Below are 51,775 nucleotides of genomic sequence, written 5' to 3' on the forward strand. Positions count from 1 at the left end.
GCTCGGACTCGTCGACCACGACCGCGTGGAACTCTCCAACCTGCAGCGCCAGGTGCTCTACGATACGGACGCGGTCGGGACGCCGAAGCTCGCCTCGGCCCGGGCGCGGCTCACGGGCCTGAACCCGGACGTCGCCGTCGAGACGTTTGAAACGCGCATGGATTCCAGGAATGCGTTCGAGATCCTCGAGGGGTGGGACTTCGTCATCGACGGGAGCGACAACTTCCCGACCCGGTATCTCGTGAACGACGCCTGCGTGATGCTTGGAACGCCCTTCGCGTACGGGGCCATCCTCCGCTTCGAGGGACAGGCGTCCGTGTTCGGCGCGCCCGACGGTCCCTGCTATCGCTGCCTGTTCCGGGACCCCCCGCCTCCCGGTCTCGTGCCCAACTGCGCGGAAGCCGGCGTCCTGGGCGTCCTGCCCGGGATCGTGGGGTCGATCCAGGCGAACGAGGCGATCAAGTGGCTGACGGGGATCGGCGACACGCTCGCCGGGCGCCTGCTCCTCATCGACGCGCTCCGCATGGAGTTCCGCTCGCTGGACATCGCCCCGGACCCCGAGTGCGCGGTCTGCGGCCCCGAACCGACGGTGACGGAACTCATCGACTACGAGCGCTTCTGCGGCGCGCCGCCCGACGGCACGGAAACGGAGGGTGCCATGCACGACCTCGATATCGACGTACACGAACTGAAGCGCCGGATCGACGCCGGCGAGCGCTTCCAGCTCATCGACGTGCGCGAGGACTACGAGTGGGCGATCTGCAACCTGGAAGAGGCGGGCGCGCGGCTCGTGCCGCTCGCGACGCTCCCGGAGGCCGTCGAGAGCCTCGACGCGTCGGAGCCGTTGATCATCCACTGCCGCTCGGGCCCCCGCGGCGACCGTGCGGTCGAGTACCTGCGCGCGGCCGGGTTCGACAACGCCGTCAACCTCGCCGGGGGGATCCTCGCGTGGGCGGAGGAGATCGACCCGGCGATGCCGCAGTACTGAGGGAGGTCTGAACCCGTGACGCCGGCCGCTCCGCGCATCGTTTCGCTCCTCGCGTCGGGGACCGAGATCGTCGATGCGCTCGGTCTCGGCGAGTGCCTCGTCGGCATCTCGCACGAGTGCGATCATCCGCCGCACCTGCTCGATCGTCCCCGCGTCAGCCGCCCCCGCTTCGACCCGGAGGCTCTCTCGAGCGGAGAGATCGACGCCGCCGTGCGACAGGCGATGACCGAACACGGCAGCGTATACGAGGTCGACGCAGCCGTCCTCGAGAAGCTCGACCCGGACATCATCATCACGCAGGCCGTGTGCGACGTGTGCGCCGTGCCGACGGACGGCGTGCGGGAGGTGCTCGGGGCGCGCGGAATCGAGGCCGACGTGGTGTCGCTGGACGCTCACACGATCGAAGACATCCTCGCTTCGATCACGCAGGTGGCCCGGGCCGCCGGCAGTCCGGAGATCGCCGGGGACGCGGGTGGTTCGCTCCGGAGGCGACTCGATGCGGTGCGGGCGGCGGTACCCCACGCCGACCCGCCGCGGGTGCTCGGGATCGAGTGGTTCGATCCACCGTTCGCGCCTGGCCACTGGGTGCCGGAAATGATCGAACTCGCCGGAGGCCGCAACCTGGCGGGCGAGGCGGGGCAGCCTTCGCGGGAAGTGTCGTGGGATGAGATCAGAGGGCTCGATCCGGACGCGCTCCTCCTCATGCCTTGCGGCTACGGCCTCGACGCGTCGCGCGCAGACGCGGACGCGCACGCTGAGCGCCTTGGAGAAGTGGCGCCGCGCGCGATCGCGGAGGGCCGCGCCTGGGTCGTCGACGCCTCCTCTTACTTCAACCGCTCGGGCCCCCGTTTCGTCACCGGCGTCGAGATCCTGGGTGGATTGCTGCACCCGGACCGCGTCCCCACCCCGGATGCGGAGGTCGCCGCCGTGTGGACGCCTCCGGCCTGATTGGTCCCCTCAGGTGTCTTCCCGGGGACCATCACGAACGGAGGCGCCACCGTCCTCGGAGGTCAGTCGAAGTTGACCTGGCGCACCTCTTCGACTCCGTCGAGGTCCTCCAACTCGCGCAGCGTCGCCGCCGGCAGTTCCTCGTCGATCCTCACCACGCCGAAGGACTGGCCACCGCCCTTTCGCCGCGCGAGGTGGTATTCCGCGATGTTCGCGTTTGCCTCGCCGAGCACCGTCCCCACGGCGCCGATCACGCCCGGCTGGTCGCGATTGCGGATGAGGAGACAGGTGCCGCGGGGCTCCGTCTCGATGCGGAAGGTACCGACCCGCACGATCCGCGGTTCCATCCGGGATCCCATGAGGGCCCCGCCCACGACCATGCCCCTCCTGCCTCTGCTCCTGCCCCTGCCCGTGGCTCCCCGCGAAGCCGCGGAGAGTTCGACGTAGTTCGTGTAGTCGCCCACGGCCTGCGTGCGTACCCGCACGATCTCCAGGCCCCGCTCCGCCGCGATCGAGAGGGCGTTCACGACGTTGAGCGGGGGATCGACGCGGCGTTCGAGGAAACCGACGGCCACGCTCGCCGCGAGGGGTCCGAGCACACCGTCCCGGGGTCCTCCGTAGCGCACGTCTATCCGGCTCGGCGGTGCGTCCTCGAGTCCGGCGAGGAGGCGTCCCAGACGGTACCCGAGATCCATGATGGGTCCCGCCCCGTCGCGGTCCTCCGCCTCGAAGGGAGCGTTCAGCGCGGCGCTGTAGTCGCCGTCGACGAGCGCGTCGCGCACGGAGATGGCGATCTGCCGGGAGACCTGACGCTGGGCTTCATACGTGGACGCGCCCAGATGCGGGCTGAACACGAGTTGCGGGGCATCCCGCAGCGGGCTGTCGGCGGGGAGCGGTTCCGTCTCGAACACGTCGAGGCCGGCGGCTCCCAGATGGCCGCTGCCGAGCGCCTCCGCCAACGCCGCCTCGTCCACGAGTCCGCCCCTTGCCGCGTTCACCAGGATCGAGCCCTGGCGCATGGCCGCGAGCTCCTTGCGGCCGATGAACCCGCGGTTCTCCTCGGAGAGGGGAACGTGCAGCGTGATCGCGTGGCAGGCCGGGAGGAGTTCGTCCAGGCTTGCGAGTTCCACCCCCAGATCGCTCGCACGATCGGCGCTCACGAAGGGATCGTGGGCCACGACGCGCATCCCGAACGCCCGCGCCCGCCACACGACCTCCGCCCCGATCCGCCCGAGTCCGATCACGCCGAGCGTCTTCCCGCTCAACTGGATCCCGCGCAACTCCTTGCGCCTCCACTCTCCGGCGCGGATGCTCGCGTCCGCCTCCGTGATCCGGCGGGCCGCGGCGAGGAGCAGGGCGAAGGCGAGTTCGGCCGTGGACTGCGTGTTCGCCGCGGGCGCGTTGAGCACGGCGATTCCGCGACGCGTGGCGGCGGGGATGTCGATGTTGTCCACACCCACGCCCGCGCGCCCCACGACCCTCAGCCGGTCGGCGGACTCGATGAGGTCGGGGGTCACCTTCGTGCGGGATCTCACGATGAGCGCCGATGCGCCTTCGAGCGCGCTGCGGAGCGCCTCGCGATCCGATTCCGTGTGATCCTCGACCGCGAGCCCGGGGGCGGCCCGCAGCGTCTCGATCCCGTCCGGGAGGAGGGGATCCGCAAGAATGACGCGAAGGTCGCCGCCCTTCGACTCGCTCACGGGATTCCGCTCACAGGACTTCGTCGAGGACGGCCAGCAGCGCTTCCAGTTCGTCGAGAGTGTGTTCGCCCATGTGCCCGATCCTGAACGACGGCTGCTTCAGGGGTCCGTAACCCGCCGCCACCGTGTATCCGTGCGCCAGAGCGCGGGAGACGACCTCGGGACCCGTCAGGCCATCCGGAAGCATGATGACCGTCACGCAGGGCGAACGGTAGCCTTCCGGCGCCAGCACGCGCCACGGGCGACCCGTTCGCGCGGCCGTATCGTCCACCCATTCGTACGTCCGGCGCGCCATCGCGTCATGCCGTTCCCAGCGCGCCTCGAGCCCCTCCTCCATCATCCGGGCCAGTTGCCGTTCGAGAGCGAAGAAGAGCGAGACAGCCGGGGTATTCGGCGTCTGCCAGCGCTCGAGGTTCTTCTCGAACTTGAGGATGTCGAAGTAGAAGCCCCGGTGCTCAACCTCCCGCGCGCGGGCGAGCGCCCTCTCGGAGGCGACGGCCAGCGCGAGCCCCGGCGGCAGCGCCACCGCCTTCTGCGACCCTGTGAGGACGAAGTCCAGCCCCCACTCGTCGGTCTTCACGGGCGCCCCGGCCAGGGATGAGACGGTATCGACGGCGATCAGCACGTCATCGAACTCGTGGACGACGGCGGCGAGGTCCTCCAGCGGATTGAGGACGCCGGTCGAACTCTCCGAGTGGACGACGGTCACGAGGTCGTACCGGCCGGGCGCCGCGGAGAGCGCGTCGCGCAGGCGCTCGGGGAGATTCGGCTCGCCCCACTCCGCCTCGAGCGCATCCGCCGGGCGCCCCGTCGCTTCGGCGATCGCGTGGAACCGCTTGCTGAACGACCCGTTCGTGAGGCAGAGGACGCGGCGGCGCGTGAGGTTCGTGATCGCCGCTTCCATCATGCCCGTGGCGGACGATGTCGACAGGTACACGGGCCTCGACGTCCGGAAGAGTCGCGAAGCGGAAGGCTGCATCGCTTCGACGAGGCCCGAGACCTCGGCGCTCCGGTGCCCGACGACGGGTCGCCTCATGGCGTCGAACAGATCCGGTGGAACTTCGGTCGGGCCGGGCAGAAAGAAGCGGCCGAACGAGATGGGCGGGTTCATGGCCGGAGATGGTATCGCTCTCTGACCCCTGTGGCCAATCGTTCGCTCGCAGTCGTCGCGGAGTCCGGTTGACGCGCCGCCGGGGCAGCAAGATTTTGCGGCCCGACCAGGGGGTTCCCACATGCGATACGTCACGATCACCGACCTGTCCCCGGAAGATGTCCTCGACCGCGCGAAGGCGTTTTTCGGCCGACATTCCGGGCTCGCCGTGCGCGAGGAGACGGAGGCATCCGTCACCTTCGCCGGCGAGATCGGCCTGGCCCGGTTCGCTGTCGACCGGGCGGGCGGCCACACGAACGTCCGCGTCGAGACCGACCGCGTCGTGGGCCTCGACGTGACCGACCTCGCGAAACGTTTCCTCTACACCCTCCGCAACGTCCACTGAGCGCCGCAATCGAGGCCGGCGTTGAACCCGCTCCCGAGGATCGCATGAGCGCCATCACGGTACGCCTCATCATGCCGGACCGCTGGCTCGAACACGTCGCGGAGCTGTCCGCCGACACCACCGTGGCCGACGCCAAGGCCTTCGGCATCCGCGAGATGCTCCAGCGCTCCTCCGACGACCCCGCCGACTTCTACACCGAGTTCGCCGAGCGCCGCATCCGCGACGAGACGCGTACGCTCGCGGACGTGGGTATCGGCGCGCGGGGCGTGCTCTCGATCCGGGCCTACGACCTCGGCCACTACGCCCCCTTCCGGGGCTAGGGGACGCGACAGCAGCGGCTGACGCGACGCTAGCGGTTGAAGTAGCTCCGCGTCTCGCGCCAGACGACGCCTGACAGGAGCAGGAGTCCCACCAGGTTCGGCGCGGCCATGAGGCCGTTGAGGATGTCGGAGATGAGCCACACGACATCCAGCTCCACGACGGCGGCAAGCCCGATCACGATCACGAACACGAGCCGGTAGGGACGGATCACGCGTTCGCCGAAGAGGTAGGCGAAGCTTCGTTCCCCATAGTAGGACCACCCGAGCATCGTGCTGAAGGCGAAGGTCGCGAGGCCGAGCGCGACGACGATGTCCCCCGCGCCCGCGAGCAGGCTCGTGTCGAAGGCGAGTTGCGTCATGTTCGCGCCCTCGGCCCCCGATTCCCACGCGCCCGTGGTCAGGATCGCGAGCCCCGTCAGGGTGCAGACGACGATGGTGTCGATGAACGTCTGTGTCATGGAGACGAGGGCCTGCCGCACCGGCTCGCGCGTCTGCGCCGCGGCGGCGGCGATCGCCCCCGTCCCCAGCCCGGATTCGTTCGAGAAGATCCCGCGTGCGACCCCGAAGCGCATCGCCTGGAGCACGGTGTAGCCGAGCGCGCCGCCGGCCACGGCCTGCCCCCCGAACGCATGCTCGAACACCAGCCGGAAGGCCGCGGGGATCTCCGCCGCGTTTGATATGAGGACGACGCCGGCGACGCCCATGTAGAGGACGATCATCGCCGGCACGATGACGCTCGCCACCCGCCCGATGGACCGGATCCCTCCGATGATGACGAGCCCGACGGCTCCCGCGGTGACGAGTCCCATGATCCAGTGCGGCACATGGAACGACTCGTTCATGGCGTCCGCCACCGCCTGGGACTGGACGCCGTTGCCGATGCCGAACGCGGCGAAGGTCGCGAAGAGCGCGAAGGCGATCGCGAGCCCCCGGCCGACCGGGCTCCGCCCGAGACCGTGCTCGAGGTAGTACATCGGGCCGCCCGCCTTCTCGCCCCGGGCATCCGTCTCCCGGAAGCGGACGCCGAGCACCGCTTCCGCGTACTTCGTCGCCATCCCGAGGAGTCCCGTCACCCACATCCAGAAGAGCGCCCCTGGGCCACCTGCGCCGATGGCCGTCGCGACGCCCACGATGTTCCCGGTGCCGACCGTTGCGGCCAGCGCGGTCATGAGCGCCTGGAAGTGCGAGATGTCGCCCTCGCCCTCCGGTTCGCGGCGCTTGACGAGCGCCAGCCAGAGCGCGTGCCCGAGGCGGCGGAACTGGAGGCCCCGCAGCAGCAGCGTGTAGACGAGGCCGGTGGTGAGGAGGAGGATGATGAGGGGGACGCCCCACACCCAGGCCTGAATCGCCTCCAGCAGTCCGTGGGGGGACCCCGCGTCAGCTGCGGTAATTGCTGTCACCTCGTGCTGGAAGTCGCCAGGGGAGAGCGCGCCGGACGGCTGCGGCGAGCGGACTGTGACGTTAGACATGCCTCGGAGCCGCCGTCAACGTAACGGGTGGCCGGGCGGGCCCTGCGATCCGGGGCGCATCCGGGTCCCGGGAGGTGGGACTCGGACGGATCGGGCCGCACTTTGGGCGAACGGACGCCTTGCGTACCTTCCCCACCCATGCGGGCGACCGCCCGTTCACGACCTTTGGCCATTCGTTCCCGGGGATCCCGCTCTTGGACAAGGACCAGCCGGCAGGCGCGGCGGAAACGGCCCCGCCGCCTTCGGAGGCGTTCGATGCCCTCGCGGGGGCGATTGAACGAGGGCGTCACGTCGCCCTCGTTGCGGCCGAGGGGGCGGGCCTGGCCAGGGTCTACGCGGCGGCCGCCGTGCGCGACCTCGCCGCCGGCGAGGCGGACGGACGCGCCTTCGTGCTCACCGCAACGGTGGACCGCGCGCGGCGTTGCGCGTCGCGCATGCATGCCGTGGCCCGCGCCGACGGGCATGAGGTCGTGGTTGTTCCGGGCGCCGGCGCCGGGGCGGTGGGGCGGGCGCCGATCCTGGTCGGGCCACCGGCCGTGCTGCTGGAGGGCGTGCGGAGAGGCGACATCCCGGCGGCGGCGCTGTGCACCCTGGTCCTCGATGATGTGCGTGCGCTCGAGCCGGCGCGGGCGGCCGTCGAGGCCGTGGTGCAGGCCTCCGGAGACGGGGCCCGTCGGATCGCGACGACCCACGCCCGCGATGCAGGGTTCGACGAGCTGGTCGAGCGCTGGCTGCCGCGCGCGCGTCGGTGGCCGAACGAGCTGTTCGCCGAGCCGCGGGCCGGGGAGTCGGGCGCCGGACGCGCGGCGGGCACCCCGGTCGCCGTCGCGAGCCGGGCGACGCGCGAGGGCCGGCTGGCCCGCCTGGCCGAGTTGCTTCACGACCTCACGCGGGCCGGCACGGGAGCCGGAGCGGCGACTGCCGTCAGCGTCGAGACGGCTCCCGGCGCCGTCGCCGATGTGCGCGCCGCGCTCTCGGTGGCCGGGCTGCGCGTCGCCGCGGCCGAGGGAGCCGGTGCCGCCGAAACGGACGACGGCGTGACGGTACGGGTCGGGGCGTGGCGCGAGATCGACCCCGCCGCCCATGCCGTCGCGTTCGAACTGCCGCCCGCGCCGGAGCCCCTCGCCCGCGCGGCGGCGGCCGCCGAGCACTGCTACGCCATCGTCGACACCCTGCACGAGCAGCAACTCGAACTGACGGCGTCGCGGGCCGGGCTGCGGCTCGCACCCCTGGCCGAGCCCGCGGACCCCGCGCTCATGGACGACGTGGCCGCCTTCCGCGCCCACGTATCCGCCGCGCTGGAAGAGCAGGATCTCGCGAGCGGCGCGCTCCTCCTCGCCCCGCTCCTGGAGGAACATGGCTCCGCACGAGTGGCCGCCGCGCTGGCCGGACTCCTCCGGGCAGCGGATCGAACCGCCCCGCGGGCCGGCGAAGCGGCGCCCGGCCAGGCGCCTCGCGGCGACGCGCCGACCCGGGACGCCGCGGGGGCACCCACCGACGCCAGCGCCCGGCGCGCCACGCGACCCACCTGGACCAAGGTCTTCGTCGGCGTCGGGAAGCGGGACGGCGCCGGCCCCGGCGACCTCGTCGGCGCCATCACGGGCGAAACCTCCGTTGCGGGCGGACAGATCGGGCGCATCGACATCCGGCAGAACTTCACCCTCGTCGACATCGATTCGCTGGCCGCCGACGCGGTGGTCCGCGGCCTCGACGGCAGCCGGATCAAGGGTCGCCAGGTCGTCGCGCGCCTGGACCGCGGGGCGCGACGAGGCGGATGAGCCCGCTGCGGCGCCTGTTCGACTTCAGCCGGTTGGAAGGCCGCCTCCTCGGGGCCGTCCTCTTCACGGTGAGTATCACGATCATCGGGACGATCGGCTTCGCCGCCATGCCCGACTACAACCTGTCCGACGCATTCTTCATGACCGTGATCACGGTCTCGGCGGTCGGGTACGGCGAAATCCGGACCCTCACCGATGGCGGTCGCATCTTCGCGAGTTTCATGATCGCGGGCGGCATCATCACGCTCGCGATCTGGTTCGCCCTCATCACCGCCACCCTCGTCGAGATGAACCTGACCCAGTCATTCAAGAAACGAAGAACGATGAAGAGGATCGACGACCGCAGGGACCATGTGATCCTGTGCGGCGCGGGCCGCACCGGCCTGGCCGCGCTGAAGAGGCTCGCCACGCGCGGGACCCCCTACGTCGCCATCGAACGCGATCCCGCGCAGATCCTGGAGGCACGCCGGATCGACCCCGACGCGCTGATCATCGAGGGAGATGCGACCGATGACGACACACTCATGGCGGCGGGGATCCAGCGTGCGCGCGGGCTCATCGCCTCGCTGAGCGCGGACACCGACAACGCCTTCGTGTGCCTAGCGGCGCGCGAGTTGAACGCGGATCTCACCATCGTGGGGCGGGCCCGTTCAGAGGAAGCGGTGAGCAAGCTCAAGAAGGCGGGCGCCGACCGCGTCGTCACCCCCAACTCGACCGGCGGCATCCAGATGGCCTCGCTCGTCCTGCGGCCCGACGTCACGCTCTTCGTCGACTTCGATACCCCCGGCGACGCCGGCGGCATGGGGCTTCTCCTGGAGCAGGTGTCCGTGCCGGAGTCTTCCGAGGTCGCCGGACTCACCCTGGCCGAGTCGAAGATCCAGGCCCGGACCGGCCTGCTCGTCGTCGCGATCCAGCGCGGAAGCAAAGCGGGCGGCGACGCCGAGGGCTTCGTCTACAACCCGGGGCCGCAGGAGAAGCTGCGGGCCGGCGATGATCTCGTAGTGCTCGGACCTCGGTCCAGCTTCGCCGAACTGCGCGACTTCCTGAGCTGACCTTCGAAGCGGAGCCGCCCGGGATTGTGAGGCTCAGAGCTTCTCGGGAGTCTCCTGGAAGAAGGGCCGCCACTTCTCTTCGGGCGAGGGCGGCGTGAGGAGGCTCACGACGATCAGGAGTCCGAGCGAGATGAGGACGCCGGGGATCACGATGTAGTCGCTCGAAGCGAAATCGAACGCGGTCCCCCCGATCGTGGCGCTGAAGTCCACCCCGAACCGGGACAGGAGCGCGATCCCCACGATGCTCCCGAGTCCGCCGGCGATACACGCCACGCCTCCCTGCGGCGTTACGCGGCGCCACAGGAAGGCCGCAAGGAGCGCCGGCGTGAGACTGGCCCCGACGAGCGAGTACGCGTAGAGCGCCATCGCGAGTACGGTGTCGAACTGCGTCAGCAGGACGAGCCCCAGCCCGCCGAACAGGACGACGCAGAGGCGCTGCAGCGCCAGCTTTCGCCCTTCGCTCGCGTCCGGATCCACGAACCGTTCGTAGAGGTCCCGGCTCACGTTGGTCGACGGCACGAGCAGGAAAGTGTTCCCGGTCGAGAGCACGATGGCGACCGCCGCGGCGAGGAGAATCGCGCCCCCGATGATCGGCAGGCCGTTGGCGGCGATGTGAAGGATGATCGTCTCCGACGCGGCACGCCCGACGAGCGACACCTGCTCCGGGTCCGCGAGTTCCGGGAAGACCGCCCGACCCACGATCGCGATCAGCGCCAGCGTCGTCTCGATGAAGACGACCCCGAGGAACATGCCGACCACGGCCTTCTTGGCGGACCCCGCGTCCCTGGCGGAGAAGAACTTCTGGTACATCCCGCTCTCGCCCAGGATGAGCAGGAAGGTGGGCATCGCGACGCCGATGACCCAGAGTACGTTGTGTCCCCCGAGTACCGTGAGGTGCTGCTCCGGAAGCGCGGCCGCGATCGCCCCCACGCCACCGTTCGACAGCACGAGGTAGGGGAGACCGATGATGATGCCGAGCGTGATGATGATCCCGTTGAGGAGATCGACGGAGACGATCGACACCATGCCGGCGAGTGCCGTGAAGGCCACGATCGTGATGCACGTGATGATCATCCCGGCCGTGGGGGAGATGGCGCCATCCGTGACGATGCTTAGAATCCAGCCGCCGCCCCGGAACTGGTAGGCGGCGATCGTCACGTAGGCGAGGATGATCGCGACCGTGCCGAGGACGCGGGCCGCCGCGTTGTAGCGCTGCTCGAGGAGATCCGGGACCGTGTACTTCGCGATCGAGCGCACGCGGGGTGCAAGGTAGAAGGCGACGAGGAGACCGACCCAGGCGCCGAAGGAGAACCACAACTCCGCGATCCCCGTCCGGTAGGCGAGCCCGGCCCCGCCGAAGAGCGACCCCGAGCCGATCCAGGTGCAGATGAGGGTCCCCACGAGGAGCGCCACCGGCACGTTCCGGCCCGCCACCATGAAGTCCGCATGGCTCTTGATCTGCCGCGAGCGCCACACCCCGATCGCGATGAGGACGAGGGGATATCCGAAGACGGCAATCGTCAGCAGGTCCATCGATCCTCCGCTCTTTCCGTGGGGCTACTCCCCCTTCGACATCCGGCGCTTCAACTCCTCGAGCATCGCGTCCGCCCGCGCCTCCCGCAGTTCCCGCTCCGCCACGAAGTCCCGCTGCGGCGCGCCGGCCATCGGGTCGAGCGCTTCGTCCACCTGGCGACGCGCGTCGTCGAGGTCGTGGCTCCCCTCCAGCTTCTCGGCCATGCGGTCGAACGCGTCCGCCGAGTCGAACCGTTCGGAGGAGTGCTGGATCGCCTGCGCGCGCCGCTGCTGCACGCCGAGCGAATCCCGCCGGGCCATGGCGCTCTTCAACTGTTCCGCACCCTGCGCGGCCTCGGCCTTCTGCTGCTGGAGTTCGGCCTGCGTCCCCTCGGCCTTGAGGACGAGGACCTCGAGCCGCTGCCTGTGCCGCGCCGCGAACCGGTTCGCGACCTCGACCGTCTCCGCATCCCCGATCTCCGCGGCCTTCGCCGCCCGCCGCTCCGCGACCCGGGCCGCGTCCTTTTCCCTGTCCGCCTGACGCACCTGCGACTCGAACAGCCCCTCGAGTTCGGAGATCCGTGCCCGCGTGTCGACGAGTTCCTGGCGCATGGCGCGGATGACGCGGTCGATGTCGTCCTCGGACGCACCGGGCTGTTTCGCTTCCATGCGGTCGAGCGCCTCGTCGACCATCTGCCTGAGTTTCCTGAACATGGCTCTGAGTTTAGCAGCCCCCGGCAAAACGCCGCCACCGTCGGTGCGTCGGATCCCGCACCCGGCCTCGTCGCTTGCGATATATACAATACCCCTGTATAGTATTTATTCGAGAACCACACACACCGGGCACGGAGTGAATGGCGGTGAGCCACGCGGGAACGCATGCGATGGGGATCGCGGAGGGGACGAAAAACGACCTCGGCCGTCGGTTGGCCCGCATCCGGGGACAGGTCGGGGGCATCGCCCGCATGGTGGAGGATGAGCGGTACTGCCCGGACATCCTGCAGCAGTTCGCCGCCGTTCACTCCGCGCTCCGCGCGGCCGAGAAGGAACTCCTGCTGAACCACCTCGAGCGGTGCGCCACGCACGCCATCGAGGAAGGCGGCGACGACGCCGCGCGGGTGCGCGCGGAGATTGCGGATCTCTTCATGCGCTTCGCCGGCAAGTAACTTCGCCCGCAAGTAATACGGGAAGGATGACCATGGACGCCTCGAGCCCCGCCGCGAGCCCCGCCAGGAAGACGTACCGGATCGCCGGCATGCACTGTGCCGGCTGCGTCGGCTCCGTGGAGAGGAGTCTGAACGCGGTCGACGGCGTGGAGGCGTCGGTGAGCCTGCCGGCCGAGTCCGCGACGCTGACGCTCGCCCGGGATGTGCCCTTCGAGGAACTCACGGCCGCCGTCGAGGGGGCCGGCTACGAGATCGAACCCATCGCGGACGTGGACCGCGGAGAGGCCGAGCGCTCGCGCCTTGCGGAGGCGGAGGCCCGCTCGCGAGAGGCGCGGAAAACCATGTGGGCCGCGTGGGCGCTCACCGCCCCGGCCATGGTGTGGATGCTGCCGGAGATGATCGCCGGGGTGCGATGGCCGTCGCCGCTCCTCTTCGATCTCGGCGTTACGGTGCTCGGGGCCGCCGTCCTCGTCGGGCCGGGCTGGCCGACGCTTCGGAGCGCGTGGCGCTCGGCGCGCGGCCGCATGCCGAACATGGACGTCCTCATCGCGCTCGGAGCCGGCGTTTCCGTGCTCACGGGGGTGTGGGCGGTCCTTCACGTCCTCGGGTTCGCCCCGATGATCATGAACTTCGCGCCGGTGGGCGCGATGATCGCCGCGATCCACCTCACGGGCCGCTACGTGGAGGCGAAGGCGCGCGGCCGTTCCTCGTCGGCGATCCAGGCACTGCTGTCGCTCGAGGCGCCCACGGCCCGCGTCGAGCGGAACGGTGCGGAACTCGAAATCCCGACCCGTGACGTCGCGGTGGGCGACGTGATGATCATCCGCCCGGGCGAGAAGATCCCCACCGACGGCGTCGTCCTCAAGGGGAGGAGCGCGGTCGATGAATCGCTCGCGACCGGCGAGTCGATCCCGGTCGAGAAGGAACCCGGCTCCCCCGTCCTCGGTTCGACGGTCAATCACTCCGGCGCGCTCCGGGTGCGGGCGACGGGCGTGGGCGAGGACACCTTCCTCTCCAACGTCATCCGCCTCGTGGAGGAGGCGCAGGCGAGCAAGGTCCCGATCCAGGAGTTCGCGGACCGGGTGACCGCCATCTTCGTGCCCGTCATCCTCGTCGTGGCGCTGGCGGCCTTCGCGGGCTGGTTCGTGGTGCCCGGAGTCTTCACGGAGGCCGCGCGCTGGGCGTCGGGGTTCATCCCGTGGGTGAACCCGGAGCTGGGCCGCCTCTCGCTCGCGCTCTACGCCGCGGTCGCGGTGCTCGTCATCGCCTGCCCCTGCGCGCTCGGGCTCGCCACCCCCACGGCGCTCATGGTCGGGACCGGCCTCGGAGCCACCCGCGGCGTCCTCATCCGGGACGGGGCCGCCGTCCAGACGCTGGACCGCGCGGACACGCTCGTTTTCGACAAGACGGGCACCCTCACCCGCGGCGCCCCGCGCGTGGTCGAAGTGTTCGTGCAAGCCGGTCCGGTGGCGAACCCGGACGCAGGGATCGATCCGACGAGTGCCGCCGATGCGGAAGCCCGGCTGCTCGCACTCGCAGCCGCAGTCGAGGACGCGTCGGAGCATCCGCTCGCCCGCGCCGTCGTCGAGGAGGCGCGCGGGCGCGGCATACCCCTCTCCCGGGCGGGCGGCGTGGAGGCCCGGGTCGGGATGGGCGTCGTCGGCGAGGTCGATGGCCAGCGGGTCTCCGTGGGGAGCGCGCGGCTGCTGCGCGAGGAAGGCATCCCGGAGGAAGACGTCGCCGAGGTGGAGCGGCGTTTCGGCGACGCCGCGCGCACGATCGCCTGGGTGGCCGCCGGCGGGCGGCTGCTCGGCGCGATCGCGATCGCCGACCCGGTGAAGGAGGACGCGCGGGAAACCCTCGTCGAGCTGAGCCGCCGCGGCTTCCGGACCGTGATGCTCACCGGCGATCATGAAGCCGTGGCGGCCGCCGTCGCCGAGCATCTCGGCATCGACGACTTCCGGGCCGGGCTGCTCCCCGCCGACAAGGTCGAGGCCGTGCGGCAACTCCGCGCCGACGGCCGCACCGTGGCCTTCGTCGGCGACGGCATCAACGACGCTCCCGCCCTCAAGGCGGCCGACGTCGGCATCGCCGTGGGGACCGGCACCGACATCGCGATCGAAGCCGCCGACATCACCCTCGTGCAAGGGGACCTGCGCTCCGTGCTGCGCGCGACAAAGCTCTCCCGCGCCACCTTCCGCAAGATCCGCGAGAACCTCTTCTGGGCCTACGTCTACAACGTCGTCGCGATCCCGGTCGCCTTCCTCGGCCTCCTCCACCCCGTCCTCGCGGAGGCCGCGATGGCGCTGAGTTCGATCTCCGTCGTCACGAACGCGAACCGCCTCCGCCGCACCCGCCTGTAGCGGACCTTGGCGGGCGCTTCGCGACGGGCGGCGCGACGTTGCCTTTGCCCCTGCCGGCGCGCATCATAGGCGCCGGTTCGACGGTTCATCCGGTTTTCTTCCGAGAGAGGTTCGATGGCCTCACGCTGGGTCGGTCTCGCATTGGGACTCTGGTTCCTGGGCGCCCCGTTCATCTGGGGATACCCGTTCGGTTTCCTGTGGTGGCACAGCGTGGTGCTCGGCGGCTCGATCCTCGTCGTCACCATCACCTTCAACCTCGGCATCAACCGGATCAGCGGCTGGGGTCTCATCGCCCTCGGCGCCTACAGCATGCTGTCGCCCTTCATCCACGGGTATCTCGCCAACGCGCAGGCCCTGTTCAACGACCTCATCTTCGGCGTCATCACCGTGGGCACCGGCACCGCGATGGGCGGAGCGGGAATCGAACACTCCGACGAGGCCCCCAGCACCGCCTGACCCCTGCGGACGTTCCCGCGGGAACGTCAGTTGTCGCAGCGGCGTAGGTCGCGGCCGGAGCGGTCGTCGGGCTCGAGGACGAGGAGGACGCGGGCCTGCCCGGCCTCCGAGACGACGACCCGCGGCGTCGGGGACCCGAAGCCGCCGCAATCGGCCTGCACCTGGTACGCGCCGGGCGGCAGGTCCTCCATCGCGAAGCGGCCGGCAGCGTCGGTCACGACGCGGACATCGGTGCCGACCAGCATGACGGGCGCGGCCGGGAACCCCCGCCCCGTGTTCCCGTTCACGACTCGCCCGGCGACGGATCCCGGCATTGTGACGGGGACGATCAGACGCGGCGCGGCGCCGGATTCGGCGCGGAGGGTGGCGGCCTCTCCCAGGTGGGGACCGTAGGAGGGCGCGAGCGTGACGTCGGTTTCCGACGGCAGATCGCAGAGCCGGAAGCGGCCGGTCGAATCGGACCGCACTTCGATCTCACGGGGTTCGGGCGGCCCCTCCTCGCCGGCCGGCGCGAACGACGCCCGGATGCGGGCCGCCGGCAGCCGCACCTCGGTGAGCCGGTCCTCGACGGTCCCGTCCAGCGTCACTGCGCCGGCACCGCCGGCCGGCTCGCAGAGCTTCACGTCGATCTGCGGAACCTCTCCCCCCATCTGCGCCATCCAGTCGGACCACAGGATGATGACGCCGCAGAAGATCGTGATGTCGTTGAGCGCGAAGAGCGGGATGGGAGACGACGGCAGGTACAGTTCGGCGGCGCCCAGATCCGTCACGGACAGTTCGTCCAACAGGTACGCGGCCGGCCCCACGGGGGACTGGTACGTGCCGGCCGGATTGAGCGACGCCGGCTTGCTGGTCCCCCACCCAGAAACTTCGCCGATGAACTTCCGGTCGTACCAGACCTGAACCGTGGGACACCGGGACAGGGGCGCACGCTGCTGCAGGTTTGACAGGAAGTGCGACAACCGCGTGAAGCCCGCGCTTCGGGTTCGGATCCACTCGGGCTCGAAGTACGTGCCCCAGCCCTCCTCCAGCCGGTCGTAGAAGCCCGTCTCGACCAGGCGGAGCGGCCGGCCCTCGACATCGACCTCGAGCGGCGCCACCTGGACCGGGTCCAGCGACAGCCGCACATCGAGCGGGGCCGGCCCGTCCGGCCCCACCGCCAGCGGCACGCTGTACGCGGCGAACCCGATGCGCCGCACGCCGAGCACGTACTCGCCCGGCGCAATGCCGTCGAAGGCAAAGGCGCCGCTTGGGCCGGTGACGGTTTCCGCCACTACGACGTCCCCTCCCGCCAGTCGTACCGCGGCGCCCTCGACGGGCACGCGTGTGTCCTCGGCGCGGACCACACCCGCCACCCGGCCCGGTTCCTGGCCCGTCGCCGCCAGCGGCCATCCGACGCTCAGCGCGAGCGCCATGAACGCCAGGCGCCGCATCACAGCTCGCCCGCACGACCGCGCGCAGCCTGTCGCGGTGGCACCGATCTTCCAACCTCCCTCTCGGGTAGCCCGGAACTTCGCCTTCCTCCTCTACTCCAGATTGAGTCTGACGCCTGCGGGCGTGTGGGGCGAGTAGCACCGCCGGACCCGCACGTTCCCGCGGGAACGTCTCCTGGCGCCGTTCCACACCCAGCGCCTGTTCAACAAGAAGAACACCTTCACGCTATGCCCGATCCGATCCGAGAGGATGGCGCCACTTCAGCCCCTCGAATCGGCTGAAATCACGGTCGGTCGTCACCCACTCGCACCCGCTCTCGATCGCGATGGCCGCCAGGTATGCATCCGGGACCAGGTTTCCCCTCGCCCCGGCCTGTTGGCACAGCCGTACGAAGATGGCCCAATGACGGGTTCCGGGCATCACTTCGATGCAGTTGGGCCGCTCCCGGAGCTGCTCCGCGAACGCCGTCGCCTTGGACAGGATACTCGGAGTCTTGAAGACCTTCGGGTGCGTGACCACGCGGATGAATCCGCTGAGAACCAGCGGGCTCAACCCGAACGCTGCATCGGAGTCCACCTCGGAAACCAGCCAGTCGAGATATCGCTGATGATCCGGAGCATCCTCGCGATGGGCATAGACGAGGATGTTGACGTCAGGAAGGATCAACCGCCGCCTTCCATGAGTTCGATGAGGGCCGCGGAATCGTCGAGGTCAACACCGGGCAGCAGGCCGCCCTCCCCCGTGGTCACCAGAGCAAGCGGCGCGGGCGGGTTCGAGGTTCGGTCCCTGTACCGCTGAAGCCGTTCCCGCAGGGCCTCCGCAATGACGGCCGTCACGGTCGTCCCCGACTCGAGCGCATGACGCTTCACCGCTCGCATGAGATCATCGTCCAACCGAACCGTAGTACGCATGACATATACGCATATCTTGCCGGCGTCGATATGTCAACGTGAAATCCGCGAGGAGGCTCACCGGCTCACCACGGCGACCCCGGACACCGCGGGTCCGCCCGCCGCCCGACCCCGCACGACCACGGTGCCAGGGCCGGTTCTTGTGTACATGTGCCTTTGGTGGACAGGCAAACAAGCGCGGCGACCCCGCAGCGTACGTGCGCATCGCCCAATCTCTGCTCTCCTTGCCAGACGTTCCCGCAGGAACGCGCGCTACTCCGGCTCGAGGCCCAGTGCGCTCACGAAGCGTCGTCCGGTTCAGGGTCGCGGCGCCGGTGAAGAACCCGACGCGTCTCCTTTGTTTCTTTGACTGACCTGATCCTATCGGATGATTCGGAGACGCACGACGTACTGGAGGTCAAGCGCATCCCGTGAGACGCCGATGACCGTCTCTTCCCCGAACACCGGCGGGGGTCTCGTGTCCAGGGGAACCGGAGATGCGATCCTGCCGATGTAGACCCCGGACTCGTCAAAGACGTCCCATTCCCGCACGGCTCCCGTTTCCGTAGCGACCCACAGCCACCCATTCGCACCCGAGTGAATGGAGCGGAGCGAGAGCTTGTGGTCCGGCAGGTTGTCCGGCGGCACGCCGGTCGCGGCGGCGATCTGTTGCCGATCATGACCAACAAGCGGGGCCGGGGGGCGACGCAGCCGTATGGTCTTTGTGGTGTCACCCTGATACGTGACCCTGTGCAAATCGAAGATCGCCCGGTTCGCCACCCAAACGTCTCCAGCGCCGTCGACGGTGAGCGCGATTGCCGGCGAGTGAGGAACGGGCGATGTCTCCCTTAGGTTGCCGGTGGTGCGAGAATAGGTCTCGACCGGTCGTTCCAAACGAGGCACTAGAAACGTATCGGGCGCTGCGAGCGTCGCGCCGTTGCTGTGCCGGACCAGGAACCTGGGGCGCAAGGGCGGTATCGTCCCGTCCGGCACCGCGAAGGGCACGGCCCAGCGATGGACGTGGCCATGGCTGTCGACCCAGAGCGGCCACGGGAACCGCGCGCTCATGGAGGGGCCCAGCGAAAGCGATGCCCGAACCGCACCGGTCGAGTCGAACAGGGTCAATCGGCGCGCGCGGGCATCCATGGCCCAGAGGGAGTGGCGCGATCGCACGATACCGGCCAGCATGGCGAACTCGCCTGGGCCGCTCCCTTCGCGACCGACCGACTGAAGACACTCGCCCTGCGGTGAGAAAACGCGAATGATGTTTGCGCCCAAATCGGCCACATAGATTCGCCCAGGATCGTCAACGGTAACGGAGATCACGTCGCCGAAGGCGTCGCAGTCGCCCTCCACCGATCCGATGCGCAACTCCTCAATCAGCGTGAAGGTGGGTGCTACGCGCGACGAAGGCGAGTCTGGACTGGAGACGACGACCCGTCCGCCACGGAGCGTATCCACCCACACTCCGTCCGCACGGGCCGGCGCCTCTTCGCAGCTCGAAAGGGAGAGGATCCCACAGACGATGGCGATCCACAAGACGAAAACGTCGAATCGCCACCGCCGCATGGGGTGCATCAACCCAGACTCAGTGCCGGGCAGTTCCAGTCGGCCGGGCTGCCGATCGGCGCTTCGCTCACGGGTTCCAAGACCTCCGGCGGCCGCTTTGCCAACTGTAGCCTGAGGGTCAGGACCTCCGTGCCCTGTCGTTGGACGCTGACTGTGTACCAAGTGCCCTCGGACCCCGGTGGGAATGGCGCGCCGTGGCGCGTGTCACGCCCGTTGACGCTGAGCAGTTCATCGCCCGGCTGCAGGAGTTCGATCGTCTCTGCCGGGATGGGATGGCGGCAACCGAGAATCAGGCACTCCAAGGGGCCATCGCCGTTCGTGAACTGAGCGGCATCCGTCACGATCCGTGCGGCGCTGCCGGCCGCTCGCGCGATCAGTGCCGCGTCGTTTTCCGAGCCCGCCAGAACGTTGATCATCCGATCCTTCTCCGAGCGTTTCTGATGCACCCCCCTGCTAGTAATGGTCCTCCCGAGCATCAAACTTCGCTCGGGCTCGATGGGCGTTGGGGCCGGATGGGGGCGTCGGAATCGCCGAAAACCCGCTTGGGCTGTACGGATTCGAGCGTTCGGGCTAGGCTCCGAACTTCGTGAGCCGATCGGCGGCAGCCGTGGCGAGGCGCATGAGGTCGCAGCCTCGGACGCGGCCGTGGGCGCCTGTGCGGCATGCGGTTTCGCCGAACGTGGTGGCGGCGTCGCTGCGGGGCGGGCCGCCGTGGAGGAGGAAGGGCACGGGGTGCCAGCTGTGGCTGCTCATGACGGAGGGGGTCGAGTGGTCTCCGGTCACGAGGACGACGTCGGGACCCGCATCGACGAGGTCGGGGACGATGGCGTCCGCTTCCTCGATGGCGGCTACCTTGCGGTCGAAGTCGCCGTCTTCTCCGGCCTTGTCGGGAGGCTTGAAGTGGAGGAAGAAGAAATCGTAGTCGGCGAACCGCGCCTTCAGGGCGTCGACGAGCGGGGGGGCGCCCGCAGGCACCGTGCACGCGTCCATGCCGACGAGGCGCGCGACGCCGCGGTACATGGGGTACGCCGCGGCGGCGGCCGCGCGCATGCCGAATACGTCGGGGAAGCGGGGCCAGTCGGGCCGGCTGGAGACGCCGCGCAGGAGCGCCATGTTCGCCTGCGGCTCGCCGGCAAGCCGCTCGGCGGCCGCTTCGAGCCACGCTGCGAGGAGGCGCGCCGTCGGTTCGGCCGCCGCGTTCCGCGCCTCGGGGGCGTGGGGCGGCCGGCCGGTCATGCCAGGGTCGGTGTCGTTCACGGCGTCGCCCGCCGGGGCGTCGGGGTGCAGGACGAGGACGAAGCGGTGCTCCTTCACGTGGCGGACGGTACAGCGGGCGCCATCGAGTTCGATGCCGTTGAGCCGGGCGGCCAGGGGGGCGGCTTCCTCGCACGGGATGCGGCCCGCGCGGCGGTCGGCCACCCGGCCCTGGGCGTCGAGGGTGCAGAAGTTGGCGCGCACGGCGATGTCGCCCGGTCCGAGCGGGAATTCGATGCCGAGGGCCTCGAGCACGCCGCGGCCGGTCTCGTACACGAGGGGATCGTAGCCGAACAGGGCCAGGTGGCCGGGGCCGCTGCCCGGGGTGATGCCCGGCGCAACGGGGTCGTGGAGGCCGCACGTCCCGGCGCGAGCGAGTTCGTCGAGGTGCGGCGTGCGGGCGGCCTCGAGTTCGGTCGGCCCCCCGGGCTCGCGCGGCAGCCCGCCCAGCCCGTCGAGCACGTAGAGCAGCACCTTGCCGCCCCCGCCTCCGGCGAGACGGGCGATCCGGTCGAGTTCCATGCGGCGGAACGTATGAGCGCCCCCCGCAATCAGCCAACAGCGCGCAGGCGGGCCCGCCGCAGGCGAGCGGTGCGTGGTCCGGCGGCGCGCGGGCGGGGGGCGGGCCGGTGAGCCTCGCCGTCGCGGCGGAGGGCGTCACCCGGCGCTTCGGGCGCCGCTGGGCGCTGCGCGGGGTGGACTTCGCGGTGCCGCGCGGCGCGGTCGTCGCGCTGCTCGGCGCGAACGGGACGGGGAAGACGACGCTCCTCCGCCTCATCTCGACGCTGCTCAAGCCGACGGCGGGCCGGTTGGAGGTCCTGGGCTACACCCTCCCCGCGGGCGGGGACGAGATCCGGACGGGCGCCGCGTTCATGACGGCCGGCGGGCACGCGTACGAGGAGTTGACCGGGGTCGAGAACCTGCGCTTCGCGGCCCGCATGTCCGGGACGGCGACCACGGACGACGACCTGCGGGACGCGCTCGCCGCGGCCGATCTCGGCGGGGCGGCGGACCTCCCCGTGCGGGGCTGGTCGACCGGGATGCGCAAGCGCCTCGAGCTCGCGCGGCTCCGGCTCCGCCCGCTCGAGCTCGTGCTGCTCGACGAACCCTTCGTGAGCCTGGACGAGGACGGCGTGGGGCTCGTGCACGAGGCGGTCCGCGGGTGGCGCGACGCCGGCGCCGCCGTGGTCATCGCCTCGCACCGGGTCGAGGACGCGACCCGGCACGCCGACGACGTCGTGCGACTGGCCGGCGGCCGCGTGGCCGATGTGACCCCGTGAGCGAGCTCCCGCGGCGCGCCGCCGCCATCCTGTGGAAGGACATCCTCTCGGAGACCCGCACGCGGCAGGGCTTCACGGCGATGCTCTCATTCGCCGCGCTCGTCCTTTTCATGTTCAGCTTCGCCATCGGGGTGGACAACGACCTGCTCGGGCGGCTCGCCGGGGGCCTCCTCTGGGTGGCGATCATCTTCACCGGCACCCTCTCCCTCGGCCGAACCTTCCAGAACGAGGAACTCGCGGGCGGGACCCATCTGCTCCGGCTCTATCCCGGCGACGTGCGCGCGATCTACCTGGGCAAGCTCGCCGGCAACCTCGTCGTGCTCGCCGCGCTCGAGATCGTCCTCTTCCCCGCCGCCGCGATCCTGTACCAGGTCGACTTCACCGCGCAGGCCGGCCCGCTTCTCCTCGTGGCCATCCTCGGCACCTTCGGCTTCTCCGTCATCGGGACCTTCTTCTCCGCCCTCACCGTCCACCTCCGGGCGCGCGAACTCCTCCTGCCGCTCCTCCTCTTCCCCGCCCTAGTCCCCGTCGTCCTCGGGAGCGTCGGCGCGACCGAAGCGTTCCTCGCCGGCGACCCGCTCGGACGGGCCGGCGGGTGGCTGAGGTTACTCGCGTCCTACGACGTGATACTGTTCGTCGTCTGTCTGTGGATCTTCCCCGTCGTCCTCGAGGAGTGATGCGGGTCTCATGAACAAACTGACCATGCTCGGATGGGTTGCGATCTTCCTCATCGCGGTGGGCAGCGTGCTCGGACTCGCCGTGCTGCCCGCCGATGCGCTGCAGGGCGAGGTCCAGCGCCTTCTCTACGTCCACGTGCCGGTCGCGTGGGTGATGATGCTCGCGTTCTTCGTCGTCTTCCTCATGAGCATCCTCTATCTCGTGCAGCGCCGGCTGAAATGGGACCTCCTCGCGGTCTCCGCCGCGGAACTCGGGGTGCTCGCCGCCGTCCTCACCCTCATCCTCGGCACGCTGTGGGGCCGGCCCACCTGGGGGATCTGGTGGGCGTGGGACCCGCGCGTCACGACGACGGCGCTTCTCGTACCCATCTACACGGGATACCTCGTCGTGCGTTCGATGACGGAGGACCCGGACCGGCGGGCGCGCTGGGCGGCCGTGATCGGTCTCATCGCCTTCGTCCAGGTCCCGATCGTGTACCTGTCGGTGTTCTGGTGGCGGAGCCTGCACCAGCCCCCGTCGTCTCCGCAGTCCATGTGGAGCGCGTACGGACTCGTGATGCTGCTCGGATTCGTCGCCTACACCCTAGCGTTCGCCTACCTGTGGCTGCGACGATACCGGCTGGCTGCAACGGAACTCGAACTCGAACTGTCGGGACCGGAGGAAGGGTGAACCGGGTATGAACGATCACTGGCTCTTCATCGGCGCCGGATACGGCATCACCTGGGCCGCCCTCTGCTGGTATCTCCTCCGCCTGCGGCGCCGTGAACGCATGGCGGCCGCTGCTTCGGACCGCGGCGGCGAGGGAGCCCGAGCGGGGGGTCCGGGGTAACAGCCGTCGGGAAAAGGTGCGGTTCGCTCCGATTTTCTCTATTATTTCAAGTTTGTATCAAGAGCGATCGGATCGAACCGTGGCGGGGCGGAGTTCCGGTTGGCCCACCCCGCGGCGATGGTTTTCGACAACCGACCCGGATCAGGATTCGGATTTCATATGGCGAAGACGGCTACCAGCCGACGCATGTTCTTCGACACGCACGCGCTCGATTCGTTCGACCAGTATCTGCAGGATGTCGAGCGCTATCCGCTCATCGAGAACCCGCAGATCGAGCGGGAGATCGCGCGCAAGGCGCGGGCCGGCGACCGCCACGCGGCGGAGCGCCTCGTCACGGCGAACCTGCGCTTCGTGATCTCGTACGTGAAGAAGTACCAGGGCCGGGGGCTCAACCTGGCCGAACTTGTCTGCATCGGGAACGAGGGCCTGCTCAAGGCCGTCAAGAAGTTCGATCCCGACAAGGGCGTGAAGTTCATCTCCTACGCGGTGTGGTGGATTCGGCAGACGGTGCTGCAGGCGCTGGCCGAACAGACCCGCTCCGTGCGCATCCCGCTGAACCAGAACTCCAATCTCGTCAAGCTCTCCCGGACGGAGACGGCGCTCACGCAGAAGCTGGGGCGCTCGCCGACGGACCGTGAGATCGCCGAGGAGATGGAGGAGCCGGTGGAGACGGTGCGCGCGCTGCGGCGCGTGGCCTCGGCCGAACTCAGCCTCGACGCGCCGCTCGACAAGTCCGACCGCGACAGCGCGTCCTTCGGGGAGCGCTTCTCGGGGATGGACGACGCGGACATCGAGGAGGATGTCGAGGACCAGGCGCGCCGGGAGTTCCTCGAGAGGATGTTCGAGCGCTACCTCACGGAGCGGGAGCGGAAGATCCTCGTCCTCTACTACGGCCTCGACGACGGCGAGGAGATGACGCTGGAGGAGATCGGCTCGCTGCTCGGCGTGACCCGCGAGCGCATCCGGCAGATCCGGAACCGGGCCTTCGACAAGCTGCGCGCCTCGCCGGACGGAGAGGCGCTGGAAGGGTTCTGGCGCGCCACCGCCTGAACCCCCCCGGGGGGCCTACCAGCACGACAGGAGAGGTCCCATGCGACGATCCCCGCCCGTCTCGCCCCTTTCGCTGGTCTTCCTCTTTTTTCTCGCTCCGGCGGCGGCCGCCCAGACGAACCCGCTGTGGACGCAGGAGAAGGTGAAGAATTACCTGCCCCACATGACCGTGCCGGAGGTGCGGGACTTTCTCACGCGCAGCGACATGGTCCTGATTCCGGTCGCCGCGCTGGAACAGCACGGCAACCACCTGCCGATCGGCACCGACTACCTGAACGGGGTCGAGCAGGCGAAGCTCGTGGCGCAGCGGGCGGACGTCCTCGTGGCTCCGATCCTCCTGCCGGGCCAGTCCCCGTATCACATGGGGTTCGAGGGGACGATCACACTGCCCTCCACGCTGATCCAGGAGGTCTACGTCGAGGCGGTGAAGAGCCTCATCGCGCACGGCTTCAAGCGCTTCCTGATCATGAACGCGCACGGCGGGAACCGCGCGATCACGACGTTCATCGTGGACCGCATCAACCACGAGACGGCGGGGATCGCCGTGGATCTGGGAGCGGTGTCGGGGCCGTTCCGGGATCGGGAGCGGATGGCCTCCGTCCCGACGCCCCCGCCCGACGAACTCGACCGTCACGGCGGGACGCCCGAGACGTCGAGTTCGCTCTACCTCATGCCGACGCTGGTGGACCTCGACGCGGCGGTCCCCGCCGAGGTCACGATGCCGGCGCACCTGGAGGCGATGCTTCCCGACGTGCTGGCGGGCGATCCGACGGCGCTTGCGGTGTTCCTCGCCGAGGGACTCAAGGATGAGTCGACCGGGAAGGGGACATCGTCCGCGGAGATGTCGTCCACGGGCGTGTGGGGCACGCGCCATCCGGCCGAAGCCTCGACGGAACGTGGCCGAATCGCGACCGAGACCTTCGTCGATGCCGCGGTCGCGTTCATCGAACGCTGGAACGAACTCCGCCCCCCCGGTTCCTGAACCGGCCCGGGCGGGTCAGCCCGGGCGGCGGAGCGCGCGGAAGTCGGGGAGGGTGAGGAGGAAGATGCCGAGGGTGATGACGGCGCTTCCCACGCACCAGCGGCAGATGGCGTGGATGACCCAGAGTTCGAGGGCCGTCAGGTAGATCGTGAAGGCTAGTCCGCCCAGGGCGAGCAAGGCCAGCACACGCGGGATCCAGCCGGCGGCGCCGATCCCGTCTCGGGTCCCCAGCATCGAGACGCCGAATACGGCCACGTACCAGCCCACGCCCCAGCCGGCCACGGGGAATCCGAGGAAGCGGGCCCAGCGCGACCCCTGCACGAGATCGCAGCTGCCGCCCGCGCCGCACGCGAGTTCGCCGTAGTAGCCGAGCGCGTAGAGGAAGAGGTAGGTGGAGAGGAAGAGACCGGCCAGCGCCAGGAGCGCGATCCCCCGGCGCCGGTTCAAGTCACTCATGGGTTACGGTGCTCCCTGTCCGCTGTCCGAAGGATCGTCCCCGGAGGAGAGCGCCTCGATCCGGGCCTGGATGAGGCTCTCGATGTGCGTGTAGGGTTCCACGCCCCCGAGGTCCACCGGCACGCCGTCGACGAAGAGCGTGGGCGTGGAGTTCACCCCGCGCGACACGCCGAACTGGTGGGACTTCGCGATATCCTCGAGGGGGCGGCGCTCGCGCATGCACGCGTTCCAGGCGTCTGCATCGACGCCGGCCTGAGTCGCGATCTCCGCGATGGCGTCGGCGGGGTCGGCGAGCTGATACCAGCGCGTCTGACGGGAGAGGATGAGGTCGTGCACCGGCCAGTACAGTCCCTGCTCACCCGCACAGCGGGCGGCCAGCGAGGCCGCGACGGAGTTGGGGAAACCGACCATGTAGTCGTACGAGATCCAGCGCACGGGAGCGTTCGCGGTCTCCACGTAGTTCTGGCGCAGCAGCTTGCCGGCGAAGCCCGCGAAGGTCGCGCAGTGGGGGCACGAAGGGTCGTAGAACTCCTCGATCGTGATCGGCGCCGACTCGGGCCCGATCGGTACGCCGGCTGACGCATCGGGCTCGGCCTCGGCCAGGACCTCGAGAAGGTCCGGGTGTGTCGCGGGCGGACCCGAGCCGCCCTGTCCGCCGCCCACCAGGAGCCAGTACGCGCCGGCAGCCACGATGACGACCAGGGCGATCGGGAACCATCGGTTCTTGCGCGGGGGAGCGCTCTGCTGCTGTGCCATCTTCCTTGCCATCTGTCGAACTCCCTGTCCTAAATCAGGTCGCGGGCCAGCCAGGCCAGCGCTGCAGCGACGAAGAACGCCACTATCGCGAGAATCGCCCATCGACCCCGCTTCGACAAGCGTCGGGCTCGAAGGGCTGCCAGCGCCCGGAGGCCGGGGATCATGCGATCGGACCACAGAGCCCCGATTTCGACGAGCGCCGCGGCGGCCGCGGACACGTACGCGCGGTCGAGCTTCGTCACCTCGTCCTTCCAGGCCCGGATCGCCTCCTCGACGCTCGCTTCCTCCGCCTCCGGCGGGGCAAGATCGCGCGCGTGCAACTGCTGCAGGAGGAGCTGCTGCCGGGCCAGGGTGGCGTCGAACGCCGGGTTCAGGGCATCGATGTACTTTGACGTCGTCTCCCGCAAGACGGGTTCACCTGCGGCGGACAACGCCTTCTCGCCCTTGTCCCGGTCGAGACGCCTGGTCCTGACGATCCCCTGTACTTCGGCCGCGTACACTCGCACCAGCTCTTCCGTGACACCCCGAAACGCGGCGATCGCGTCCTGCCGCATCTGCTCCGCATCCATGGCCTGAACGGCGCCGACGACGGAGTCGGCTTCGAGCGCGGCGGAGCGCCGCAGCATGAGGGGCCCGAGCGCCATCTCGCCGAGCGTCCGGAAGTGGCGCTCGAAGTAGCGCCGATCGAAGCTCTCGCCGATCGAAGGGTCGATCCGCACGCGGTCGACCGCCGCCTCGCACACCTGCTGCAGCGTGTCCGCGCCCACAGAGAAATCGGGCAGTCGCGTCCGCACCGGGCGCGCGACTTGCCCCTTGTCGAACATCTCCAGGGCGTCGTCGGTGTCCGGAGGCTCCGGGACGGTGCCGGTGACCTCCAGGACGGCGCGAATTTCCTCCGGGAAGAGATAGCGAATCTCGAAGGACGCATCCCCCTTGGCGAGTTCGAGGACGGGGCGACCGTCCCCATGAGCGTCGGCGGCGGCCTCGGCCGCGTGCTCGGTCGGCCAGCGCAGGGTGTACTCGTGCTCTTCGGCGAAGAGATGAAGCCCTCGCCTCGTAAACACCGCGAGGTAGAGTCCCTCCAGGGGCGCGTCGCCGATCCTCCCGGTGATCTCGGTGCCGGCGGTACACACGACGATGTCCGCGGCCAGTGGCCGGAGGAGGGACCGCCGGCCCGCCACGTCGCTGCCCCGTTCCACGCTGCGGGCGAAATCCTCCAGGTCTCCGCTCTCCCCGAAGAAGGCGACGGTTTCCTGCCGGGCGAAGACGAGAATGAGGCCGGCCCGCCTCGATACCCAGAAGACGGATGCGAGCGGGATCTGCCGGTCCTCGAAGTGGACCCCGGCCGGCGTGCAGACGACGGAGACCCGCGGCCGCACCGGCTCGCCCGCGAGGCGGATGTCGAATCGATAGGCCTTCGGGTCGCCTTCCGGGCTCCGGTTCATGCGCCTGCCAGGGCCGACATCGCGCGGCCGGTGTCCCGGAGCGAAGGAAGGACCTGGTCGGCGCCGGCCCGGCGAAGGTCGTCCACGGAGAAGCGTCCGGTGGCGACGCCGAGCACGGACAGGTCGGAGCCGCGGGCACACTCGATGTCGTGCGGGGTGTCCCCGACGATCCAGGTGCGGCCGGGGCCGTACCGCGTTCCCGTATGGCGGAAGGCCCGCTCGAGCGCGATGGGCGGCAGTCGGTTCCGATCCGCGTCGTCGCAGCCGAAGGCGCCGAACGGAAAACGGCGCCAGAGGCCGACCGCCGAGAGCTTGCCCTCGGCGCCGGCGACGATGTTGCCGGTCAGCAGGCCGAGCGCCGCTCCCTCCGCCTCGAGCGCATCGAGGATCTCGGGGACGCCCGGCGTCGGGCGCATCCGGTCGCGCCGCTCGTCGATCTCCTCTTCCAGACGCGCCGCGTACACGGGCCAGAGCCGGTCGAATCCCGGCGCGATCTCGTCCTCCGACAGGCCTTCGGCGCGTAGGAGCGTGCGCACGATCTGAGGGTCCGTCATCCCGTCGAAGGGGAGGTCGTCGATGGGTCCGGGCGTCCCGTACACTTCGATCATCGCGCCCTCGATGGCCGAGCGGCCGACCCCTGCCGCGTGCACGAGCGTCCCGTCGATGTCGAACAGTACGAGCTTCGAGGCGCCGGCCCCGTTGGAGACCATCAACCGCCGATCCAGTCCGCGAAGAGCGCGGGCTCGATGTTGCCGCCGGAGAGGATCGCCACGGTCTCCCCCCGTGTCGCGGGCGTCACGGCGCGGCTGAGCAGCGCGGCCACGGTGGCCGCTCCGGAGGGCTCCACGACGAGCCGCAGGCCGAAGAGCCAGCGCACGGCGTCCCGGATCGCCTCGTCGTCGACCGTGATGACGCGGTCCACCAGGTCGCGGCAGTGGGCGAAGGTGAGGTCGCCGGGGCGCACCGGCTTGAGGCCGTCGGCGACGGTGGATACGCGGTCGAGCGTGACGGGCGCGCCGTGCTCGAGCGAGCGCAGCATCGAGGCTGCCCCCGCCGGTTCGACGCCGATCACCTCGGCCTCCGGGCACCGGCGTCGCACGACGGCCGCGACGCCCGACAGCTGCCCGCCGCCGCCGACCGGAGCCAGCACCATCCCCGGTTCCCGGGAGCCGAGTTGCTCGATGACCTCGAGCGCCACGGTCCCCTGCCCCGCGATGATGTCCGGGTCGTCGAACGGCGGCACCATCGTCCCGCCGAACTCCCGCTGGATCTGCTCGGCGCGCGCCTTGCGCTCGGCCGACGTCGTGCCTTCGAGTTCGACTTCCGCTCCGAGGGCGATCGTCGCCTCCCGCTTCACGTCGGGCGCATCGACCGGCATCACGATCCGCGCCGGCACGCCGAACGCCCGGGCGGTCCACGCCACCGCCTGCGCGTGATTGCCGGACGAGTAGGTGAGGAGCCCGGCGGCCCGCTCCTCCGGCGAGAGCCGGCTCACGTAGTTGTACGCGCCGCGCGCCTTGAAGGCGGAGACGCGCTGGAGGTTCTCGCACTTCAGCCACACGCCGTCCGGCGCATCGGTCGCGCCGCGCCCGCCCGCCCGAGGGAACGGGGCGGGGATCAGCGGCGTGCGCCGGACCGCTCCGCGGATCCGCCCGTGCGCGGCTTCGACGTCGGCGAGTGAAACGAGGATCGCGGTCGCGCCGGTCACTCGGCGTCCTCGACGTCACCGGCCTCGGCACCGTCAAGAGCATCGGCCTCGGCATCGTCGTCCACCGCCGGATCCGTTCCGATCGGATCGATCAGGCTCGCGACGTCCACGAGTTCGTCCCCCTCGTCGAGGGAAACGAGCCGCACCCCCATCGTATTGCGTCCGATAACGCGGATCCCCTCCGCCGGCTGCCGGTTGATGACGCCGTTGCGGGTCACGAACATCAACTCGTCGTCGTCCGTCACCTCCCGCACCGCCGCGACGAGACCCGACTTGTCCGTGGGCTTGAGGTTGATGAGGCCCTTGCCGCCGCGCCTCTGGATCCGGTAGTCGTCGACGTCGCTCCGCTTCCCCATCCCGAGTTCCGTCGCGGTGAGGAGAGAACCGCCCCGCCGGGCGACCACGAGCCCGACGACGGTGTCATCATCCGAGAGTCGGATGCCGCGCACGCCCTGTGTCGCCCGCCCCATCTCCCGCGCGTCGCTCTCCGAGAACCGGATCGCCATCCCACGCCTCGTGGCGAGGATCACATCGTTCGAACCATCGCTCAGCTTGACGTCGATGAGGCGGTCGTCGTCGAGGATGTTGATGGCCCGCAGACCCCCGGCGTGCACGTTCCGGTATGCGGCAAGGCTCGTCCGCTTCACGAGTCCGTGCCGGCTCGCGAAGATGAGGAATCGGTCGTCGGAAAACTCCCGCACGCGCACGATGGAGGCGACCTCATCGCCCTTGTTCATCCGGAGCAGGTTCACGATCGGTTTGCCGCGGGCCGTGCGCCGCGCCAGGGGGATCTGGTACACCTTGAGCCGGTACAGGCGGCCATCCCTCGTGAAGATGAGGAGGTAGTCGTGGGTCGAGGCGAGGAAGAGGTGCTCCACCCAGTCCTCTTCCTTCGTGCCCATGCCCGCGATCCCGCGCCCGCCGCGCCGCTGCGCCCGGTAGACCGCAGGCTCGATGCGCTTGATGTAGCCGGAGTGCGAGACGGTGATGACCATCCGCTCTTCGGCGATGAGGTCCTCGTCCGTGAGGTCCGAGGTGTCGGGCACGATCTCCGTCCGGCGCTCGTCCCCGAACTTGTCGACGAGGGCCGACAGCTCATCCCCGACGATCTCCATCCGCCGGTCGCGCGAGGCGAGGATGGTCTCGAGTTCCTGCCGGCGCGCGCGGACCTTCTCCAGCTCCTCCTCGAGTTTCTCGATTTCGAGACCCGTGAGGCGCGCGAGCCGCATGTTCAGGATGGCGTCGGCCTGGCGTTCGCTGAGATCGAAGGCCGACCGGAGTTCCGCGCCCGCGACCTCGGTCTCGGGGGAGGCGCGGATGATGCGGATGACCTCGTCGATGTGGTCGACGGCGACCTTGAGCCCCTCCAGGACGTGTTCCCGGTCCTTCGCCACGCCGTACTCGAAGCGCGTCCGCCGCTCGACGACCTCGTGCCGGTGCTCGAGGAAGTGCCCGAGCATCGTCTTGAGGTCCATCACCTGCGGCTCGCCGCCCACGAGCGCGAGCATGATGACGCCGAACGTGGACTGGAGCTGCGTGCCCTTGAAGAGCTGGTTCAGGACGATCTGCGGCACCGCGTCGCGCTTCAGTTCGATGACGACCCGGATCCCGTCGCGGTCGGACTCGTCGCGGAGGTCGGAGATGTCCGTGACCTTCTTGTCGCGCACGAGACCCGCGATCTGTTCGATGAGGCGGGTCTTGTTCACCATGAAGGGGATCTCGCGGACGATGATGCGGTCGCGACCGTCCCGTCCCTCCTCGATGTCGGCCTTCGCGCGCATTACGACGCGGCCGCGCCCCAGCCGGTAGGCTTCGCGGATTCCGGCCCCGCCGAAGATCGTGCCCCCGGTGGGGAAGTCGGGACCGCGGATGATTTCCATCAACTCGTCGAGCGTCGTGTCGGGCGCCTCGATCAGACGGTGACAGGCGGCGGCCACCTCGCGGAGGTTGTGCGGGGGGATGTTCGTGGCCATGCCCACCGCGATGCCGGACGAGCCGTTGACGAGAAGGTTGGGGAGCGCCGAGGGCAGAACGGTCGGCTCCTGCAGGCGGTCGTCGAAGTTCGGCGTGTGGTCGACCGTGTCCTTGTCGATATCACCGAGCAGTTCGCTCGCGAACCCGTGGAGCCGGGCCTCGGTGTAGCGGTAGGCCGCGGCGGAGTCGCCGTCCACGGACCCGAAGTTTCCCTGCCCGTCGACGAGCGGATAGCGGAGCGAAAACTCCTGCGCCATCCGGACGAGCGAATCGTAGACGGCCGAATCGCCGTGCGGGTGGTATTTCCCGATCACGTCGCCGACGACGGTCGCGCTCTTTCTATAGGGTCGGGTCGGGCCGAGGCCGGCCTCGTGCATCGCGTACAGGATCCGCCGGTGGACCGGCTTCAGGCCGTCGCGAACGTCGGGAAGGGCGCGCTGTACGATGACGCTCATCGAGTAGTCGATGAACGATTCGCGCATCTCTTCTTCGAGCGGTCTCTGCTCGACGCGTTCTATGCTCTCGGTGGTCATGGATTCCCGCTGGAACTGGCGTTTTCGAGATCTTCGAGGACGCGGCGGCCAATGGCAGCTCCGGGGGAGCCCGGCCACACTCGGTAAGACCCTCTAATCTACCGGATTTCGGGGCATTTCGCGACTTTCAGAGACGCCACTCGACGCTGCCGGGACCCGCGTTCACGACCGGCGTGTGACCGGCCCGGGAGCGGACGCCCCAGGAGTCGTGGATGTGGCCGCAGACGACGAGGCGGGGACGGGTCCGTTCGATGGTTTCGAGGACGGCGGTGCTGCCCACGTGCCGACCCGACGCGGCGGTGTCCGCGTGGCCGAGCGGAGGGGAGTGGGACACGAGCACGGCACCCTCGGGGCACGGTGCGAGGAGGTTCCGGGCCTCGTCTTCCGTGAAGTCGTAGCTCCATGCGCCGAAGGGCGTCACCGGCACGCCGCCGCCGAGGCCGAAGAAGGGCATGCCACCGATCTCGACGCCCGTGCCGTGCAGGACATGAGCCGCCGGCCAGCCGTCGCACGCGTTGGAGAGTTCCTCGGCGGACTCGCCGTTTCCGGGTACGAGGACGGTGGGAGTTTCGATCGCGGCCAGGACTTCGATGATCGTGCCCAGGCCACGGCGCTTCACCGCGAAATCGCCGGCACCGACGACCGCGTCGAAGTTGGCCGCCCGCTCGACGATCGACGCGGCGGCCGCGAGATCGGTGTGCAGGTCGCTGAACAGCAGCAGACGCATGGCGAGTCTCTCCGTAGTTTGGGGGCATGCTTGAACCGAAACTGCTCATCTACGGCGCCACGGGATATACCGGGCGGCTCGCGGTCGCCGAGGCCGTTCGGGCCGGGCTGCGGCCCGTCGTCGCCGGGCGGGACCCGGAGAAGCTCGCCGCGCTGGCGTCATCGGGGGCTGCGGGGCACGGCCTGGAGACCCGGGCGTTCGGGCTGGACGACCCGGCCGCGCTTGCCGGCGCGCTGGAGGACGTTTCGGTCGTCCTTCATTGCGCGGGACCGTTCTCGCGCACGGCCCTCCCGATGTACGACGCCTGCCTCGCGACGGGCACGCACTATCTCGACATCACCGGAGAGGTCGATGTGTTCGAGGCGCTGGCCGCGCGCGGTGCGGCAGCCGCCGAGGCGGGCATCATGGTCATGCCGGGCGTCGGGTTCGACGTCGTCCCGAGCGACTGCCTCATCGCGGACCTCGCCATGCGGCATCCGGGCGGCCGCACCCTGAGGCTCGGCCTCGCGGCCCGCAGCGGCGCCTCCCGCGGCACCATGCGGACGGTCGCCCAGGCGATCGGGCAGTTCCGGATCCGGCGCGACGGTGCGATCGCGACCGTGCGACCCGGGCAACTCCGTTACGAGTTCGATTTCGGACCCCCGCCGGACGCCGCGCTCGTCGGGGTGCTGGGGGACGTGACGACGGCCTTCCATTCCACGGGAATACCGAACATCGAGACGTACCTGCAGGCAACCCGGAGCTTCACGCGCCTCACGCGGATCCTGCGTGGCTTCGGGCCGCTGCTGGCTGCGCGGACGGGACAGGCGCTACTGAACCGCCTGCTCGACCGCGGGCCGGAGGGGCCGACCGAATCGGCGCGCCGGACGGCGCACGCGATCCTGGTCGCGGAGATCGAAGACGCGGAGGGGAGGCGGGTGGCGGCGCGTGTGCGCACGCCGGATCCCTATGGCTTCACCGCGACGGTGGCCGTCGCCATCGCGGCGCGCGCGGTGGCCGGCGACTTCAAGGCGGGCTACCAGACCCCGTCTTCCGCTTACGGTGCCGACCTGTTGCGGGAGTTCGACGGAGTGACATGGGAAGTGCTCGACGGTGAGGGTCCCGCACGCGCGGGTGGGGATGAGCGACTGGTGCCATAATCCAGCGAACTCTCGAAACGGGGGTGCAGATTGTCAATCGAAATGACAATCTGCACCCCCGGATGCACCGTCAGGTGTTAAGCCACGGCGCGGTAGTCCTCGATCTCCCGAAACCCCAAGCCCCCCAACGCCTCCCGGATCTCGCGGCGGGCGCCGGGCGTGCCGACGGCGAGGAGCACGTACGGGCGGGCGGGCGCGGTGAACCCCGGGAGGTCCTCCGGGCGGAGGACGACGGCGCCGTGGATGTTCTGCCCGATCTTGCGCGGGTCCAGGTCCACGAACGCCTCCACCGGGCGGGCGCGACTCGCGGCGCCTCCCTGCTCGAGCCAGCCGCGCGCGAAGGCCTTGCCGACCTTGCCCGCGCCCCAGATGACGAGCGGCCGTCCAGCCGGTAGGCAGCCGGCCGAAAGGTGCGCGACCTTCAGACGCCGGAACGCACCGGGGCTGTAGCGGTCCGACTTCTCGGACAGCCTGTGCGGACCCAGGCGCCACTCGTGGAGGACCTGCGGCACGTTCGTCATGCGGCAGCCCGCAGCGGACAGCCGCAGGATGAGGTCGTAGTCCTCCGGTCCCGCGGTGTCGCGATAGCCGCCGACGGCCTCGAAGGCGTCGCGCCGAACCATCAGGGTGGGGTGGGCGATCGGACATTCGACGAACAGATCCCGCTCGACCGCGGCGGGTTCGGTGAGCCCGTTGATCCAGCGCTCGTAGCGGAGATAGCCCGAGCCGCGGCGGGGCCGGGGGAAGTAGCGGACGCCCGTGCCGCACGCGGCGATGCCGGGGCGCCGGGCCAGGAGGCGGAGTTGCGCGGCCAGCCGGTCGGGGTGCGCGACATCATCGGCGTCCATGCGGGCAAGGAGCGACGCCCGCGCCTCCCCGGACAACCGGCGAAGCGCCGCCACGATCCCCGAACCGTCGCGATCGAAGAGGCGGACGCGAGCGTCCCGTTCCGCCCACGCCCGGAGCAGCGTCCCGGTGCCGTCTCTCGAACCGTCGTCGAGCGCGAGCACCTCGAAGCGCGGCTCGGACTGGGCGGCGAGGCTCTCTATGCACGCGCCCAGGAACGGTTCGGCGTCGCGACACGGCAGAAGGATGGAGACGTGCGCCGTGCCCGCTCCGCTCACGCCGACCCCGCGCCGGCGACGACCGCATCGAGCCCGAGCCGCTCCGCCCGCGCACGGAGGAAGGCGCCCGTGAGCGAGGCCCCGGACTCCGCGATGACGTCCGGCGGACCCGCCGCCACGATGCGGCCTCCGTCTTCCGCGGGTCCGGGCCCCATGTCGATGACCCAGTCGGCTTCCGCGACGACGTCGAGGTTGTGTTCGACGACGACGACGGCGTGCCCCTCGCCCACGAGTTCGCGCAGCACCGCGACGAGCGTGCCGACCTCCGCCACCCCGAGGCCGACGGTCGGCTCGTCGAGGATGTACAGCCTGCGGCCCGCACCTCCCCGGCGCGCGAGTTCCCGGGCGATCTTGAGGCGCTGCGCCTCCCCCCCGGAGAGCGTCGTGGCCGGCTGGCCGAGCCGAAGGTACCCGAGACCCACCCGTTGCAGCTGCCACAGCCGGGCTCCGAGACGGTCGTGCCGGATGAAGAAGCGAATCGCCTCGTCCACGGTCATGTCGAGGGCGTCGCGGATCGAGCGGCCGCGAATCCCGATCTCGAGCACCTCGGGACGGTAGCGCGAGCCCCCGCACGCCTCGCAGGGCACGGAGACATCGGCCAGAAAGACCATCTCCACCGTCTCCTCCCCCGCGCCCTTGCAGCGCTCGCAGCGCCCGCCCGGACGATTGAAGGAGAAGTATCCCGCCTCGTACCCGCGGGAGCGGGCTTCCGGGAGGGCGGCGTATGCGTTCCTCAGCGCCGTGAAGGCTCCGATGTAGGTCGCCGGGTTCGAGCGCGGCGTGCGGCCGATCGGCCGCTGATCGACGAGCACGACGTCCTCCAGGAACTCCGCGCCTTCGAGCCGGTCCCAGGAGCCGGCGGGCTCGCCCAGATGCGGCTTGGCGGAGGAGCGGTCCGTGATCTCCCGTTCGAGGGCGTGGTACAGCACGCCGCGGATGAGCGTCGACTTCCCGGAACCGGAGACGCCGGTGACGAGCGTGAGCGACCCCAGCGGAATCGCCACATCCACACCCCGAACGTTGTGCAGGCGGGCGCCGCGCAGGACGAGTCGGGGACCGCCGCTCGACGGCGCCGCGCCCTGCCCGGCGGCGGTCGCCCGCCGCGCGAGGGCCTCTCCCGTGCCGGTCTCCGACGTGAGGAGGTCGTCCCAGCCGCCCTGGAACACGATCTCGCCGCCCTGCTCCCCGGCCCCGGGCCCCAGTTCGACGATGCGGTCGGCCCTCTCCAGCACCGTGGGCTCATGCTCGACGACGAGGACCGTGTTCCCGCGGTTCGCGAGCCGGTGGAGGACGCCGGTAAACGCATGAATATCATGCGAATGGAGGCCGATCGTGGGTTCGTCGAGGACGTAGAGCGTGCTGACGAGCCGGCTCCCGAGACAGCTCGCGAGGCGGATCCGCTGCATCTCCCCCCCGGAGAGGGATCGGGCCTGCCGGTCCAGCGTCAGATATCCGAGCCCGACCTCCTCGAGAAACGAGGTCCGGTGCTCGAGTTCGCGAAGGATCGTCGACGCGACCTCGCGCTGAAACGGGGTGAGGTCGAGTCCTCCCGCGAGCCAGCCGGAGATCTCCTTCACGGTCCACCGGGCGACCTCGGCGATGTGCCGCCCCCCCACGCGGACGTTCAGCGACTCCGGCTTCAGGCGGTAGCCTTCGCAGCCGGAACACAACTCGGGAAGCTGATACTGGCGCAGAAAGACGCGGATATACGCCTTGTACCGCTTCTTTTCCTTCGAGCGGAGAAAGGGGATGACGCCCCGGAAGCGTTCTCCGGCGTATCTTCCCCCGTTCAACAGGACGTCGCGGCCCTCGTCGGGAAGCGCCTCCCACGGGAGGGACGCGTCGAGTCCCGAGGCGGCGGCGAACTCTCTCAGGCGCGACCGCTCGCGCCGGTAACGGGGCTTCGACCATGGATCGAGCGCCCCTTCATCCAGCGAACGGCCCGGGTCGGGAACGATGAGCTGGGGAGAGTACTCGAGCACGGCCCCGAACCCCGTGCAGGTATCGCACGCGCCGGCGGGGCTGTTGAAGCTGAACAGCTGGGGGGTGGGCCGCGGAAACGCCAGGCCGCAGAGCCCGCAGCGATGGGCCTCTTCGAAATCGCGGCGCTCGGGCGCCCCGGCCCCGCGCCACCAGAGAAGCGCGACGGCGGCGCCTCTCCCCTCGGCGAAGGCCGCGGCCAGCGAATCCGCGATCCGTTCCCGGTCCTCCGCGCGGGATCCGACCCGGTCCACGATCACGAGCGCCTCGCGGGCGTCGGTCAACACCCGAACCTCGTCCCCTTCCCCTTCCTCCTCCTTCTTCAGATCGATGTCCGGCAGGTAGAGTTCGCGACCGTCGGCGAGGACGCGGACGTACCCCCGCGCCCTGAGGTTCTCCACCACCATCTCGGCGTCCGTGCGCTCTTCGCGGGGGATGGGGAAGGCGATGGCGAGCCGCGCCTCGGGACCGGCATCGAGGAGCGCGTCGGTGGCCGACGTCACGGTGTCCGGCACGACGGCACGCCCGCACTCCGGACACACGGTCGTCCCGACGCGCGCCCACAGAAGTCTCAGGTAGTCGTAGACCTCCGTGATCGTGCCGACGGTGGAGCGGCTCGACTGCACGCGGTTGCTCTGGTCGATGGCGACGGAGGGACTCACGCCCTCGACGAGATCGACGTCGGGCTTCGGCATCCGCTCGAGGAACTGCTTCGCGTAGGTGGAGAGCGACTCGATGTACCGCCGCTGTCCCTCGGCGTAGATCGTGTCGAAGGCGAGGCTGGATTTTCCCGAACCGGAGGGCCCCGTGAGGACGGTGAGGGCCCCACGCTCGATGTCGATGTCGATGCCCTTGAGGTTGTGCTGCCGGGCGCCTCGGACCCGGATCCGGTCGCTCATGGGAGCATGATGGCCGGCGCCGGCGGGGCGCGCCAACCTGATTGGACCGCGGGCGGCGAGTTCGTACTATGGGGCATGCAAGCGCCGGACGGTCCCCTCCAGGAAGAAGAAGCGCTCGGGAAGGCGTACGACGCCCGTCTCATGCGGCGTCTGCTCGCGTACCTGCGACCGTACCGGGGCAGGGTCGCGATCGCCGTGCTGATGCTCGTGGCGGCCTCGGGTCTCGCGCTCGTCGGCCCCTGGCTGACGATGGAGGTCATCGACCACGCGATCCCGGACGGCGATTTCGGCGCCATCCGCAACCTTGCGATCCTCTTCTTCGTCTCGCTCATCCTCTCGGGACTTCTGGAATATGGGCGCACGATCCTGACCACGTGGATCGGGCAGAACGTGATGCTCGACCTGAGGCAGGAGATCTTCCGGCACCTGCAGCGCCTCCGGCTCGCGTACTTCGACCGGAACCCGGTCGGACGCCTGATGACGCGGCTCACGAGCGACGTCGAGGTCCTGAACGAGATGTTCACCTCCGGGGTCGTCACGATCTTCGGGGACGTCTTCACGGTCGCCTTCATCATGATCGCCATGCTCGTCATGGACTGGCGGCTCGCCCTCGTGACGTTCGCGGTCCTCCCCCTCGTGTTCATGGCGGCCTGGCTGTTCCGGAAGAAGGTGCGCGAGGCGTACCGCGACATCAGGATCCGGCTCGCGCGCATCAACGCCTTCCTGCAGGAACGGATCACGGGGGTGCGCGTCGTGCAGCTGTTCCGGCAGGAGCGGGCGGCGACCCGCTGGTTCGCCGAGATCAACGACGACCATCTCGAGGCCCACCTGCGCTCAATCACGTACTACGCGCTCTTCTTCCCCGTCGTCGAGGTGCTCGCGTCCGTCGCGCTCGCGCTCATCATCTGGTACGGAGGCAACCAGGCCCTCGAGGGGACGGTCACGATCGGGGTCATCGCGGCCTTCCTGCAGTACGCGAAACGGTTCTTCCGACCCATCCAGGACCTGTCCGAAAAGTACAACATCCTGCAGGGCGCGATGGCGAGTTCGGAGCGGATCTTCCGCCTCCTGGACGAGGCGCCGGGGATCGAGGACCCGGTGGATCCAAGGGATCTTCCGACGAGCGTCAAGGGCCGCATCGAGTTCGAGGACGTCTGGTTCCGGTATCTGTCGCCGGAGGAGGATGCGGCGGGGGTCACGACGCCGGCCCTGGCCCACGCCGCGGCCTGGGAAGGCGCGGAGGGGCGGCTCGACGAGGACGCGCCGGATGACGGCTGGGTGCTGCGCGGCATCAGCTTCACGGCAGAGCCGGGACAGCGGCTCGCGGTCGTCGGAGCGACGGGAGCGGGCAAGACAACGCTGTTCAGCCTCCTCATGCGCTTCTACGAGCCGCAACGCGGGCGCATTCTGCTCGACGGGGTCGACATCCGGGAACTCCGGCTCGCCGACCTTCGGCAACGGATGGGCCTCGTGCTGCAGGACGTCTATCTCTTCTCGGGCTCCGCCGCGGACAACATCGCGCTCGACCGCGAGGCGGTGGGGCGGGATCAGATCCGGGAGGCTGCCCGCCAGGTCGGGGTCGACCGGCACCTCGCGCGGCTGCCGAAGAAGTACGACGAGCCGCTGAGCGAGCGGGGCGGGAACCTGTCCGTCGGCGAGCGCCAGCTGGTGTCCTTCGCCCGCGCCCTCGCGGGGGATCCGCCGATCCTGCTCCTGGACGAGGCGACGAGTTCGGTGGACTCGGAGATCGAGGCCGAGATCCAGGCGGCGCTGGAGCGCCTGATGGAGGGACGGACGAGCCTCGTCATCGCACACCGGCTCTCCACCATCCGGGGGGCCGACCGCATCCTCGTGCTGCATCACGGACGCATCAGCGAATCCGGCACGCACGACACGCTGCTCGAGAGCGGCGGCCTCTACGCGCAACTCCACCGCCTCCAGTTCCAGAAGCCGACGGCCGCCGCATGAACGCCGTGCTGGACTGGGCGGCGGCGCTGGACATGCGCCTCGTGCTCGTGGCCCTTCTCGTGGCCCTGAACCTCTGGGCGACGTGCATCACCGCGCTTTCCACGGCGCCGAGGCGAGAGAAGACGCTGTGGGTCGCCGTGATCTTCCTCTGCCCCATCGTCGGCAGCGTGCTCTGGTTCGTGTTCGCCCCGAAGCTCTGGGCGGAGCGGCGCTAGACGGGCCGCCGGCAGCGTTCGCGACCGCAGGTCAGGACGGCCAGAGCAGGCGCAGGAGGTCCGCCGTACGGGCGGCCGCGCCGGATCCCGCTTCGACGAACGCCCGGGCGGCCCGGGCGTGGCGCCGGCGGCGAAGCGGGTCGGCCAGCCCGGTCAGGGTGTCCGCGAGCGCGCCGGCCGGGGAGACGAGCCCGCCGCCCGCTGACGCGAGGGCGCGGGCGTCGGCCCGGTCGTGGCGCGGGCCGAAGACGACGGGCAGCCCGGCCGCGGCGGGCTCGAGCACGTTGTGGAGCCCGGTGCCGCCCAGGCCGCCGCCCACATAGGCCGCATCGCCCGCCGCGTACAGCTCCGCGAGCCGGCCCACTTCGTCGAAGACGATGACGGAGGCGTCGGGCGTCGCGGCGGCATCGCCGATCATGCTCCAGCGGATGATGCGTTCCCCGCGGGCCGCGCACGACGCGACGAGAGCGTCGACGTGCGCGGCGGTCGGCTCGTGCGGCGCGATCACGAACTGCCAGCCCGGGCCGCCATCCCGCCGCACGGCCGCCGCGGCATCGAGCAGCGCGCGTTCGTCCGCGGGCCACGTGGAGCCGGCGACGAGCCGCGGGGTCGCCCCGTCCGTCGCGCCGAGCGCGTCGCGGAGAGCCGCGGCCGAGCCGTCGGCGCGGGCGCGGTCCGCCCGTTCGAGCGCGAGGTCGAACGCCCCGTCCCCCGTCACTGCGAGCGCCCCCGGCCGGGCGCCGAGCGCTTCGAGTCGCCGCGCGTCCTCCGGGGTCGCGGCGCCGACCGCGTCCAGGCGCGCATACGACGCGCGGAAGAGCCGGCGGGCGAGGGCGCCGGAGCGCCGGCTCCCATCGCGGACCGTGCCGTTGATGAGCGCGGCGGGCACCCCGGCCCGTCCGGCCGCGGCCACGAGTCCGGGCCACACGTCCAGCTTCGCGAACACGAGCAGGCCTGGCCGCACCGCGGCGAGCACGGCATCGCAGTCGCGCGCCCGGTCGAGCGGCGGGGGGCCCGAATGATCCGGGTCCAGCCACGCGAGTGCCGCCCTGCCCGACGGCGAGCCGTGCGTGACGACGAGCTGCGCCCGCGCGCCCGCGCGCGATCCGGACGGTGAACCGCGCAGACGCCGTATGGCCGGCACTGCCCCAAGCAGTTCGCCGGCGGAAGCGCCGTGGAGCCACACGAGCGGCCCGGGCTCCCGGCTCCGCCCCCACGCGGCGAGCTCCGCGGTGGCGCGCCGCCGCGCCGCGAGCGCCCGCGCGATGTCCGGGCGGGTGCGCTGAAGCAGGGGAACCGCCGCGAGCGCGACGCCGGTCGCCGCTCCCGTAAGACGCGCTCCGGCGTTCACGACGGCGCCCCGGAGCTTTTCGCCCGCATCCCGTCTCCATATTCTCCCGCGTGCGCTATCTCGGGAACAAAACGAAGCTCGTCCCCTTCCTGCTGGAGACCGTGGACCGGTTCCAGGAGACGCCCGGCGTTGCATGCGACCCGTTCGCCGGCACCGCCAGCGTGTCGGCGGCGCTCAAGGAGAAGGGTTGGCAGGTCCATGCGGGCGACCTGATGGCGTCTTCCTACGCCCTCCAGGTCGCGCGAGTCCAACTCGACGCGCACCCTCGTTATCCCACCTCGCTCCTGCCGCCGGCGGCCCGCAACGGAAAGCGCGAGATCGGCTACCGCACCCTGCTCGAGGGGCTCGCCGAACTCGACGATCCCCGCAGCGGGTTCATCTCCGAGAATTACACGAGCGACGGAGCCGGCGGCCGGGAGCACGGGCGCATGTACTTTTCCCCCGAGAACGGACGGCAAATCGATCGGGTCCGGACGCGGATCGAGCGCTGGACCCGCGGATCCTCTCACAGCGAAGCCGCGGCCCAACTCCTGATCGCGACGCTCATCGAGGCCGCCGACCGGGTGGCGAACACGACCGGCGTGTACGCCTCGTTCGTAAAAACCATGCAGCCGAACGCGCTCCGCCCGCTCGAACTCCGTCCCATCGAGCCGACCCGGCGCCGGGAAGGCGCCGGCGCCTGCAGCGCGTTCCGCGGACCCGCCGCGCGCCTCCTGGCATCCATCGGTCCCGTCGATCTCGTCTATCTCGATCCCCCTTACAACGGCCGGCAATATCCCGCGTATTATCACATCCCCGAACTCCTCGCGCTCGGCTGGGCCGTGCCGCCGGAGATCCGGGGAAAGACGGGACTCATACCCGACGAGGCGCAGCGCTCGGACTGGTGCCGGAAGCACCGGGCTGCGGACGCCCTGCGGGAGGTGCTCGAAGCCGCGGACGGACGCCACATCCTGTTCAGCTACAACGACGAGGGGCACCTGGCCCGCGCCGCCATCGAGGGGGCGCTGCGCGAACGCGGACTGCCCGACAGCTACGCGTTCCACAACCGGCCGTACCGCCGCTACCGGAGCGACGCCGACGGCCCGCAGCGTAGCTACCTGCGCGACGACGTGCGGGAACACCTCCACTACGTGAGGTGCGCGTGAGCAGGATACGCCGGTTGGGCGCCCGCCTCTCCGTCTCCCGCGCGCGCGCCGGCCTCGTGCTGCTCCTGCTGAGCGCGGGCGGCTGCTCGCCAGCGTACGTCCTGCGCGCCGGCTGGGAGGAGGCCCGCATTCTCTCGGCGCGCCGTCCCATCCGGGCCGTGATCCACGACACGACCGTGGCCCGCGAGACCCGCGACAAGTTGCGGCTCGTCCTCGACGCGAGAGACTTCGCGGAACGCGACCTTGGGCTGCGCGCGGGCGCGAGCTACGAGTCGTTCACGCAACTTCACCGCGACACGCTGGTCCTGATCGTGCTCGCCGCCCCGGAGTTCGATCTGCGCTGGAAGACCTGGTGGTTCCCCATCGTCGGCCACGTCCCCTACAAGGGATACTTCGACTTCGACGACGCCCGCGCGGAGGCCGCCGGCCTGGCCGAGGAAGGCTACGACGTCTCGGTTCGGCCGGTCTCCGCCTTCTCGACGCTGGGCTGGTTCCCGGACCCCATCATGTCGACGACGCTGCGCCTCGACAGTCTCGGGATCGTCGAGACGGTGATCCACGAGATCACGCACAGCACGTACTTCCCGACCGGTCAAGCGGATTTCAACGAGAGTTTCGCGAACTTCGTCGGGTACCGCGGCGCCATCGAGTTCTTCTGCGACGCGGTGGCGGATGAGAGCGCCTGCGTGCGGGCGCAGTGGAGGTGGGAGGACACGCGCCTGTTCGGCCACTTCTTCCATTCCATCCTTGCGCCGCTGGAGGAGGTGTACGCCTCCGCCATGCCGGACGACGCGAAGCGGGCGGCAAAACGCGAGGTGTTCGAGGCGGCGGCCCAACGCTTCGAGACGGAGTACAAGCCGCGGCTGCACGCGCAGTACGGCTCGCTCGACCCGGACGGTCTCGACAACGCGTGGATGATCTCCCGCCTCCTCTACTACACGAGGTTGGATGACTTCGAGCGCGTGTACGAGTCGCACGGCGCGCTGGTGCCCTCCGTCGAGGCGCTGATGCGGGAGACCGCGACCGGCGACCCGTGGGAGGCCCTGACGCGCCTCTTGGGTCCCGCGGACACGGGCCCCCGCCAAGGGGACGGCTCCGAGACCACGGAAGGTTCGAGATGACGGAACCGTTCGTCTGTGTACGCTGCGATCGCGACGACCCGGGCCGGATCGAGCGCGTCCCGTTCCCGAACGAACTCGGCCGTCGGATCGTGGCCGAGATCTGCGCGCCATGCTGGGAGGAGTGGAAGGAGCGGCAGATGCTCCTCATCAACCACTACGGGCTCAAGCTCCACGAATCCGCGGCGCGCGAGTTTCTCTACAAGAACCTGCGGATCTACCTCTTCGGCGAGGAAGGCACGGCCGCCTCCATCGACGCGAGCGAGGAAGGTTCCGTCGAGTGGTAGAGCCCGCGCTCGCCGACGGTGCTAGGAAACCACGAGGTTGAGCATCCGGTCCGGCACGTGGATCACCTTGCGGATCGCGACCCCGTCGAGGCGCCGGATCACGTTCGCCTCGGCCAGCGCCGCCTCGCGCACGACCTCTTCGGGGGCTCCGCGCGCGACCCGGATCGTCGCCCGCAGCCGGCCGTTCACCTGCACCGGAAGTTCGACCTCGTCCACCACGAGCTTGCTCTCGTCCCAGGCCGGCCACTCCGCGTGATCGAAGATGCTCGACTCGCCGCCGAGGCGGGCCCACAGCTCCTCGGCGATGTGGGGCACCATCGGCGCGATCATGATCACGAGCGGCCACACCTCGTCGACCGAGGCCGTGCGCCCGCCTGAGCGCACCGTGTTCAGGTAGTCCATCGCGGCAGCGATCGCCGTGTTGTAACTCAGCGCTTCGAGGTCCTCCGATATCTGCCTGATCGTGGCGTGCAGCGCCCGCTCCACGCCGGCATCGTCGAATCCCGTGCGCCCCGCCTCGGCCGCCGCCGTCACGCTGTCCCACACCTTCTTCAGGAAGCGCTCGGGCCCGGCCAGACCGCTGTCGCGGAAATCTCCACCCCGCTGGAAGGGGCCCAGGAACATCAGGTACATGCGGAACGTGTCCGCGCCGAACCGCGCGATGTACTCGTCCGGGAGGATCACGTTGCCGCGCGACTTCGAGATCTTGGCGCCGTCCCTGATGAGCAGGCCGTGCTTGCGGAAGCGGTCGTACGGCTCCTCGAACTCAAGGTGCCCGAGGTCGTGCAGCACCATCGTGAGGAAACGGGAGTAGAGGAGGTGGAGGACGGAGTGCTCCTCGCCTCCGATGTAGCTGCTGACGGGCAGCCAGTCGCGCGTCCGGTCGGGGTCGAAGGGCCGGTCGTCGAACTCGGTCGAGGGATAGCGCAGGAAGTACCAGCCCGAGTCGAGGAAGGTGTCGGAGACATCGGTCTCGCGCCGGCCCTCGGCGCCGCACTCCGGACACGTCGCCGCGTGGAACTCCGGGTCGCGCGCGAGCGGACTCACGCCCGTCTCCGTGGGGCGGAAATCCTCCACGTACGGGAGGACGACGGGGAGATCCTCCTCCGGCACGGCCTGCGGACCGCAGGTGTCGCAGTAGATGATGGGGATGGGCGGCCCCCAGTACCGCTGTCGGGAGATGCACCAGTCGTGCAGCCGGTAGTTGACCTCCGTCGCCGCGAGCCCGCGCTCCGCAAGCCACTCGGTGATTGCGCGCCCGCCCGCGTCGGCCTCCATCCCGCTGAAGCGTCCGGAGTTCACGAGAATCTCATCGGGGGTGTGCTCGACGAAGGCGGCCTCCGCCTCGCCTTCCCCGACGTCCGCGGGATCCGCACCCTCCGGGAGCACCGCGCGGGAACACACGACCTGGACGACGGACAACCCGAACCGGCGCGCGAAATCGAAGTCCCGCTGATCGTGTCCGGGCACGGCCATGATCGCGCCGGTGCCGTAGTCCATGAGGACGTAGTCGGCGACCCAGACCGGGATGTCCTCCCCGGTGGCCGGATTCCGCGCGTACCCGCCCGTGAAGACGCCGGTCTTCTCGCGATCGTCCGTCTTCTGCCGTTCCACGAGGTCGACGGCCGCGGCGGCGCGCGCGTAGCCCTCCACCTCGGCGCGGCGCTCGTCCGTCGTGAGCCGCTCGACGAGGGGATGCTCCGGCGCCAGCACCATGAAGCTCGCGCCGAAGAGCGTGTCGGGGCGTGTTGTGAACACCTCGATCCGGTCTGCCTGCCCGGCGGCCGCGGCCCCCGAACTCGCCGCCGTGTCCGAGAGCGGGAAGTGCAGCCGCGCGCCCTCGGAGCGGCCGATCCAGTTGCGCTGTGCCGTCTTCGTGGTCTCGGACCAGTCGATCCAGTCCAGGTTGTCGAGCAACCGCTGCGCGTAGTCCGTGATCCGGAAGAACCACTGGCTCAGCATCCGCTGTTCGACCGGGGCGTCGCACCGTTCGCACAGCCCGCCGATGACCTGTTCGTTCGCAAGGACGGTCTTGCACAGCGGGCACCAGTTGACCGCGGCCTCCTTCTTCTCCGCCAAGCCCGCCTTGAAGAGCTGGATGAAGATCCACTGCGTCCACTTGTAGTAGCGCGGATCCGTCGTATCGACGGTGCGGGACCAGTCCGCCATGAGCCCCGCCGCCCTCAGCATCCGCTCGAAGTTGCGGACGTTCGAGGGGATCAACTTCATCGGGTGCGTGTCGACCTTGAGCGCATGGTTCTCCGAGTGGATGCCGAACGCGTCGTATCCGATGGGCTCGAAGACGTCATCACCCCGCAGGCGGCGGAAGCGCCCGTAGATGTCGGCCCCCGTGAAGGCGTACAGGTTCCCGACGTGGAGCCCCTCGGCCGACGGATAGGGGTACATCATGAGGTTGAAGAACGGGCGCTCGGCGGCGTCGAGGTCGGGCTCGTTCGTCCCGTTCTCCTCCCACCAGGCCTGCCACCGGGCTTCGATGGCGATCGGGTCGTACATGGGTCGCGGGTCCGCTCCGTCCAGGGATCACGCCGGGGAGATGCACTAGCAGTCCGTGGCAAAGACCGAGACGGCGGCACCCTGCGGAGGCCGCCGTCCGACCGCACAAAATGGGGCCGGAACGGCGGCCGAACAACTTGGGACGCTTAGCTCTCCCGGCCCGGGCCGGGGACCCTGTCGTCGAGGCTGAACTTGCCGCTGCCCGTCGTCCACAGGAAGAGGAAGATGGCGCAGTACAGGACGGCGAGTTCTCCGCCGTTCACGATCGGCCAGAACTCCATCTCGCGGGCGAAGAAGTGGCGCCACCAGTAGACGACCGCGAAGTGCCCCGTGAGGATGAAGGCGACCCAGCGCGTCCGGATCCCGAGGATGATGAGGATCGGCAGGAAGAACTCGATGAGTCCCGCGATGCCCACGGGCCATGAGAACCAGTTGCCGACCGCCTCCCTTCCGAACATGCCGAGGAGCTTCTGGGCTCCGTGCTGCCATAGCATGAGGCCGGCGGTGACCCGGAGCACGGCGTGGGTGGTTTCCTTCGAGACGGGTGCATTCATGACGCCTCCCATTTGGGGGGGGCTCGGCGTCCGCGCCGCTTGCAGGCCCGGAAGTGCCGCCGTAGCCTTGCGACCCATGATGCCGGTTGATTCTCCGCGCGCACAAGACGGGGAGTTCGAGGGCGAAGTCCCCGTTCACATTCCGCTGGTCCTCCTGCTGACCCTCAGGGACCTCGACACACCCGAAGATCCGCGGGAACTCGAGGAGGTGGATTTCTCCCTGAACCTGCGGCGCCGGCTTGGGCTTTCGAGCGTCGTGCTCAAGCAGATCCGCCGCTACGAGGAGGACGGCGGGGATGTGCACGCCGCCGAAGTGGCGAGCCTGTTCGAACTCGTCGCGAAGCGGATCGACGCTCGGGAGATCTTCGCCGCAGCGGGACGCCGCGTCACGCACGAGGCTTTTGGCCCCGGCGGGCGGGTGGCCCTGCGCCTGGGATGGCGGTTGATCCCTCTCCGCCTCCGCCGCATCCTCGCCTGGCGGCGAGTGAAGAAGATCGCCCGCCGCCTGACTCCCTCCTCGAAGATCTGGCTCGCGAGGGACATGAACGGGCTCGCAATCAAACACGGTCTCCCTGTCCTGGCCACGGCCGACAGGGGCGGAAGCGGCTGCGAGATCGTGTCGGGGATCATCGAGGAGTCGTTCCGAATGTACCGGGCCGGGGAGGGCGACGTTTCGCACCCGCAGTGCGAGGCCATGGGGGGCGAGTACTGCCTCTGGGTGATCGAGCCAACCCCGACCCCAGACGCTTAGCAGCCCGTGGCAAAACCCCGCGTCAGCGTCGAGAGCGGTGAAGCGCTCGCCTGACTCAGGTCATGTGCGGTTCGATGTGGACGGTCACGTCGGTGAATCCGATCTGGGCGGCGACCCGCCGCTCCACTTCATCGGCGATTTCGTGGGCGCTGACCACCGTTTCGGCGGGTTCGACCCGGATCGTGAGTTCGGCGAAGCGCCCGACCGACTTGCCGCGCGAGCGGACCCCCGTCACGGCACGCACGCCGGGCACGCTGCTCGCCACGCCTTCGATCTCCCGCGGATCGACGGCCCGCTCGTCGACGAGGACGGGGATGGTCTCGCGGAAGATCTTGTATCCCGAGCGGGCCACCACGAGCGCCACGGCGAGGGCGAGCCATGCATCGGCCGGAGCCCATCCGGTCCAGTCGGTGATCGCAAGCCCGGCCAGGACTGCCGCCGTAACCAGGACGTCGGACGCGGTGTGCCGGGCGTCCGCCGCGAGGATTTCGCTCGACAGCCTCCGGCTCGCCCTCGCTTCGCCCAGCGCGACCGCCGCGTTCACGACGAGCGCAGCGGCGAGCACCCCCATCATCGCGGGCTCGACATCCGGCGGAGCGCCACCCTGAATCAGGCGGTCGAGGGCGCTCTGTACCAGTTCGAAGAAGGTGACGGAGAGGAAGGCCGCCACGGCGAGCGCCGCGAGCGTTTCGAACTTGCCGTGTCCGTAGGGGTGCTCGGCGTCGGGCGGAGCGGCCGCGAGGCGCATCGCGGCGAGGCCCACGACGTTGTTGATCGCATCGACGCCCGAGTGGGCCGCGTCGCCCAGAACGGCGATCGATCCCGTGCGCAGTCCCACGATCAACTTCGCCGCGATCACCGCCACGTTCGCGAGCAGCACCCACAGGAGTATGCGGCGCACCCGTCGGTGGCGGTCCGCCGTCGAGTTCACCGCCGCGGACTCATCGCCTGAAGCGACGCCCCCGGCTGAAGTCCGGCTTGGTTGAGTACGGCTCGGGCTCTTCCCCGTCGTCTTCTTCGTCTTCAACGTCCGCATCCCGCATCACGGCGTCGAAGCGGCTCGAACGGGCGCGCCGGCGGCCTCCCAGCAGCCAGCGCCAGGGCGACTCGCGCGGCGCCCTTCCTGTCGGCGCGTGCTTGTCGTAGAGCCCGGGAGAGCCGAGCCCCACCCAGATGCCAAAGGCGAGGGCGCAGAGCGCGCCCAGGGAGCCGGCGATGATCAGGATCCAGGCCAGCGTGTCTTCGGTCATGAAACTCCGTGCTTCGTCGCGCCGGGGCGCCGGGTTCTTGCCTGCGCCTCCGGGCGTCGTCTACTGTCACGCCGGGCCGCCCCCCGGCCGGCCCACTAGATGGTGCCCCCGGCGGCTCCGTGACAAGCGCGACCGTCCATTCTCTCCCTTCCGATCCGAGCGATTCCATGTCTGAACAGCACCGGGAAATCGATGTCCTGCTGGACGAACAGCGGACTTTCGAACCGTCGGCGGGCTTCGTCGCGGCCGCCCACGTGGGCGACCGCGGCCCGTACGACGAGGCCGAGCGGGACCGCGAGGCGTACTGGGAGGCGTGGGCGCGCCGGCTCGACTGGTTCACGCCCTGGGACACGGTGCTGGAGTGGGATCCGCCCTTCTCGAAGTGGTTCGTGGGCGGCACGCTCAACGCCGCGCACAACTGCCTCGACCGCCACCTGGAGACGCGCGGTTCGAAGACCGCGCTCATCTGGGAGGGCGAGCCGGGAGACATCCGTCGCTACACCTACCGCGAGTTGCACCAGGAAGTGTGCCGCTTCGCGAACGCGCTCAAGGGGCTCGGCGTGGGGAAGGGCGATCGGGTCGCGATCTATCTCCCGATGGTTCCGGAAGCCGCCATCGCCATGCTCGCCTGCGCGCGCATCGGCGCCCCGCATTCCGTCGTCTTCGGAGGCTTCTCGCCGCAGTCCCTCCGCGACCGGATCGAGGACGCCCATGCCACATGCGTGATCACGGCGGACGGGGGATATCGGCGCGGCGGGATCATCCCGCTCAAGGCGAGCACGGACACCGCCATCGAGGGTCTCGACTACGTGAAGAGCGTCGTCGTCGTGCAGCGCTCCGCCGTGACCGACCCTGAGGCGGCGCCCCACGGAGGCCGCGTGGACACGCCGTCCTGCGAGATGACCGAGGGCCGGGATCACTGGTACCACGAGCTGATCGCCGCGGCGGACGCCGATTGTCCCGCCGAGCGGATGGATTCGGAGGACCTCCTCTACATCCTCTACACCTCCGGGACGACGGGGAAGCCGAAGGGCGTGATGCACACGACCGGCGGCTACATGACGCACGTGACCGCGACCGCGAAGTGGGTGTTCGACCTCAGGGAAGACGACATCTACTGGTGCACGGCGGACGTGGGCTGGGTGACGGGGCACTCCTACATCGTCTACGGCCCGCTCGCGAACGGGGCGACGGTGGTGATGTACGAGGGATCGCCCGACTGGCCCGACCGGGGCCGCTTCTGGGACCTGTGCGAGCGCTACGCGGTGACGGTGTTCTACACGGCGCCGACGGCGATCCGCGCCTTCATGCGGTGGGGGGACGACTGGCCGGCGAGCTACGACCTCTCGAAGCTCCGGTTGCTCGGGACGGTGGGCGAACCGATCAACCCCGAGGCGTGGATCTGGTACGACCGCCACATCGGCGGCGGGCGCTGTCCGATCGTCGACACGTGGTGGCAGACGGAGACGGGCGGAATCATGATCACGCCGCTTCCCGGGGCGATCACCACGAAGCCCGGGACGGCTACGGTCCCCTTCCCCGGCATCGAGGCGGCGATTCTCGACGAGGACGGTAACCCGGCGGAATCCGGTTATCTGGCGATCACCTCGCCGTGGCCGGGGATGCTGCGGGGGGTGTGGGGGGACGAGGAGCGCTACCGCGAGACGTACTGGTCGAAGTGGCCCGACATCTACTTCCCCGGCGACGGTGCGCGGGTGGACGAGGACGGCTACTACTGGATCATGGGCCGCGTCGACGACGTGCTGAACGTGGCCGGCCACCGGATCGGGACCATGGAAGTGGAGTCCGCGCTCGTCGACCACGAGGCCGTCGCGGAGGCCGCGGTCGTGGGGCGTTCGGACGAGATCAAGGGACAGGCGGTGGCCGCGTTCGTGAGCGTGGTGGAGGGGACGGAGACCTCCGAGGCGCTGCGCCAGGAACTGCGGGGGCACGTGGCGGCGCAGATCGGCGCGATCGCGCGGCCGGCCGACCTCATCTTCGCCGCCGAACTGCCGAAGACGCGGAGCGGAAAAATTATGCGGCGCCTCCTGCGCGACGTGGCGGAGGGACGGGCGCTGGGCGACACGACGACGCTCGCCGACCCCGCGGTGGTGAGAAGCCTGCAGCAACAATTCGCCGATAGCGAGGGCTGACCGGGTAGAGCCAGCCACGCCAGCGCCCGCCCGCCACCGCCCATGACCCCGCCCTCTTCGGACACCGGTTCGCGGAGGGCGGGTCAACTCGCGCTCCTCGCGCTGGTGGATCTGCTCGCGATGAGCCTCTGGTTCTCGGCCAGCGCGGTCGTCCCCGAGCTGCGCGACGCGTGGGGGCTCGACGATGCCGGGGCGGCCTGGCTCACGACCTCCGTGCAACTCGGCTTCGCGACGGGGGCCGTTCTCTCGGCGCTGCTCACACTCTCCGACGTGTGGGACCCGCGTCGGCTCATCGCTGGGTCGGCCCTGCTCGGCGCGGTCGCCACCGCGGCGATCGCGGTCTTCGCGGACGGACTCGCCCTCACCATCGTGCTCCGGTTCGTGACGGGGGTCGCGCTGGCGGGGGTCTATCCGCCCGGGATGAAGATGGTCGCGGGCTGGTTCCGCGCGGGACGCGGGATGGCGATCGGGATCCTCATCGGCGCCCTCGCGGTCGGGAGCGCGCTGCCCCACC

At 69.9% G+C, this 51,775-nt stretch carries 49 protein-coding genes (1 of these 49 cut by a window edge); 24 read left to right on the top strand and 25 right to left on the bottom strand.

The window, feature by feature from the left end; all coding sequences use genetic code 11:
- Positions 1-988: the 3' portion of a molybdopterin-synthase adenylyltransferase MoeB gene (gene moeB, locus RN729_RS04830; protein WP_310782544.1), read on the top strand. It extends 173 nt beyond the left edge of the window; only the last 988 of its 1,161 coding nucleotides appear in the window; its start codon lies beyond the left edge, outside the window; the stop codon is at positions 986-988.
- 15 nt (positions 989-1,003) lie between these two features.
- Positions 1,004-1,936: a cobalamin-binding protein gene (locus RN729_RS04835; RefSeq protein ID WP_310782545.1), complete on the top strand. Its 933-nt coding sequence runs from the start codon at positions 1,004-1,006 to the stop codon at positions 1,934-1,936.
- A 62-nt stretch (positions 1,937-1,998) separates the two neighbouring features.
- On the opposite strand, the gene serA is transcribed toward RN729_RS04835, so the two are convergent.
- Both serA and RN729_RS04845 read right to left on the bottom strand, forming a co-directional pair.
- A complete protein-coding gene (gene serA / locus RN729_RS04840) occupies positions 1,999-3,636 on the bottom strand; it encodes a phosphoglycerate dehydrogenase (RefSeq protein WP_310782546.1) in 1,638 nt (545 codons plus the stop codon).
- Between the two features lie 10 nt (positions 3,637-3,646).
- Positions 3,647-4,747 carry an alanine--glyoxylate aminotransferase family protein gene (locus tag RN729_RS04845; protein WP_310782547.1) on the bottom strand — a complete coding sequence of 367 codons (1,101 nt, stop codon included), beginning with the start codon at positions 4,745-4,747 and terminating at the stop codon, positions 3,647-3,649.
- A 121-nt stretch (positions 4,748-4,868) separates the two neighbouring features.
- On the opposite strand from RN729_RS04845, the gene RN729_RS04850 reads away from it, so the two are divergent.
- Positions 4,869-5,132, top strand: a complete 264-nt coding sequence (locus tag RN729_RS04850; protein WP_310782548.1) for a hypothetical protein — start codon at positions 4,869-4,871, stop codon at positions 5,130-5,132.
- A 44-nt stretch (positions 5,133-5,176) separates the two neighbouring features.
- The gene (locus RN729_RS04855; RefSeq protein ID WP_310782549.1) at positions 5,177-5,452 is read left to right on the top strand and encodes a hypothetical protein; all 276 of its coding nucleotides are present in this window, start codon (positions 5,177-5,179) and stop codon (positions 5,450-5,452) included.
- Positions 5,453-5,481: 29 nt separating this feature from the next.
- Here RN729_RS04855 and RN729_RS04860 read toward each other — a convergent pair whose 3' ends face one another.
- On the bottom strand, positions 5,482-6,921 hold the full coding sequence (locus RN729_RS04860) for a sodium:alanine symporter family protein (protein ID WP_310782550.1): 1,440 nt from the start codon (positions 6,919-6,921) through the stop codon (positions 5,482-5,484).
- Between the two features lie 194 nt (positions 6,922-7,115).
- Between RN729_RS04860 and RN729_RS04865 the strand changes: the two genes are divergently transcribed.
- Together RN729_RS04865 and RN729_RS04870 are read left to right on the top strand one after the other, a co-directional pair.
- On the top strand, positions 7,116-8,699 hold the full coding sequence (locus RN729_RS04865) for a DbpA RNA binding domain-containing protein (RefSeq protein WP_310782551.1): 1,584 nt from the start codon (positions 7,116-7,118) through the stop codon (positions 8,697-8,699).
- Positions 8,696-9,751 (top strand): potassium channel protein, encoded by a 1,056-nt coding sequence (locus RN729_RS04870; protein ID WP_310782552.1) that lies wholly within the window; start codon positions 8,696-8,698, stop codon positions 9,749-9,751. The genes RN729_RS04865 and RN729_RS04870 overlap by 4 nt, the downstream gene beginning before the upstream one ends.
- A gap of 33 nt (positions 9,752-9,784) precedes the next feature.
- Here RN729_RS04870 and RN729_RS04875 read toward each other — a convergent pair whose 3' ends face one another.
- Together RN729_RS04875 and RN729_RS04880 are read right to left on the bottom strand one after the other, a co-directional pair.
- Positions 9,785-11,284, bottom strand: a complete 1,500-nt coding sequence (locus tag RN729_RS04875; protein WP_310782553.1) for a sodium:solute symporter family protein — start codon at positions 11,282-11,284, stop codon at positions 9,785-9,787.
- A gap of 24 nt (positions 11,285-11,308) precedes the next feature.
- Entirely contained in the window at positions 11,309-11,977 is a 669-nt protein-coding gene (locus tag RN729_RS04880; RefSeq protein ID WP_310782554.1) for a hypothetical protein, read from the bottom strand.
- Positions 11,978-12,123: 146 nt separating this feature from the next.
- Between RN729_RS04880 and RN729_RS04885 the strand changes: the two genes are divergently transcribed.
- From RN729_RS04885 to RN729_RS04895, 3 genes are all read left to right on the top strand, one after another.
- Positions 12,124-12,429, top strand: coding sequence for a metal-sensitive transcriptional regulator (locus RN729_RS04885; RefSeq protein WP_310782555.1), 306 nt, complete (start codon positions 12,124-12,126; stop codon positions 12,427-12,429).
- A 32-nt stretch (positions 12,430-12,461) separates the two neighbouring features.
- The gene (locus RN729_RS04890; protein ID WP_310782556.1) at positions 12,462-14,792 is read left to right on the top strand and encodes a heavy metal translocating P-type ATPase; all 2,331 of its coding nucleotides are present in this window, start codon (positions 12,462-12,464) and stop codon (positions 14,790-14,792) included.
- Positions 14,793-14,906: 114 nt separating this feature from the next.
- Entirely contained in the window at positions 14,907-15,248 is a 342-nt protein-coding gene (locus RN729_RS04895; RefSeq protein WP_310782557.1) for an SPW repeat protein, read from the top strand.
- 26 nt (positions 15,249-15,274) lie between these two features.
- On the opposite strand, the gene RN729_RS04900 is transcribed toward RN729_RS04895, so the two are convergent.
- The 6 genes from RN729_RS04900 to RN729_RS04925 form a co-directional block, all read right to left on the bottom strand.
- Complete coding sequence (locus RN729_RS04900; protein WP_310782558.1) at positions 15,275-16,681, bottom strand: carboxypeptidase-like regulatory domain-containing protein; 1,407 nt, start codon at positions 16,679-16,681, stop codon at positions 15,275-15,277.
- A 226-nt stretch (positions 16,682-16,907) separates the two neighbouring features.
- Entirely contained in the window at positions 16,908-17,348 is a 441-nt protein-coding gene (locus RN729_RS04905) for a type II toxin-antitoxin system VapC family toxin (protein WP_310782559.1), read from the bottom strand.
- Complete coding sequence (locus RN729_RS04910; RefSeq protein ID WP_310782560.1) at positions 17,345-17,593, bottom strand: ribbon-helix-helix domain-containing protein; 249 nt, start codon at positions 17,591-17,593, stop codon at positions 17,345-17,347. Before RN729_RS04910 ends, RN729_RS04905 begins: the two co-directional genes overlap by 4 nt.
- A gap of 360 nt (positions 17,594-17,953) precedes the next feature.
- Positions 17,954-19,033: a 6-bladed beta-propeller gene (locus RN729_RS04915; RefSeq protein ID WP_310782561.1), complete on the bottom strand. Its 1,080-nt coding sequence runs from the start codon at positions 19,031-19,033 to the stop codon at positions 17,954-17,956.
- A 116-nt stretch (positions 19,034-19,149) separates the two neighbouring features.
- On the bottom strand, positions 19,150-19,557 hold the full coding sequence (locus tag RN729_RS04920) for a hypothetical protein (protein ID WP_310782562.1): 408 nt from the start codon (positions 19,555-19,557) through the stop codon (positions 19,150-19,152).
- 154 nt (positions 19,558-19,711) lie between these two features.
- The gene (locus tag RN729_RS04925) at positions 19,712-20,917 is read right to left on the bottom strand and encodes a 2,3-bisphosphoglycerate-independent phosphoglycerate mutase (protein WP_310782563.1); all 1,206 of its coding nucleotides are present in this window, start codon (positions 20,915-20,917) and stop codon (positions 19,712-19,714) included.
- 107 nt (positions 20,918-21,024) lie between these two features.
- On the opposite strand from RN729_RS04925, the gene RN729_RS04930 reads away from it, so the two are divergent.
- The 6 genes from RN729_RS04930 to RN729_RS04955 all read left to right on the top strand — a co-directional run bounded on the left by RN729_RS04930 (position 21,025) and on the right by RN729_RS04955 (position 25,214).
- Positions 21,025-21,675, top strand: coding sequence for an ATP-binding cassette domain-containing protein (locus RN729_RS04930; protein WP_310782564.1), 651 nt, complete (start codon positions 21,025-21,027; stop codon positions 21,673-21,675).
- Positions 21,672-22,352: a heme exporter protein CcmB gene (locus RN729_RS04935; RefSeq protein WP_310782565.1), complete on the top strand. Its 681-nt coding sequence runs from the start codon at positions 21,672-21,674 to the stop codon at positions 22,350-22,352. The genes RN729_RS04930 and RN729_RS04935 overlap by 4 nt, the downstream gene beginning before the upstream one ends.
- Before the next feature lie 10 nt (positions 22,353-22,362).
- Positions 22,363-23,022, top strand: coding sequence for a cytochrome c biogenesis protein CcsA (gene ccsA, locus RN729_RS04940; protein ID WP_310782566.1), 660 nt, complete (start codon positions 22,363-22,365; stop codon positions 23,020-23,022).
- A gap of 7 nt (positions 23,023-23,029) precedes the next feature.
- Complete coding sequence (locus RN729_RS04945) at positions 23,030-23,182, top strand: hypothetical protein (RefSeq protein WP_310782567.1); 153 nt, start codon at positions 23,030-23,032, stop codon at positions 23,180-23,182.
- Positions 23,183-23,341: 159 nt separating this feature from the next.
- Positions 23,342-24,232 carry an RNA polymerase sigma factor RpoD/SigA gene (locus RN729_RS04950; RefSeq protein WP_310782568.1) on the top strand — a complete coding sequence of 297 codons (891 nt, stop codon included), beginning with the start codon at positions 23,342-23,344 and terminating at the stop codon, positions 24,230-24,232.
- A gap of 40 nt (positions 24,233-24,272) precedes the next feature.
- Entirely contained in the window at positions 24,273-25,214 is a 942-nt protein-coding gene (locus RN729_RS04955) for a creatininase family protein (RefSeq protein WP_310782569.1), read from the top strand.
- Between the two features lie 15 nt (positions 25,215-25,229).
- Here RN729_RS04955 and RN729_RS04960 read toward each other — a convergent pair whose 3' ends face one another.
- The 7 genes from RN729_RS04960 to RN729_RS04990 form a co-directional block, all read right to left on the bottom strand.
- Entirely contained in the window at positions 25,230-25,670 is a 441-nt protein-coding gene (locus RN729_RS04960; protein ID WP_310782570.1) for a vitamin K epoxide reductase family protein, read from the bottom strand.
- 3 nt (positions 25,671-25,673) lie between these two features.
- A complete protein-coding gene (locus RN729_RS04965; protein WP_310782571.1) occupies positions 25,674-26,438 on the bottom strand; it encodes a thioredoxin domain-containing protein in 765 nt (254 codons plus the stop codon).
- Between the two features lie 17 nt (positions 26,439-26,455).
- Positions 26,456-27,871, bottom strand: a complete 1,416-nt coding sequence (locus RN729_RS04970; protein WP_310782572.1) for a hypothetical protein — start codon at positions 27,869-27,871, stop codon at positions 26,456-26,458.
- Positions 27,868-28,581 (bottom strand): HAD family hydrolase, encoded by a 714-nt coding sequence (locus RN729_RS04975; protein ID WP_310782573.1) that lies wholly within the window; start codon positions 28,579-28,581, stop codon positions 27,868-27,870. The genes RN729_RS04970 and RN729_RS04975 overlap by 4 nt, the downstream gene beginning before the upstream one ends.
- Complete coding sequence (locus RN729_RS04980; protein ID WP_310782574.1) at positions 28,581-29,579, bottom strand: threonine/serine dehydratase; 999 nt, start codon at positions 29,577-29,579, stop codon at positions 28,581-28,583. The genes RN729_RS04975 and RN729_RS04980 overlap by 1 nt, the downstream gene beginning before the upstream one ends.
- The gene (gene gyrA, locus RN729_RS04985; RefSeq protein ID WP_310782575.1) at positions 29,576-32,086 is read right to left on the bottom strand and encodes a DNA gyrase subunit A; all 2,511 of its coding nucleotides are present in this window, start codon (positions 32,084-32,086) and stop codon (positions 29,576-29,578) included. The genes RN729_RS04980 and gyrA overlap by 4 nt, the downstream gene beginning before the upstream one ends.
- 127 nt (positions 32,087-32,213) lie before the next feature.
- A complete protein-coding gene (locus RN729_RS04990; RefSeq protein WP_310782576.1) occupies positions 32,214-32,813 on the bottom strand; it encodes a metallophosphoesterase family protein in 600 nt (199 codons plus the stop codon).
- Between the two features lie 26 nt (positions 32,814-32,839).
- Here RN729_RS04990 and RN729_RS04995 point away from each other — a divergent pair, with 26 nt between their 5' ends.
- Positions 32,840-33,952, top strand: a complete 1,113-nt coding sequence (locus tag RN729_RS04995) for a saccharopine dehydrogenase NADP-binding domain-containing protein (protein WP_310782577.1) — start codon at positions 32,840-32,842, stop codon at positions 33,950-33,952.
- A gap of 77 nt (positions 33,953-34,029) precedes the next feature.
- Here RN729_RS04995 and RN729_RS05000 read toward each other — a convergent pair whose 3' ends face one another.
- Both RN729_RS05000 and uvrA read right to left on the bottom strand, forming a co-directional pair.
- Complete coding sequence (locus tag RN729_RS05000; RefSeq protein ID WP_310782579.1) at positions 34,030-35,076, bottom strand: glycosyltransferase; 1,047 nt, start codon at positions 35,074-35,076, stop codon at positions 34,030-34,032.
- Complete coding sequence (gene uvrA / locus RN729_RS05005) at positions 35,073-37,955, bottom strand: excinuclease ABC subunit UvrA (protein ID WP_310782580.1); 2,883 nt, start codon at positions 37,953-37,955, stop codon at positions 35,073-35,075. Before uvrA ends, RN729_RS05000 begins: the two co-directional genes overlap by 4 nt.
- Before the next feature lie 75 nt (positions 37,956-38,030).
- On the opposite strand from uvrA, the gene RN729_RS05010 reads away from it, so the two are divergent.
- Together RN729_RS05010 and RN729_RS05015 are read left to right on the top strand one after the other, a co-directional pair.
- Positions 38,031-39,923, top strand: a complete 1,893-nt coding sequence (locus RN729_RS05010) for an ABC transporter ATP-binding protein (protein ID WP_310782581.1) — start codon at positions 38,031-38,033, stop codon at positions 39,921-39,923.
- Complete coding sequence (locus RN729_RS05015) at positions 39,920-40,138, top strand: PLDc N-terminal domain-containing protein (protein WP_310782582.1); 219 nt, start codon at positions 39,920-39,922, stop codon at positions 40,136-40,138. Before RN729_RS05010 ends, RN729_RS05015 begins: the two co-directional genes overlap by 4 nt.
- A 31-nt stretch (positions 40,139-40,169) precedes the next feature.
- Here the strand turns inward: RN729_RS05015 and RN729_RS05020 are convergent, their stop codons facing one another.
- Positions 40,170-41,489 (bottom strand): glycosyltransferase N-terminal domain-containing protein, encoded by a 1,320-nt coding sequence (locus RN729_RS05020; RefSeq protein ID WP_310782583.1) that lies wholly within the window; start codon positions 41,487-41,489, stop codon positions 40,170-40,172.
- A 50-nt stretch (positions 41,490-41,539) separates the two neighbouring features.
- Between RN729_RS05020 and RN729_RS05025 the strand changes: the two genes are divergently transcribed.
- The 3 genes from RN729_RS05025 to RN729_RS05035 are packed head-to-tail and all read left to right on the top strand — an operon-like array spanning position 41,540 to position 44,039.
- Positions 41,540-42,634 carry a DNA adenine methylase gene (locus tag RN729_RS05025; protein WP_310782584.1) on the top strand — a complete coding sequence of 365 codons (1,095 nt, stop codon included), beginning with the start codon at positions 41,540-41,542 and terminating at the stop codon, positions 42,632-42,634.
- The gene (locus RN729_RS05030) at positions 42,631-43,755 is read left to right on the top strand and encodes an aminopeptidase (protein ID WP_310782585.1); all 1,125 of its coding nucleotides are present in this window, start codon (positions 42,631-42,633) and stop codon (positions 43,753-43,755) included. Before RN729_RS05025 ends, RN729_RS05030 begins: the two co-directional genes overlap by 4 nt.
- Positions 43,752-44,039 (top strand): Fe(2+)-trafficking protein, encoded by a 288-nt coding sequence (locus RN729_RS05035; RefSeq protein WP_310782586.1) that lies wholly within the window; start codon positions 43,752-43,754, stop codon positions 44,037-44,039. Before RN729_RS05030 ends, RN729_RS05035 begins: the two co-directional genes overlap by 4 nt.
- A 21-nt stretch (positions 44,040-44,060) precedes the next feature.
- Here the strand turns inward: RN729_RS05035 and leuS are convergent, their stop codons facing one another.
- Both leuS and RN729_RS05045 read right to left on the bottom strand, forming a co-directional pair.
- Positions 44,061-46,553: a leucine--tRNA ligase gene (gene leuS, locus RN729_RS05040; RefSeq protein WP_310782587.1), complete on the bottom strand. Its 2,493-nt coding sequence runs from the start codon at positions 46,551-46,553 to the stop codon at positions 44,061-44,063.
- 146 nt (positions 46,554-46,699) lie between these two features.
- Positions 46,700-47,107: a DoxX family protein gene (locus RN729_RS05045; protein ID WP_310782588.1), complete on the bottom strand. Its 408-nt coding sequence runs from the start codon at positions 47,105-47,107 to the stop codon at positions 46,700-46,702.
- A 79-nt stretch (positions 47,108-47,186) separates the two neighbouring features.
- On the opposite strand from RN729_RS05045, the gene RN729_RS05050 reads away from it, so the two are divergent.
- Entirely contained in the window at positions 47,187-47,858 is a 672-nt protein-coding gene (locus RN729_RS05050; RefSeq protein WP_310782589.1) for a hypothetical protein, read from the top strand.
- A 55-nt stretch (positions 47,859-47,913) separates the two neighbouring features.
- Here the strand turns inward: RN729_RS05050 and RN729_RS05055 are convergent, their stop codons facing one another.
- Both RN729_RS05055 and RN729_RS05060 read right to left on the bottom strand, forming a co-directional pair.
- Positions 47,914-48,789, bottom strand: a complete 876-nt coding sequence (locus RN729_RS05055; RefSeq protein WP_310782590.1) for a cation diffusion facilitator family transporter — start codon at positions 48,787-48,789, stop codon at positions 47,914-47,916.
- A gap of 10 nt (positions 48,790-48,799) precedes the next feature.
- Entirely contained in the window at positions 48,800-49,108 is a 309-nt protein-coding gene (locus RN729_RS05060) for a hypothetical protein (RefSeq protein WP_310782591.1), read from the bottom strand.
- 167 nt (positions 49,109-49,275) lie between these two features.
- Here RN729_RS05060 and acs point away from each other — a divergent pair, with 167 nt between their 5' ends.
- Together acs and RN729_RS05070 are read left to right on the top strand one after the other, a co-directional pair.
- The gene (gene acs, locus RN729_RS05065) at positions 49,276-51,261 is read left to right on the top strand and encodes an acetate--CoA ligase (protein WP_310782592.1); all 1,986 of its coding nucleotides are present in this window, start codon (positions 49,276-49,278) and stop codon (positions 51,259-51,261) included.
- Between the two features lie 42 nt (positions 51,262-51,303).
- On the top strand, positions 51,304-51,775 hold a 472-nt coding region (locus RN729_RS05070; protein ID WP_310782593.1), incomplete at its 3' end, for an MFS transporter.

The organism is Candidatus Palauibacter polyketidifaciens (genome assembly GCF_947581785.1).
Classification (GTDB): Bacteria; Gemmatimonadota; Gemmatimonadetes; order Palauibacterales; family Palauibacteraceae; genus Palauibacter; species Palauibacter polyketidifaciens.

What these genes read in the sequence shown, in the direction of transcription:
- RN729_RS04965 (WP_310782571.1), bottom strand. Translation starts at nt 26,438, where the DNA reads ATGGCAAGGAAGATGGCACAGCAGCAGAGCGCTCCCCCGCGCAAGAAC.
- RN729_RS04870 (WP_310782552.1), top strand. Translation starts at nt 8,696, where the DNA reads ATGAGCCCGCTGCGGCGCCTGTTCGACTTCAGCCGGTTGGAAGGCCGC.
- RN729_RS04995 (WP_310782577.1), top strand. Translation starts at nt 32,840, where the DNA reads ATGCTTGAACCGAAACTGCTCATCTACGGCGCCACGGGATATACCGGG.
- RN729_RS04890 (WP_310782556.1), top strand. Translation starts at nt 12,462, where the DNA reads ATGGACGCCTCGAGCCCCGCCGCGAGCCCCGCCAGGAAGACGTACCGG.
- RN729_RS04950 (WP_310782568.1), top strand. Translation starts at nt 23,342, where the DNA reads ATGGCGAAGACGGCTACCAGCCGACGCATGTTCTTCGACACGCACGCG.
- RN729_RS05010 (WP_310782581.1), top strand. Translation starts at nt 38,031, where the DNA reads ATGCAAGCGCCGGACGGTCCCCTCCAGGAAGAAGAAGCGCTCGGGAAG.
- RN729_RS04895 (WP_310782557.1), top strand. Translation starts at nt 14,907, where the DNA reads ATGGCCTCACGCTGGGTCGGTCTCGCATTGGGACTCTGGTTCCTGGGC.
- RN729_RS04925 (WP_310782563.1), bottom strand. Translation starts at nt 20,917, where the DNA reads ATGGAACTCGACCGGATCGCCCGTCTCGCCGGAGGCGGGGGCGGCAAG.
- RN729_RS04855 (WP_310782549.1), top strand. Translation starts at nt 5,177, where the DNA reads ATGAGCGCCATCACGGTACGCCTCATCATGCCGGACCGCTGGCTCGAA.
- RN729_RS04860 (WP_310782550.1), bottom strand. Translation starts at nt 6,921, where the DNA reads ATGTCTAACGTCACAGTCCGCTCGCCGCAGCCGTCCGGCGCGCTCTCC.
- RN729_RS05045 (WP_310782588.1), bottom strand. Translation starts at nt 47,107, where the DNA reads ATGAATGCACCCGTCTCGAAGGAAACCACCCACGCCGTGCTCCGGGTC.
- RN729_RS04975 (WP_310782573.1), bottom strand. Translation starts at nt 28,581, where the DNA reads ATGGTCTCCAACGGGGCCGGCGCCTCGAAGCTCGTACTGTTCGACATC.
- RN729_RS04880 (WP_310782554.1), bottom strand. Translation starts at nt 11,977, where the DNA reads ATGTTCAGGAAACTCAGGCAGATGGTCGACGAGGCGCTCGACCGCATG.
- gyrA (WP_310782575.1), bottom strand. Translation starts at nt 32,086, where the DNA reads ATGACCACCGAGAGCATAGAACGCGTCGAGCAGAGACCGCTCGAAGAA.
- RN729_RS04850 (WP_310782548.1), top strand. Translation starts at nt 4,869, where the DNA reads ATGCGATACGTCACGATCACCGACCTGTCCCCGGAAGATGTCCTCGAC.
- RN729_RS04970 (WP_310782572.1), bottom strand. Translation starts at nt 27,871, where the DNA reads ATGAACCGGAGCCCGGAAGGCGACCCGAAGGCCTATCGATTCGACATC.
- RN729_RS04900 (WP_310782558.1), bottom strand. Translation starts at nt 16,681, where the DNA reads ATGCGGCGCCTGGCGTTCATGGCGCTCGCGCTGAGCGTCGGATGGCCG.
- RN729_RS04945 (WP_310782567.1), top strand. Translation starts at nt 23,030, where the DNA reads ATGAACGATCACTGGCTCTTCATCGGCGCCGGATACGGCATCACCTGG.
- ccsA (WP_310782566.1), top strand. Translation starts at nt 22,363, where the DNA reads ATGAACAAACTGACCATGCTCGGATGGGTTGCGATCTTCCTCATCGCG.
- uvrA (WP_310782580.1), bottom strand. Translation starts at nt 37,955, where the DNA reads ATGAGCGACCGGATCCGGGTCCGAGGCGCCCGGCAGCACAACCTCAAG.
- RN729_RS05060 (WP_310782591.1), bottom strand. Translation starts at nt 49,108, where the DNA reads ATGACCGAAGACACGCTGGCCTGGATCCTGATCATCGCCGGCTCCCTG.
- RN729_RS04875 (WP_310782553.1), bottom strand. Translation starts at nt 11,284, where the DNA reads ATGGACCTGCTGACGATTGCCGTCTTCGGATATCCCCTCGTCCTCATC.
- RN729_RS05050 (WP_310782589.1), top strand. Translation starts at nt 47,187, where the DNA reads ATGCCGGTTGATTCTCCGCGCGCACAAGACGGGGAGTTCGAGGGCGAA.
- RN729_RS04990 (WP_310782576.1), bottom strand. Translation starts at nt 32,813, where the DNA reads ATGCGTCTGCTGCTGTTCAGCGACCTGCACACCGATCTCGCGGCCGCC.
- leuS (WP_310782587.1), bottom strand. Translation starts at nt 46,553, where the DNA reads ATGTACGACCCGATCGCCATCGAAGCCCGGTGGCAGGCCTGGTGGGAG.
- RN729_RS05035 (WP_310782586.1), top strand. Translation starts at nt 43,752, where the DNA reads ATGACGGAACCGTTCGTCTGTGTACGCTGCGATCGCGACGACCCGGGC.
- acs (WP_310782592.1), top strand. Translation starts at nt 49,276, where the DNA reads ATGTCTGAACAGCACCGGGAAATCGATGTCCTGCTGGACGAACAGCGG.
- RN729_RS04845 (WP_310782547.1), bottom strand. Translation starts at nt 4,747, where the DNA reads ATGAACCCGCCCATCTCGTTCGGCCGCTTCTTTCTGCCCGGCCCGACC.
- RN729_RS05015 (WP_310782582.1), top strand. Translation starts at nt 39,920, where the DNA reads ATGAACGCCGTGCTGGACTGGGCGGCGGCGCTGGACATGCGCCTCGTG.
- RN729_RS04910 (WP_310782560.1), bottom strand. Translation starts at nt 17,593, where the DNA reads ATGCGTACTACGGTTCGGTTGGACGATGATCTCATGCGAGCGGTGAAG.
- RN729_RS04960 (WP_310782570.1), bottom strand. Translation starts at nt 25,670, where the DNA reads ATGAGTGACTTGAACCGGCGCCGGGGGATCGCGCTCCTGGCGCTGGCC.
- RN729_RS04920 (WP_310782562.1), bottom strand. Translation starts at nt 19,557, where the DNA reads ATGATCAACGTTCTGGCGGGCTCGGAAAACGACGCGGCACTGATCGCG.
- RN729_RS04955 (WP_310782569.1), top strand. Translation starts at nt 24,273, where the DNA reads ATGCGACGATCCCCGCCCGTCTCGCCCCTTTCGCTGGTCTTCCTCTTT.